Origin of the sequence: Amorphoplanes friuliensis DSM 7358 (genome assembly GCF_000494755.1) — a bacterium.
GTDB lineage: Bacteria > Actinomycetota > Actinomycetes > Mycobacteriales > Micromonosporaceae > Actinoplanes > Actinoplanes friuliensis.
Genome location: NC_022657.1, coordinates 310,142 through 367,812, shown reverse-complemented (window position 1 = coordinate 367,812; position 57,671 = coordinate 310,142). Strand labels below are relative to the sequence as shown.

51 protein-coding genes, 1 pseudogene and 1 riboswitch (1 of these 53 cut by a window edge) are annotated in these 57,671 nt (G+C 68.9%); of the genes and pseudogenes, 15 read left to right on the top strand and 37 right to left on the bottom strand.

Annotated features, from left to right (window positions below):
* Positions 1–1,157: 1,157 nt before the first annotated feature.
* The 20 genes from nuoN to AFR_RS01675 form a co-directional block, all read right to left on the bottom strand.
* Positions 1,158–2,690 (bottom strand): NADH-quinone oxidoreductase subunit NuoN, encoded by a 1,533-nt coding sequence (gene nuoN / locus AFR_RS01770; protein ID WP_023357576.1) that lies wholly within the window; start codon positions 2,688–2,690, stop codon positions 1,158–1,160.
* A gap of 2 nt (positions 2,691–2,692) precedes the next feature.
* On the bottom strand, positions 2,693–4,231 hold the full coding sequence (locus tag AFR_RS01765) for an NADH-quinone oxidoreductase subunit M (RefSeq protein ID WP_023357575.1): 1,539 nt from the start codon (positions 4,229–4,231) through the stop codon (positions 2,693–2,695).
* A complete protein-coding gene (nuoL, locus tag AFR_RS01760) occupies positions 4,228–6,153 on the bottom strand; it encodes an NADH-quinone oxidoreductase subunit L (RefSeq protein ID WP_023357574.1) in 1,926 nt (641 codons plus the stop codon). The genes AFR_RS01765 and nuoL overlap by 4 nt, the downstream gene beginning before the upstream one ends.
* Positions 6,154–6,165: 12 nt before the next feature.
* Positions 6,166–6,465 (bottom strand): NADH-quinone oxidoreductase subunit NuoK, encoded by a 300-nt coding sequence (gene nuoK / locus AFR_RS01755; protein ID WP_023357573.1) that lies wholly within the window; start codon positions 6,463–6,465, stop codon positions 6,166–6,168.
* Positions 6,462–7,229: an NADH-quinone oxidoreductase subunit J gene (locus AFR_RS01750; protein WP_023357572.1), complete on the bottom strand. Its 768-nt coding sequence runs from the start codon at positions 7,227–7,229 to the stop codon at positions 6,462–6,464. Before AFR_RS01750 ends, nuoK begins: the two co-directional genes overlap by 4 nt.
* Positions 7,226–7,882 carry an NADH-quinone oxidoreductase subunit NuoI gene (nuoI, locus tag AFR_RS01745; protein ID WP_023357571.1) on the bottom strand — a complete coding sequence of 219 codons (657 nt, stop codon included), beginning with the start codon at positions 7,880–7,882 and terminating at the stop codon, positions 7,226–7,228. Before nuoI ends, AFR_RS01750 begins: the two co-directional genes overlap by 4 nt.
* A gap of 1 nt (position 7,883) precedes the next feature.
* Positions 7,884–9,275 (bottom strand): NADH-quinone oxidoreductase subunit NuoH, encoded by a 1,392-nt coding sequence (nuoH, locus tag AFR_RS01740; protein ID WP_041840514.1) that lies wholly within the window; start codon positions 9,273–9,275, stop codon positions 7,884–7,886.
* A gap of 2 nt (positions 9,276–9,277) precedes the next feature.
* On the bottom strand, positions 9,278–11,752 hold the full coding sequence (locus AFR_RS01735; protein WP_023357569.1) for an NADH-quinone oxidoreductase subunit G: 2,475 nt from the start codon (positions 11,750–11,752) through the stop codon (positions 9,278–9,280).
* Positions 11,752–13,068: an NADH-quinone oxidoreductase subunit NuoF gene (gene nuoF / locus AFR_RS01730; RefSeq protein ID WP_023357568.1), complete on the bottom strand. Its 1,317-nt coding sequence runs from the start codon at positions 13,066–13,068 to the stop codon at positions 11,752–11,754. Before nuoF ends, AFR_RS01735 begins: the two co-directional genes overlap by 1 nt.
* Positions 13,065–14,171, bottom strand: a complete 1,107-nt coding sequence (nuoE, locus tag AFR_RS01725) for an NADH-quinone oxidoreductase subunit NuoE (protein ID WP_023357567.1) — start codon at positions 14,169–14,171, stop codon at positions 13,065–13,067. The genes nuoF and nuoE overlap by 4 nt, the downstream gene beginning before the upstream one ends.
* A complete protein-coding gene (locus AFR_RS01720) occupies positions 14,172–15,497 on the bottom strand; it encodes an NADH-quinone oxidoreductase subunit D (RefSeq protein WP_023357566.1) in 1,326 nt (441 codons plus the stop codon).
* Positions 15,494–16,111 carry an NADH-quinone oxidoreductase subunit C gene (locus AFR_RS01715; RefSeq protein WP_084298316.1) on the bottom strand — a complete coding sequence of 206 codons (618 nt, stop codon included), beginning with the start codon at positions 16,109–16,111 and terminating at the stop codon, positions 15,494–15,496. The genes AFR_RS01720 and AFR_RS01715 overlap by 4 nt, the downstream gene beginning before the upstream one ends.
* A 71-nt stretch (positions 16,112–16,182) precedes the next feature.
* Entirely contained in the window at positions 16,183–16,854 is a 672-nt protein-coding gene (locus AFR_RS01710; protein ID WP_023357564.1) for a NuoB/complex I 20 kDa subunit family protein, read from the bottom strand.
* Positions 16,855–16,859: 5 nt separating this feature from the next.
* Complete coding sequence (locus tag AFR_RS01705) at positions 16,860–17,225, bottom strand: NADH-quinone oxidoreductase subunit A (protein WP_023357563.1); 366 nt, start codon at positions 17,223–17,225, stop codon at positions 16,860–16,862.
* Positions 17,226–17,304: 79 nt separating this feature from the next.
* The gene (locus AFR_RS01700; RefSeq protein WP_023357562.1) at positions 17,305–18,603 is read right to left on the bottom strand and encodes a geranylgeranyl reductase family protein; all 1,299 of its coding nucleotides are present in this window, start codon (positions 18,601–18,603) and stop codon (positions 17,305–17,307) included.
* A gap of 98 nt (positions 18,604–18,701) precedes the next feature.
* Positions 18,702–18,995, bottom strand: coding sequence for a hypothetical protein (locus AFR_RS01695; RefSeq protein WP_023357561.1), 294 nt, complete (start codon positions 18,993–18,995; stop codon positions 18,702–18,704).
* Positions 18,996–19,046: 51 nt separating this feature from the next.
* Positions 19,047–19,697: a demethylmenaquinone methyltransferase gene (locus AFR_RS01690; protein ID WP_238547318.1), complete on the bottom strand. Its 651-nt coding sequence runs from the start codon at positions 19,695–19,697 to the stop codon at positions 19,047–19,049.
* A gap of 361 nt (positions 19,698–20,058) precedes the next feature.
* Entirely contained in the window at positions 20,059–20,826 is a 768-nt protein-coding gene (locus tag AFR_RS48325; RefSeq protein WP_023357559.1) for a DUF4253 domain-containing protein, read from the bottom strand.
* 19 nt (positions 20,827–20,845) lie between these two features.
* Entirely contained in the window at positions 20,846–22,087 is a 1,242-nt protein-coding gene (gene mqnC / locus AFR_RS01680; RefSeq protein WP_023357558.1) for a cyclic dehypoxanthinyl futalosine synthase, read from the bottom strand.
* 33 nt (positions 22,088–22,120) lie between these two features.
* Entirely contained in the window at positions 22,121–22,876 is a 756-nt protein-coding gene (locus AFR_RS01675; protein ID WP_023357557.1) for a TetR/AcrR family transcriptional regulator, read from the bottom strand.
* A gap of 62 nt (positions 22,877–22,938) precedes the next feature.
* Between AFR_RS01675 and AFR_RS01670 the strand changes: the two genes are divergently transcribed.
* Genes AFR_RS01670 through AFR_RS01660 form a run of 3 tightly spaced genes read left to right on the top strand, consistent with a single transcriptional unit; the run spans position 22,939 to position 27,290 of the window.
* Positions 22,939–23,319 (top strand): VOC family protein, encoded by a 381-nt coding sequence (locus AFR_RS01670; RefSeq protein WP_023357556.1) that lies wholly within the window; start codon positions 22,939–22,941, stop codon positions 23,317–23,319.
* A gap of 55 nt (positions 23,320–23,374) precedes the next feature.
* Positions 23,375–26,455, top strand: coding sequence for a DEAD/DEAH box helicase (locus tag AFR_RS01665; protein ID WP_041840513.1), 3,081 nt, complete (start codon positions 23,375–23,377; stop codon positions 26,453–26,455).
* A 1-nt stretch (position 26,456) separates the two neighbouring features.
* On the top strand, positions 26,457–27,290 hold the full coding sequence (locus tag AFR_RS01660) for an SWIM zinc finger family protein (protein ID WP_023357554.1): 834 nt from the start codon (positions 26,457–26,459) through the stop codon (positions 27,288–27,290).
* A gap of 49 nt (positions 27,291–27,339) precedes the next feature.
* Here AFR_RS01660 and AFR_RS01655 read toward each other — a convergent pair whose 3' ends face one another.
* Positions 27,340–28,947: a beta-1,3-glucanase family protein gene (locus AFR_RS01655; RefSeq protein WP_041840512.1), complete on the bottom strand. Its 1,608-nt coding sequence runs from the start codon at positions 28,945–28,947 to the stop codon at positions 27,340–27,342.
* Positions 28,948–29,091: 144 nt separating this feature from the next.
* Between AFR_RS01655 and AFR_RS01650 the strand changes: the two genes are divergently transcribed.
* The 4 genes from AFR_RS01650 (at position 29,092) to AFR_RS01635 (ending at position 33,942) form a co-directional block, all read left to right on the top strand.
* Positions 29,092–30,048, top strand: a complete 957-nt coding sequence (locus tag AFR_RS01650) for an aldo/keto reductase (protein WP_193786348.1) — start codon at positions 29,092–29,094, stop codon at positions 30,046–30,048.
* A gap of 13 nt (positions 30,049–30,061) precedes the next feature.
* Entirely contained in the window at positions 30,062–31,039 is a 978-nt protein-coding gene (locus tag AFR_RS01645) for an alpha-hydroxy acid oxidase (protein WP_041840511.1), read from the top strand.
* A gap of 106 nt (positions 31,040–31,145) precedes the next feature.
* Entirely contained in the window at positions 31,146–32,675 is a 1,530-nt protein-coding gene (locus AFR_RS01640) for a hypothetical protein (protein WP_148307848.1), read from the top strand.
* Positions 32,665–33,942: a glycosyltransferase family 2 protein gene (locus tag AFR_RS01635; protein ID WP_023357549.1), complete on the top strand. Its 1,278-nt coding sequence runs from the start codon at positions 32,665–32,667 to the stop codon at positions 33,940–33,942. The genes AFR_RS01640 and AFR_RS01635 overlap by 11 nt, the downstream gene beginning before the upstream one ends.
* Here AFR_RS01635 and AFR_RS01630 read toward each other — a convergent pair.
* From AFR_RS01630 to AFR_RS01615, 4 genes are all read right to left on the bottom strand, one after another.
* Positions 33,926–35,446, bottom strand: coding sequence for a COG1361 family protein (locus AFR_RS01630; RefSeq protein WP_148307847.1), 1,521 nt, complete (start codon positions 35,444–35,446; stop codon positions 33,926–33,928). The two genes, AFR_RS01635 and AFR_RS01630, sit on opposite strands and share 17 nt — an antisense overlap.
* Positions 35,447–35,532: 86 nt before the next feature.
* Positions 35,533–36,384: a menaquinone biosynthetic enzyme MqnA/MqnD family protein gene (locus AFR_RS01625; protein ID WP_023357547.1), complete on the bottom strand. Its 852-nt coding sequence runs from the start codon at positions 36,382–36,384 to the stop codon at positions 35,533–35,535.
* Positions 36,381–37,631 (bottom strand): MFS transporter, encoded by a 1,251-nt coding sequence (locus AFR_RS01620; protein ID WP_023357546.1) that lies wholly within the window; start codon positions 37,629–37,631, stop codon positions 36,381–36,383. The genes AFR_RS01625 and AFR_RS01620 overlap by 4 nt, the downstream gene beginning before the upstream one ends.
* Positions 37,632–37,663: 32 nt before the next feature.
* Complete coding sequence (locus AFR_RS01615; RefSeq protein WP_041840510.1) at positions 37,664–38,242, bottom strand: ArsR/SmtB family transcription factor; 579 nt, start codon at positions 38,240–38,242, stop codon at positions 37,664–37,666.
* A gap of 179 nt (positions 38,243–38,421) precedes the next feature.
* Between AFR_RS01615 and AFR_RS01610 the strand changes: the two genes are divergently transcribed.
* A complete protein-coding gene (locus tag AFR_RS01610; protein WP_023357544.1) occupies positions 38,422–40,488 on the top strand; it encodes a HelD family protein in 2,067 nt (688 codons plus the stop codon).
* Here AFR_RS01610 and AFR_RS01605 read toward each other — a convergent pair.
* Positions 40,475–40,897 (bottom strand): GNAT family N-acetyltransferase, encoded by a 423-nt coding sequence (locus AFR_RS01605; RefSeq protein WP_023357543.1) that lies wholly within the window; start codon positions 40,895–40,897, stop codon positions 40,475–40,477. The genes AFR_RS01610 and AFR_RS01605 overlap by 14 nt on opposite strands.
* Positions 40,898–40,971: 74 nt before the next feature.
* Here AFR_RS01605 and AFR_RS01600 point away from each other — a divergent pair, with 74 nt between their 5' ends.
* The 5 genes from AFR_RS01600 to AFR_RS01580 all read left to right on the top strand — a co-directional run bounded on the left by AFR_RS01600 (position 40,972) and on the right by AFR_RS01580 (position 44,677).
* Positions 40,972–41,607 carry a hypothetical protein gene (locus AFR_RS01600; protein WP_023357542.1) on the top strand — a complete coding sequence of 212 codons (636 nt, stop codon included), beginning with the start codon at positions 40,972–40,974 and terminating at the stop codon, positions 41,605–41,607.
* Positions 41,604–41,960, top strand: a complete 357-nt coding sequence (locus tag AFR_RS01595; RefSeq protein WP_023357541.1) for a winged helix-turn-helix domain-containing protein — start codon at positions 41,604–41,606, stop codon at positions 41,958–41,960. Before AFR_RS01600 ends, AFR_RS01595 begins: the two co-directional genes overlap by 4 nt.
* Entirely contained in the window at positions 41,957–42,823 is an 867-nt protein-coding gene (locus AFR_RS01590; RefSeq protein WP_023357540.1) for an ABC transporter ATP-binding protein, read from the top strand. Before AFR_RS01595 ends, AFR_RS01590 begins: the two co-directional genes overlap by 4 nt.
* A gap of 260 nt (positions 42,824–43,083) precedes the next feature.
* Positions 43,084–43,824, top strand: coding sequence for an ABC transporter permease (locus AFR_RS01585; RefSeq protein WP_023357539.1), 741 nt, complete (start codon positions 43,084–43,086; stop codon positions 43,822–43,824).
* Between the two features lie 82 nt (positions 43,825–43,906).
* The gene (locus tag AFR_RS01580) at positions 43,907–44,677 is read left to right on the top strand and encodes a VOC family protein (protein ID WP_023357538.1); all 771 of its coding nucleotides are present in this window, start codon (positions 43,907–43,909) and stop codon (positions 44,675–44,677) included.
* Between the two features lie 294 nt (positions 44,678–44,971).
* Here AFR_RS01580 and AFR_RS01575 read toward each other — a convergent pair whose 3' ends face one another.
* The 5 genes from AFR_RS01575 to AFR_RS01555 form a co-directional block, all read right to left on the bottom strand.
* Positions 44,972–45,733, bottom strand: coding sequence for an ABC transporter ATP-binding protein (locus tag AFR_RS01575; RefSeq protein WP_041841667.1), 762 nt, complete (start codon positions 45,731–45,733; stop codon positions 44,972–44,974).
* Positions 45,733–46,806 (bottom strand): FecCD family ABC transporter permease, encoded by a 1,074-nt coding sequence (locus AFR_RS01570; RefSeq protein WP_041841666.1) that lies wholly within the window; start codon positions 46,804–46,806, stop codon positions 45,733–45,735. Before AFR_RS01570 ends, AFR_RS01575 begins: the two co-directional genes overlap by 1 nt.
* Positions 46,807–47,054: 248 nt before the next feature.
* Complete coding sequence (locus AFR_RS01565) at positions 47,055–47,972, bottom strand: ABC transporter substrate-binding protein (RefSeq protein WP_041840508.1); 918 nt, start codon at positions 47,970–47,972, stop codon at positions 47,055–47,057.
* 83 nt (positions 47,973–48,055) lie between these two features.
* A riboswitch (cobalamin riboswitch) is annotated at positions 48,056–48,194 on the bottom strand.
* A 96-nt stretch (positions 48,195–48,290) separates the two neighbouring features.
* Positions 48,291–48,860, bottom strand: a complete 570-nt coding sequence (locus tag AFR_RS01560) for a TetR/AcrR family transcriptional regulator (protein ID WP_193786347.1) — start codon at positions 48,858–48,860, stop codon at positions 48,291–48,293.
* Between the two features lie 40 nt (positions 48,861–48,900).
* Entirely contained in the window at positions 48,901–49,503 is a 603-nt protein-coding gene (locus AFR_RS01555) for an SLATT domain-containing protein (protein WP_023357533.1), read from the bottom strand.
* 152 nt (positions 49,504–49,655) lie between these two features.
* Here AFR_RS01555 and AFR_RS01550 point away from each other — a divergent pair, with 152 nt between their 5' ends.
* Positions 49,656–51,869 (top strand): metallophosphoesterase family protein, encoded by a 2,214-nt coding sequence (locus tag AFR_RS01550; protein ID WP_023357532.1) that lies wholly within the window; start codon positions 49,656–49,658, stop codon positions 51,867–51,869.
* Here AFR_RS01550 and AFR_RS01545 read toward each other — a convergent pair.
* The 6 genes and pseudogenes from AFR_RS01545 to mqnE form a co-directional block, all read right to left on the bottom strand.
* Positions 51,866–52,405, bottom strand: coding sequence for a hypothetical protein (locus tag AFR_RS01545; protein WP_148307846.1), 540 nt, complete (start codon positions 52,403–52,405; stop codon positions 51,866–51,868). The genes AFR_RS01550 and AFR_RS01545 overlap by 4 nt on opposite strands.
* A 74-nt stretch (positions 52,406–52,479) precedes the next feature.
* Positions 52,480–52,791, bottom strand: coding sequence for a hypothetical protein (locus tag AFR_RS01540; RefSeq protein ID WP_023357530.1), 312 nt, complete (start codon positions 52,789–52,791; stop codon positions 52,480–52,482).
* A gap of 134 nt (positions 52,792–52,925) precedes the next feature.
* A pseudogene (locus AFR_RS01535) lies at positions 52,926–54,221 on the bottom strand (M14 family metallopeptidase); the annotation flags it as partial.
* 141 nt (positions 54,222–54,362) lie between these two features.
* Positions 54,363–54,758, bottom strand: coding sequence for a DUF4229 domain-containing protein (locus tag AFR_RS01530; RefSeq protein WP_023357528.1), 396 nt, complete (start codon positions 54,756–54,758; stop codon positions 54,363–54,365).
* Positions 54,759–54,771: 13 nt separating this feature from the next.
* A complete protein-coding gene (locus AFR_RS01525) occupies positions 54,772–55,200 on the bottom strand; it encodes a hypothetical protein (protein WP_041840505.1) in 429 nt (142 codons plus the stop codon).
* Between the two features lie 23 nt (positions 55,201–55,223).
* Positions 55,224–56,393, bottom strand: a complete 1,170-nt coding sequence (gene mqnE / locus AFR_RS01520) for an aminofutalosine synthase MqnE (protein ID WP_023357526.1) — start codon at positions 56,391–56,393, stop codon at positions 55,224–55,226.
* 216 nt (positions 56,394–56,609) lie between these two features.
* On the opposite strand from mqnE, the gene AFR_RS01515 reads away from it, so the two are divergent.
* Positions 56,610–57,671 carry the 5' portion of a C40 family peptidase gene (locus tag AFR_RS01515; RefSeq protein ID WP_023357525.1) on the top strand. 585 nt of this gene lie beyond the right edge of the window, so only the first 1,062 of its 1,647 coding nucleotides appear in the window; the start codon lies at positions 56,610–56,612; its stop codon lies off the right edge, out of view.

Sequence of the window (57,671 nt, the reverse complement as noted above, 5' to 3'; positions counted from 1 at the left end):
CGAGTGTCGGCGGAGGCGTCGACGCTGGGCGTTCTCGTCGGCGGGTCCGGGCCCGTCGGCATAGAGCCGAGGCGACGGCAGCCGAGCGACGGCAAGGTCAACACAACATCAATGAAGTCGGGCCCTGAAAGGCCGAAATAGGCCCGACTTCAATGAAGTCGGGCCTTCAACGAACTCAGGTAGGACCGACTTCAGCGATGTCGAGGCTCCGGGTGTAGCTCAGGCCGGCCCGGTGCCAACACTGCCCGGTACGCAGATGTGCTCGAGGCCTGCGCGGGAAGTCGAGCGCTGCGCAGGTCGAGCCGGGGCCTGCGCGGTGAAGTCGAGCGCTGCGCGGGTGGAACCGAGGCATGTGTAGGGCCGGGATCGTCAGTTCGCGCACGGATCGAGGCGGCCGCAGCCTAGCGACGGCAAAGGTCAACACAACGTCAAGGAAGTCGGGGCTCTCAATGGCCCAGACAGGACCCACTTCAAGGAGCTTGGGCCTTCGAGGGACTTTGGCCGAGCCAACTTCCATGAAGTTGGGTCCTCAAGGGGCTCGGTAGGGCCAGCTTCGATGAAACCGGGCCCTCAAGAAGCTCGGGTTGGGCCAACCTCAATGAAGTCGGGCCCTCAGGGAGCCCGCGTAGGACCAACTTTGATGAAGTCGGGCCCTCAGGGAGCCCGCGTAGGACCAACTTCGATGAAGTCGGGCCCTCAAGGAGCCCGGAAGGACCAACCTCAATGAAGTCGGGCCCACAAGGAGCCCGCGTAGCACCAACCTCAATGAAGTCGGGCCCACAAGGAGCCCGGGAAGGGCCGACTTCGATGAAGTTGGGTCAGGGTGCGGCTCTTGGGGAGCACGGAGCTGGCAGGGTGCGGGTGCCCGGTTATGAGCCGCTGGGCGATTGGGTGGCCGGGCCCGGTCTCGGCGTGAGCGACGGTCAGTGCCATGCAACCAGGCACGAACATGCCCTGCCTTTGACGGGCACGCCCTTGACGGGCACCGCGAGCCTCTCAACAGCCACGACACGCCTCGCCTCCGACGGGCAACGACGTGCCTCGCTTTCGACGGGACGACATGTCCTGGCCTGGAGTTTGATTTGCACCGGCCGGGAGTAAACGGCAAAAGGCCCCGACCGGAACCCGGTCGGGGCCTTCGTGCAAGTCGCCGCGAGTTATCGGACGAATTGGGCTGCGTCGTTGGTGAGGTCCAGGAGCGGGGCCGGGACGACGCCCAGGGCGAGCGTTGCGATGACGCCGATCACCAGGGCGGCCGAGGTGAGGAAGCCGGGGATGGAGACCGACGGGGTGCTTTCGCCCGGCTCGGAGAGCCACATCATGACGATCACCCGGAGGTACGGGAACGCCAGGATCATGCTCGTGATGACGCCGAAGATGACGAGCCAGGTTTGCCCGCCGTCGATGGCTGCGCCGAAGACCGCGAACTTGCTCGTGAAACCGCTGGTCAGCGGGATGCCGGCGAAGGCCAGCATGATGAAGGAGAAGACGCCGGCGAAGAGGGGGCTTTTGCGGCCCAGGCCGGCCCACCTGGAGAGGTGGGTTGCTTCGCCGTCGGCGTCGCGGACCAGGGAGACGATGCCGAAGGCGGCCAGGACGGAGAAGCCGTAGGCGACCAGGTAGAACATCGTGCTGGACAGGCCCTCCTTGTTCAGCGCCAGGACGCCTACCAGGAGGTAACCGGCGTTGGCGATGGAGGAGTAGGCCAGGAGGCGCTTCATGTCGGTCTGGGTGACCGCCAGGATGGCGCCGGTCAGCATGGTCAGGACGGCGATGACGCCGAGGACCGGCTGGTAGTCCCAGCGGACGCCGTCGAAGGCCACGTAGAGGATGCGGAGGAGGGCGCCGAAGGCGGCGACCTTGGTGCAGGCCGCCATGAGGGCCGTGATCGGGGTGGGGGCGCCCTGGTAGACGTCCGGGGTCCAGACGTGGAAGGGGGCCGCCGCGCTCTTGAAGAGCAGGCCGATCGAGACGAGGGCCAGGCCGCCGAAGAGGAGGACTTCGCTGCGGTTGGGGTCGGCTACGGCCGTGTGGATGGCGGCGAGGTCGACCGCGCCGGCGAAGCCGTAGATGAGGGCCACGCCGAACAGGAAGAACGCTGAGGCGTACGAGCCGAGGAGGAAGTACTTGAGGGCGGCTTCCTGGCTCAGGAGGCGACGGCGGCGGGCCAGTGCGCACAGGAGGTACAGCGGCAGGGAGAAGACCTCGAGGGCCACGAACATGGTCAGGAGGTCGTTCGCTGCAACAAACAGGAGCATGCCGCCGAGGGCGAAGACGGTCAGCGGGTAGACCTCGGTGGCGCCGGGCTGGCCGCCCGCCTGCTTGAGGTCCTTCTGCGAGCCGACGGTGATGGCCGCCTGGGAGACGAAGGCGCCGCCCTGCTCGACCGAGCGTTCGCCGATCAGCAGGAGCGAGACCATGCCGAGGAGCAGGATCGAGCCCCACAGGAAGACGGTCGGGCCGTCGACGGCGACGGCGCCGCCGATGGTGACGACCCGGTTGTTGCGGCCCAGGATGACCGCGACCAGGGCGGCGACCAGGGCGAGGAGGGCCAGGCCGAGCTGGATGCCGTGGCGGCGCTGCTTCGGGATGATGGCCTCGAAGAGGATGCCGAGGCACGCCGCTCCGAAGAGGATCAGCATCGGCGCCAGGGCGCCATAGCTGATGTCGGGCAGTTTGAGGTCTCCCATGGCTACGGCGCCACCCTTCCGTTCGCGACCGCCGTCGGTGCGGGATCGGTCGTGCCGATGTCCTGCATGGTTGCCTCGACTGCCGGGTTGATCACATCGGTGACAGGCTTCGGGTAGAAGCCGAGGATCAGGAGCAGGAGCACCAGCGGCGCGACGACGATCTTCTCGCGCAGCGTGATGTCCTTGTGCATGGCCGGCACCTCGGTCAGGGCCGGGTTGAGCGTGCCCTGCGTGGTGCGCTGCACCATCCAGAGCACGTAGGCCGCAGCCAGGATGATGCCGACCGTGGCGATGACGGCGTAGACCTTGTGCACCGTGAACGTGCCGATCAGCACCAGGAACTCGCTGACGAACGGCGCGGTGCCGGGCAGGGCCAGCGAGGCCAGACCGGCGAAGAACAGCACGCCCGCCAGGACCGGCACGAGCTTGCCGGCGCCGCCGAAGTCGCTGATCAGGGCCGAGCCGCGGCGGGCCACGAACATGCCGACGACCAGGAACAGCAGGCCGGTCGCCAGACCGTGGTTGACCATGTAGAGCACCGAGCCGGTACCCGCCTGCGTGGTGAAGGCGAAGATGCCGATGCCGATGAAGCCGAAGTGGGCGATCGACGTGTACGACACCAGACGCTTCAGGTCGTGCTGACCGACCGCCAGGAGTGCCGCATAGATGATGCCGATCACGCCCAGGATCAGTGCCGCCGGGGCGAACCAGCGCGACGCCTCCGGGAACAGCGGGAGGCAGTAGCGCAGGATGCCGAACGTGCCGACCTTGTCCAGCACACCGACCAGCAGGGCGGCGGCCGGAGCCGGAGCGGCGACACCGGCGTCGGGCAGCCAGGTGTGGAACGGGAAGAACGGCGCCTTGACCGCGAACGCGATGAAGAAGCCGAGGAACAGCCAGCGGGCGGTGTTGGTGTCGAACGCCGCCGAGACGTCGCTGAGCTTCTGCCAGTCGAAGGTGTGACCGCCGACGACCCACAGGCCGATGACCGCCGCCAGCATGAAGAGACCGCCGACGAGCGAGTACAGGAAGAACTTCACCGCGGCGTACTGGCGACGGGCGCCGCCGTACGAGCCGATGATGAAGTACATCGGCACGAGCATGACCTCGAAGAACACGTAGAACAGGAACACGTCGGCGGCCGCGAAGACGCCGATCATCGTGCACTCGAGGGCGAGCAGCAGGGCGAAATACGTCGGCACCGAGCGCTTGCTCTCGTCGACGTCGTGCCAGGAGGCCAGGATCACCGCGGGCACCAGGACCGCGATCAGCATGAGCATCACCAGGGCGATGCCGTCCGCGGCGAAGGTGAACCGGGCGTCCCAGGTCGGGATCCACTGGTACGACTCGCGGAACTGGAAGCGGTCGCCGCCGGCCTCGAAGACGATCCACATGACGACGCTCAGCGCGAGGACGAGCAGCGACCAGACCAGTGCCACCGTCTTGGCCAGCTGCGCCCTGGTCTTGGGGATGAAGGCCACCACTGCCGCGCCCACCAGGGGGAACAGCGTCAGGATGGACAGGAACGGAAAGTCGGTCACGCCAACCATCCCAACTGGATCGCGAGGAAGGCACCGACGACCAGGACTACGCCGGTGAGCATGGACAACGCGTACGAGCGGACGAAGCCCGTCTGCAGCCTGCGCAGGCGGCCCGAGCTACCGCCGACGGTGGCCGCGAGGCCGTTCACCGCGCCGTCGATGCCCTTGCTGTCGAGGTAGACCAGCGCGCGGGTCAGGTAGATGCCCGGCCGTTCGAAGACGGCCTCGTTGAAGGCGTCGGTGTAGAGGTTGCGACGGGCCGCCGTGACCAGAACGCCCGCGGGCTGCTCCTGCTCGGCGGTGCCGTTGCGGAAGAGCGCCCAGGCCAGTCCCGCACCCAGCACGGTGATGACCAGCGACAGCACCGTGATCAGGCTGTGCGGGATCACCGCCTCGTGCTCGACGTGCTCGCCGCCGAAGGTCGCCTCGAGCCAGTCCGGCACGACGCTGGCCATCAGGAAACCGGCGCCGATCGAGCCGAGAGCCAGCAGCATCAGCGGGATCGTCATGATGAACGGCGACTCGTGCGGCTCGTGGATGTCCTCGGTCCAGCGCTTGCGACCGTGGAAGGTGAGCAGGAACAGCCGCGTCATGTAGAAGGCGGTGAGGCCGGCACCCAGCAGGGCAGCCATACCGAACAGCCAGGAGGTCCAGTCGCCGCGCTCGAAGGCCGCCGCGATGATCGGCTCCTTGGAGAAGTACCCGGACAGCGGTGGAATGCCGATGATGGCGAGCCAGCCCATCATGAACGTGATCCACGTGTACGGCATGTACTTGCGCAGCCCGCCGAAACGCCGGATGTCGACCTGGTCGTGCATGCCGTGCATGACCGAGCCGGCGCCGAGGAACATGTTCGCCTTGAAGAAGCCGTGCGCGAGCAGGTGGATGATGGCCAGCGCGTACGCGCCACCGCCGAGCCCGACGCCGAGGAACATGTAACCGATCTGGCTGACCGTCGACCAGGCGAGGACGCGCTTGATGTCGTCCTTGGCCGAGCCGATGATGCAGCCGAGCAGCAGGGTGAGCGCACCGACGCTGACCACGATCGTCTGGAGCGTGGCGTTCGCCGAGAAGATCGCGTTGGAGCGGGCGATCAGGTAGACGCCGGCGGTGACCATCGTCGCGGCGTGGATGAGGGCCGAGACCGGGGTCGGGCCCTCCATCGCGTCCGGGAGCCACGCCTGCAGCGGGAACTGACCGGACTTACCGGCGGCGCCGAGCAGCAGCAGAATGCCGAGGATCAGGACGGTGCCGCCGGAGAGCGCGGTGACGCCGTTGAACACCTCGTCGTACTGGGTGGTGCCCAGCGTGGCGAACATCAGGAAGATGCCGATGGCCAGGCCGGCGTCGCCGACCCGGTTCATCAGGAACGCCTTCTTGCCGGCGGTGGCCGCCGACGGCCGGGTGTACCAGAACGAGATCAGCAGGTACGACGCCAGACCGACGCCCTCCCAGCCGAAGTAGAGCATCACGTAGTTGTTGCCGAGGACCAGCAGCAGCATCGCGGCGACGAAGAGGTTGAAGTAGGCGAAGAACTTCCGCCGGCCCTCGTCGTGCTCCATGTAGCCGACCGCGTACAGATGGATCAGCGAGCCGACACCGGTGATCAGCAGGACGAACACGCCGGAGAGCGGGTCGAAGAGCAACCCGAAGTCCACGTGCAGTCCGCCGACCGCGATGAAGTCCCACAAACTCTGTTCCGCCGAGCGGGCCTCGGGGTCGAGGCCGCGCAGGCTGAAGAACATCGACAGGCCGAGGACAAAGGTCGAGGCGACCGCCAGGACGCCCAGCCAGTGCCCCCACTTGTCGGCCTTCTTGCCGAGCAGAAGCAGGACCGTGGCGCTGGCGAGCGGAATGGCCACCAACAGCCAGATTCCGCTCAGCAGCCCCGTCGCGTGGGCATACTCCACTGTCTGTTCCACGTGAAGGCCCCTTTAGTACTTGAGGAGGTTGGCGTCGTCGACGCTTGCCGAGCGCCGAGTCCGGAAGATCGACATGATGATGGCGAGCCCCACCACGACCTCCGCCGCGGCCACGACCATCACGAAGAACGAGATGATCTGGCCGTCGAGCGTGCCGTTGATGCGGCTGAAGGTCACCAGCGCGAGGTTCGCGGCGTTCAGCATCAGCTCGATGCACATGAACAGCACGATCGCGTTGCGGCGGACCAGGACGCCGGCGGCGCCGATGGTGAACAGGATCGCCGCGAGTACGAGGTAATAGTCCGGAGTCACTTCTCTGTCCTCTTCGGTGCGGCCTCGCTGGAGGTCAGCTCGCGCACGGGCAGGATCGGCGAGATGCTGCGCTCGGAGCCGTTGCCGTCGGGCAGCCGGGCCGGCACAGCGACCGACATGGTGTTCGCGTAGACGCCCGGGCCGGCCTTCGGTCCGGGGTACGAGCCCGGGCGGAAGCGCGCCTTCATGCGCGTGACCTGGTCGGCGATGTCTTCCTTCGCCTGCTCGACGTGCGCGAGCACCATCGCACCGACCGCTGCGGTGATCAGCAGCGCGGAGGTGACCTCAAAAGCGAAGACGTACTTGGTGAACAGCAGCCGGGCGATGCCCTGGACGTTGCCGGCGGCGTTGGCCTCGGCCAGTCCGACCACCTCGGTGCCGCCCAGCGAACGGGCCAGACCCGTCGCGACGAGCACACCGAAGGCGACACCCAGCAGGATGGCCGCGATCCGCTGCCCGCGCAGGGTCTCGATCAGCGAGTCGGACGCGTCCCGGCCGACCAGCATCAGCACGAACAGGAACAGCATCATGATCGCGCCGGTGTAGACGATGATCTGCACCGCCCCGAGGAACGGGGCCTGGTTGATCACGTAGATGAAGCCCAGGCAGAGCATGGTGACGACCAGCCAGAGCGCGGAGTGCACCGCGTTGCGCGCAACGACCATGCCCAGGGCGCCGATGACGGCGAGTGAACCCAGGATCCAGAAACCCCAGGCCTCACCGGTGGAGACCTGACCGGCCGCCTCGGCCGCGATCGAGATCATCGGGCCACCTCCTTGGGCTGATCGGCTGCGTCGTCGCGGCGCAGCGTCCCCGCCGTCTCCGGCCGGTCACCCGGGGTACCCGCGGTCGAGGCGTCGTCGGTGCCCCGCTCGGACGAGGGGACCCGCTCCGCCCCGGCCGAGGTGCCCGGGTTGGTCAGCGCGCCGAGGTAGTAGTCCTTGTCGGTCTCGCCGAGCCGCATCGGGTGCGGCGGCTGCTCCATGCCGGGCAGCAGCGGCGCCAGGAGCTCCTTCTTGGTGAAGATGAGGTCCTGGCGGCTGTCCCGGGCCAGCTCGTACTCGTTGCTCATGGTCAGCGAACGGGTCGGGCAGGCCTCGATGCACAGACCGCAGAAGATGCAGCGCGCGTAGTTGATCTGGTAGATGCTGGCGTACCGCTCACCCGGCGAGAAGCGCTGCTCGTCGGTGTTGTCGCCACCCTCGACGTAGATCGCGTCGGCCGGGCAGGCCCAGGCGCACAGCTCGCAGCCGATGCACTTCTCCAGGCCGTCCGGGTGCCGGTTGAGGATGTGCCGCCCGTGGTAGCGCGGCGCCGGCGTCGGCGGTGTGAACGGATAGTCGGTCGTGATGACCTTGCGGAACATGTGCGCGAAGGTCACTCCGAAGCCCTTGAACGAGCCCGTGAACGTTCCCACGTCACACCTCCTTGTCTGACGTGTTGTCGTCCGGGCTGGGGGTCATGCCGCCGACCGTGGCCGGTTGGCGTTCGGCGACGGCACGGCGCGCCCGTGGGCTGGGAGGCACCTGCAGATCCATCGGAGGTACGGGGAAGCTGCCCGGCGGGCGGGCGGCCAGCTGTTCCTCGATGGAGTATTCGCGTGGTTTCTTGCTGGCCGGCCAGAGCAGGGCGATGCCGAGCACGACCACCGCCGCCACGATGTAGACCAGGAAGCGGGCACCGCCCTCGATCCGGTCGTTGGTGACCCGGACACCGGCCAGGAAGAGGATCCAGACCAGGTTGACCGGGATCAGCACCTTCCAGCCGAAGCGCATGAACTGGTCGTAGCGCATGCGGGGCAGGGTCGCCCGGAGCCAGATGAAGCCGAAGAGCAGCAGCAGCACCTTGCCGAGCCACCAGATCAGCGGGAACCAGCCGCTGTTGGCGCCTTCCCACCAGCTGATCGGCCACGGTGCGCGCCAGCCGCCGAGGAACAGCGTCGTCGCGAACGCCGAGACGGTGATCATGTTGATGTACTCGGCCAGGAAGAACAGCGCGAACTTGAACGACGAGTACTCGGTGTGGAAGCCACCGACCAGCTCGGACTCGGCCTCGGGCAGGTCGAACGGCGCCCGGTTGGTCTCACCGACCGCCGCGATGCAGTAGATGATGAAGCTGGGCAGCAGCAGGACGGCGTACCAGCTCGGCGGGGTCGGGCTCCACCCGAAGATGTCGAACGCCTCGGTCGGGTTGTTGCCCGCCTGAGCAGCGACGATCTGCGAGGTCGACATCGTGCCGGCGGTCATGAAGACCGCGACGATCGACAGACCCATCGCGACCTCGTACGAGATCATCTGCGCGGCCGACCGGAGACCACCGAGCAGTGGGTAGGTCGAACCGGACGCCCAGCCGGCCAGCACAACGCCGTAGACGGCCATCGAGGAGCAGGCGAGCAGCACCAGCACCGAGATCGGCACGTCGGTGAGCTGCAGTGCGGTCTTGTGCCCGAACATCGACACGACCGGCCCGAACGGGATCACCGAGAACGCCGTGAACGCCACCGTCGCCGAGATCACCGGGGCGATGAAGTACACCACCTTGTCGGCGGTCTTCGGGATGATCTCCTCCTTGAACGGCAGCTTGACGCCGTCCGTGAGGCTCTGCAACCAGCCCTTGGGGCCGACCTGGTTGGGGCCCGGCCGGACCGCCATCCGGGCCACGACCTTGCGCTCGTAGTTGATCGTGAAGAGCGTCAGCAGCAGCAGGATGACGAACACACCCAGCAGCTTGATGAGGACGATCCACCAGACGTCGTTCTCGAACGTCTGCAGGGTCGGATCCTCCGCGTTGGCGAGGATCATCGAGGTCATCACTAGTTGTTCGCCCCCTGAGCGAGGATCGGACCCGGCTTGCCGGCGCTGAGCCGGACCACCGCACCCGAGGTGACGCCGAGGCTGCGACGCAGCGTCGAGCCCGGCGAGTTCGTGGGCAGCCACACCACCTGCGGGGGCAGATCGGTGATCGCCGCCGGCAACGTGATCCCGCCGCGGTCGGTGCTGACCGTGACGGCGTCGCCGTCGGCCACGCCGAGCGACTCGGCGAGACCCTTGCCCAGGCGGACCACGCTCGGGCGGGCCGTGCCGGCCAGCGCCTCGTCGCCGTCCTGCAGCGAACCGAGGTCGAGCATCTGGTGCCAGGTGGCGAGCAGCGCCTCCTGGGCGGACGGCTTGCGCACGGCCACCGGCTCGACGGCCGGCAGCGTCGGGCGGGCCGACCGGCTCGCGGGCATCGCGCCCAGCTCGCGGCGGATCGCACCGACGTCGCCCGTGCCGAGCGTGACGTCCATCAGCGCCGCCACGGCCTCGAGGACCCGGCCGTCGGTCATCGCGGTGGTGTTGAGCACCGTCTCGAAGGTCCGCAGGCGGCCCTCCCAGTTGATGAACGTGCCGGGCTTCTCGGCCGCCGGGGCGATCGGGAAGACCACGTCGGCGCGGCGGGTGACCGCGCTCTGCCGCAGCTCCAGGCTGACGATGAACGGCACTGCGTCGAGCGCCTGCTCGGCGAGGCGCGGGTCGGTCAGGTCGGCGGGGTCGACACCGGCGACCAGCAGGCCACCGAGCTCACCCGCGGCGGCGGCCGCGATGATCGCGTCGCCGTCCCGGCCGGACGTGCCGGGCAGCACGGCGGAGTCGACGTCCCAGGCCCGGGCCAGCTCGCCCCGCGCCTGCTCGTCGGTGACCGGGCGGCCACCGGGGAGCAGGTTGGGCAGGCAGCCCGCGTCGACCGCACCACGGTCGCCGGCGCGGCGCGGGATCCAGGCGAGTCGCGCCCCGGTCCGCTCGGCCAGCTTCGCGGCGGACGACAGACCACCGGGCGTCTCCACCAGGCGCTCGCCGACGATCAGCAGAGCACCGGGCGCGGCGAGTGCCGCGGCGATGGTGCCGTCGGTGTCGAGCAGCCGGGCCTCGTCGCCGGGCAGGGCCGTCACGAGTGCGGCGTTCAGCTTCTCGAAGCCCCGGCTCAGGTACGGCGCCACGGCCGTGACCTTCAGCTTCTTCTTCAGCGCGCCCTTGCGCAGGCGCAGGAAGAGGATCGCGGCCTCCTCCTCGGGCTCGAGCCCGACGATGACCGCCGAGGTCGCGTTCTCCACGTCCTCGTACGTCACGTCGGTGACCCCGGCGACCGAAGCGGCCAGGAAGTCGGCCTCCTCGGCGCTGTGCGGGCGGGCCCTGAAGTCGATGTCGTTGGTGCCGAGCGCGACCCGGGCGAACTTCGCGTACGCGTACGCGTCCTCGACCGTGAGGCGGCCGCCGGTGAGCACACCGACGCCCTTGCCCTTGGCGGCCTGCAGACCCTCGGCGGCCGCGAGAAGCGCCTCGCTCCAGGAGGCCTCGCGGAGCTCACCGGTGCCGGCGTCGCGGATCAGGGGGTTCATGATGCGGTCGTGCGCGGTGGCGTAGCGGAAGGCCCAGCGGCCCTTGTCGCAGTTCCACTCCTCGTTGACCGCCGGGTCGTCGCCGGCCAGGCGCCGCAGCACCTTGCCCCGCCGGTGGTCGACACGGCTCGCGCAGCCGCCGGCGCAGTGCTCGCAGACCGACGGCGAGGAGACCAGGTCGAACGGGCGGGCCCGGAACCTGTACTGCTCGCCGGTCAGGGCGCCGACCGGGCAGATCTGGATCGTGTTGCCCGAGAAGTACGAGTTGAACGGGACGTCACCCTCGCCGTCGCCGGCCTGGCCGTCACCGAAGCCCTCGCCGCCGAAGAAGTCGTCGCGGTAGACGTTGATCTGCTCACCGGACGAGCGGTCCATCAGGTCGATGAACTTGTCGCCGGCGATCTCCTCGGAGAACCGCGTGCAGCGCTGGCAGAGGATGCACCGCTCACGGTCCAGCAGCACCTGGCTGGAGATGTGGATCGGCTTCTCGTACTCACGCTTGTGCTCGTGGAAGCGCGAGTCGACACGGCCGCTCGACATCGCCTGGTTCTGCAGGGGGCATTCGCCGCCCTTGTCACAGGTCGGGCAGTCCAGCGGGTGGTTGGCCAGCAGCAGCTCCATCACGCCGCCCTGCGCCTTCTCGGCGACCGGCGAGGTGAGCTGCGTCTTGACCACCATGCCCTCGGCCACCGTCTGGGTGCAGGAGGCGACCGGCTTGCGCTGGCCCTCCACCTCGACCAGACACTGGCGGCAGGCGCCGGCGGGCGCGAGCAGCGGGTGGTCACAGAACCGCGGGATCGCGGTGCCCATCCGCTCGGCGACCCGGATGACCAACTCGCCCTTGGCCGCGGTCACCTCGACGCCGTCGATGGTGAGCGTGACGGTGTCGGTCTTCTTGGCAACGTCCGTCATCAGTGCGCTCCTACCAGGGCCTTCTCGGACAGCCGCGGAGCGGTCCGGCCCTCGATGTAGTCCAGGTAGTCCTGGCGGAAGAACTTCAGCGTCGACATGACCGGCGTCGCGGCACCGTCGCCGAGACCGCAGAACGAACGGCCGAAGATGTTGTCGGCGGTGTCCTGGAGGGTGTCCAGGTCCTGGTGGGTGCCCTGACCGGAGAGGATCCGCCGGTACGTCCGCACCATCCAGTAGTTGCCCTCACGGCACGGGGTGCACTTGCCGCAGGACTCGTGGTGGTAGAACTCCAGCCAGCGCCAGGTCGCGTAGACCGGGCAGTCCTGGTCGGAGAAGATCTGCATCGCCGTGGTGCCCAGGATCGAACCCGCGGCGGCGACACCCTCGAAGTCCATCGCCGTGTCGATGTGCTCGGCGGTCAGCAGCGGCGTCGAGGAGCCACCCGGCGTCCAGAACTTCAGGGTGTGGCCGGGCTGCATGCCGCCCGCGAGCTCGATCAGCTCGCGCAGGGTGATGCCGAGACCGCACTCGTACTGGCCGGGGTTCACCACGCGGCCGGACAGCGAGTAGATCATCGGGCCGGACGACTTCTCCGTGCCCATGCTCTTCCACCAGTCCGCGCCGCCCAGCACGATGTACGGGACGCTCGCGATGGTGCCGACGTTGTTGACGACCGTCGGGCTCGCGTACAGGCCGGCGACCGCGGGAAACGGCGGGCGCAGCCGGGGCTGGCCGCGGAAGCCCTCGAGCGAGTCGAGCAGCGCCGTCTCCTCGCCACAGATGTACGCACCTGCGCCGCTGTGCACGACCAGGTCCAGGTCGAACCCGGAGCCGAGGATGTTCTCGCCGAGGTAGCCCTTGGCGTAGGCCTCCTTGACGGCGTTGCGCAGCCGGCGGGCGGCGTGCACGGCCTCGCCGCGGATGTAGATGAACGCCCGGCTGGCCCGGATCGCGTAGGCCGCGATGATCGCGCCCTCGACGAGCGAGTGCGGGTCGTACGTCATCAGGGGCAGGTCCTTGCAGGTGCCCGGCTCGCCCTCGTCGGCGTTGATGACGAGGTAGTGCGGCTTGCCGTCGCCCTGCGGGATGAAGCCCCACTTGAGACCGGTCGGGAAGCCCGCGCCGCCGCGGCCGCGCAGGCCCGAGTCCTTGATCAGCTGGATCAGGTCGTCGGGGTGCACGTCCAGCGCCTTGCGGACGGCCGCGTACCCGTCGAGCCGCTCGTACGTGTCGATCTTCCAGGCGTCCGGCGACAGCCAGCGCTTGGTGAGGACGGGGGTGAGCTTCTGGAGCACCTCGCGCCGTGGCTGAGTCACTTCTTCTCCTCGTTGCCGCGGCTGTCACCGGCAGGCTTGCCGTCGCCGGCCGCCTGGTTGTCGGCGAGACCGGCCGCCTCGGCCGGGTTCGACGGGACAGCCGTGCCCGGCTTGGTCGTGCTGGGGTCGGGCGCCGGGGTGGAGGCGTCCGGGTTGCGCTGCTCGCCGGTGCGGACCTCGGGGTCCTTGACGTCGCCGGCCTTCGTGGTGGTGCCCGCCTTGCGGTGCTCCACCTTGTCGACGACCGTCGCCGCCACGGCCTTGACGGCCTCGGCAGCCTTGCGCGCGACACCGGCCACCTTGCCGGTCTCGGCGTCGTTCGTGGTGGAAGCCGAACGCGGGCCCGGGTCCTTGACGGCCTTGGCGGACTCGTCACGGGCCGGCTTCGTGGTCGTGATCGGGGTGTCGATGTTGAAGTTCGCCACCGCGATGCCGTGCTCCTGCGCAAGGCTCACACCGCGGAGCGTGGGCGCACCGGCGGGACCGTCCCCGACCGCACCCTCGCGCTCCTCGTCGAAGCCCGCCAGCTGGAACTGCATCTCCTTGAGCGAGCAGATGCGCGCACCGCGGGTCGGCGTGACCTGCTCGCCGGCGCGGAGCTTCTCGACCAGGTCGACCGCGGCCTGCGGCGACGTGTTGTCCACCGCGAAGTCGTAGTTGACCGTCACGACCGGCGCGTAGTCGCAGGCCGCGAGGCACTCGGCGTGCTCCAGCGTGATCTTGCCGTCGGCCGTGGTCTCGTCGTGGCCGACGCCGAGGTGCTCGACGAGACCGTCGTAGACCTCCTGGCCGCCCATGACGTTGCACAGCGTGTTGGTGCAGACGCTGACGAGGTACTCACCGGTCGGGCGGCGCTTGTACATCGTGTAGAACGTCGCCACCGCGCCGACCTGGGCCTTGTTGATGCCCAGGACCTCGGCGCAGAACGCGACACCGCGGGGGCTGACGTGCCCCTCCTCGGTCTGCACGAGGTGCAGCAGCGGGAGCAGCGCCGAGCGCTCGCGCCCGATGGGGTAGCGAGCGATGATCTCGAGGGCTGGTTCCAGGAGCTTCTCGGCCAGCGGCGCTGCGCTCGGGGAGAAGTCCACCGTGGTTTCTGACATTTAGCGGTCACACCCACCCATCACGGGGTCCAGGGACGCGCCGCCGGCGATGACGTCGGCCAGCAGCGCACCTTCCGCCATCGCGGGGATGGCCTGGAGGTTCACGAAGCTCGGGTCACGCATGTGCACGCGGTAGGGATGCGTGCCACCGTCGGAGACCGCGTGCACGCCGAGCTCGCCGCGCGGGTGCTCGATACCGACGTAGACCTGGCCCGGGGGGACCCGGAAGCCTTCGGTCACGAGCTTGAAGTGGTGGATCAGCGATTCCATCGACTGACCCATGATCTTGGCGACGTGCTCGAGCGAGTTGCCCATGCCGTCGAGACCCACGGCGAGCTGGGCCGGCCACGCGATCTTCTTGTCGGCGATCATCACCGGGCCCGGCCTGAGCCGGTCCAGCGCCTGCTCGACGATCTTCAGCGACTCGCGGATCTCCGCCATACGGACCAGGTAGCGGCCCCAGACGTCGGCGGTCTGCGCGGTCGGAACGTCGAACTCGTAGTTCTCGTAACCGCCGTACGGCATCGTCTTGCGGAGGTCCCAGGCCAGGCCCGCCGAGCGCAGCACCGGGCCGGTGACACCCAGCTGCAGGCAGCCGGTCACGTCGAGCACGGCGACACCCTGGGTGCGCTCCTGCCAGATGACCTGGCCGGAGAGCATGGCCTCGTATTCCTTGAGCTTCTTTGGCAGGTACACGAGGAGATCGCGGATCTTCTTGATCGCCGAGTCGGGAACGTCCTGCGCGACACCGCCCGGGCGGAAGTACGCGTGGTTCATCCGCAGACCGCTGGTCTCCTCGAAGATGTCGAGGATGTACTCACGCTCGCGGAAGCCGTACAGCATCATCGAGATCGCGCCGAGCTCCATGCCCGTGGTGGCGATCCAGACCAGGTGCGACGAGATGCGGTTGAGCTCCATGAAGAGCACCCGGATCGTCTGCGCCCGCTCGGTGATGTCGTCGGTGATGCCGAGCAGCTTCTCGACCGCGAAGCAGTACCCGGCCTCGTTGAACAGCGGCGCCAGGTAGTCCGCGCGGGTCACGAACGTCGTGCCCTGCGTCCAGTTCCGGTATTCGAGGCTCTTCTCGATGCCGGTGTGGAGATAGCCGATGACCGGGCGGACCTCGGTGACGGTCTCGCCCTCGAGCTCGAGGACCAGCCGCAGCACGCCGTGCGTCGACGGGTGCTGCGGGCCCATGTTGACAACGATCTTCTCGTTGCTGAGCGGGTCGACGGCACCGGTGACCGTGTCCCAGTCACCGCCGCTGATGTTGAAGACGCGCCCTTCGGTGGTCTCCCGCTCGGTCGCGTATCCGGGTGTCGTCACTGGTAGACCCTCCGCTGGTCCGGCGGCGGAATTTCGGCGCCCTTGTACTCGACGGGAACGCCGCCGAGCGGATAGTCCTTGCGCTGCGGGAAGCCTTCCCAGTCATCCGGCATGAGGATCCGGGTGAGGTTGGGGTGACCGGTGAAGACGACCCCGAACATGTCGTAGGTCTCCCGTTCCTGCCAGTCGGCGGTCGGGTAGACGCTGGTCACGCTGGGCAGGCTGCCACCGGCCGGGATGGCCGCCTCGAGGCGGACCCGGCGGCGGTAGGTCATCGACATCAGCTCGTAGACGATGTGCAGCCGGCGCGTGTCGGAGGCGAGGTAGTCCACGCCCGACACCGACGAGCACAGCTCGAAGCGCAGCGACTCGTCGTCACGCATGATCTGTGCGACCTCGGCGATCCGCTCCGGCGCGATGTACAGGGTCAGCTCACCCCGGTCGACGACGACCTTCTCGATCGCGTCGGCGAAGGCCGGGTAGGCCTCCTCGAGCGCGTCGTGGACCTCGTCGAAGTAGCTGCCGAACGGGCGCGGGCTGTCGGCGCTGGTCGGCCGCCGGCGGACGAGGCCACCGAAGCCGGACACGTCACCGCTGCCGGTGATGCCGAACATGCCCTTCTGGGGGTTGTCCGGGATCTCCGCGGGCGCGCCCAGCTGGGCACCTTCGGGATTCTGTTCGACGCTCACTTGCCACCCTCCCGCAGGTGCGGCTGCAGCTTCATCCAGTTCTCGATGCGGAGCTGCTCCTCGCGACCTTCCTTGACGGCCTGCGTCCACTCGGCCCGGCGGGCCTTGTCCACGCGGTACGAGGAGGGCATGGCGCCGGGAGCGACGAGCGGCAGCTTGCCCTCGGCCCGGCGGGCCTCGAGCATCTTGCGGCCGTTCGGGCCGAGCGGCGCGGCCATGACCTTCTCGCGCATCTTGAGGATCGCGTCGATCAGCATCTCGGGCCGCGGCGGGCAACCGGGCAGGTAGATGTCGACCGGCACGATGTGGTCGACGCCCTGCACGATCGCGTAGTTGTTGAACATGCCGCCCGAAGAGGCGCAGACGCCCATCGAGATGACCGAGCGCGGCTCGGGCATCTGGTCGTAGATCTGCCGCACGACCGGCGCCATCTTCTGGCTCACCCGGCCCGCGACGATCATCAGGTCGGCCTGCCGGGGCGAGGCCCGGAAGACCTCCATGCCCCAGCGACCGAGGTCGTAGTGCGGGCCGCCGGCGGCCATCATCTCGATGGCGCAGCAGGCGAGGCCGAAAGTGGCGCCCCAGAACGACGACTTGCGGGCCCAGTTGGAGAGCTTCTCCACGGAGGTCAGCAGAATGCCGCTCGGCAGCTTCTCTTCGATTCCCATGTCAATCAGTCCCAGTTGAGTCCGCCGCGTCGCCACACGTACGTGTAGGCGATGAAGACGGTGACGATGAAGAGGACCATTTCGACGAAGCCGAACAGGCCGAGTGCCTCGAAGGACACCGCCCACGGGTAGAGGAAGATGGTCTCGATGTCGAAGATGATGAAGAGCATCGCGGTCAGATAGAACTTGACCGGGAAGCGGCCGCCGCCGATGGGCTGGGGCGCCGGCTCGATGCCGCACTCGTAGGCCTCGAGTTTGGCCCGGTTGTAGCGCTTGGGACCCACGATCGGCGCGATCGACACCGAGAACAACGCAAAGAGCGCGCCGAGGATCAGCAGCCCGACGATCGGTACATAAGGATTGAGCGTCATGCTGTCTCCTGCTCGACTGTTAGCCGCTTCACACTATTAATCCGGATTCGCGTGGCGTCGACCGGGGTGGCCTGGATGTTCATACCGCCGGTGCAACCTTCGTCAGACCATTGATGATTCGGTCCATGGCGTCCCCGTCCCGCGGATCCGTCAGGTTGGCCAGGAGCTTGAGCACGAACCGCATCAGCGTCGGGTGCGGCATGCCGTGCTTGGTGGCGATCCGCATGATCTGCGGGTTGCCGATGAGCTTCACGAACACCCCACCGAGTCGGTAGTACCCACCAAAACGGATCTTCAACTCCGCGGGGTACGCCTGCAGCGCGCGTTCGCGGTCGGGGCCGGCGGGCCGGGCGAGCGCCTGGACGGCGACCTCCGCCGCCAGCTCGCCGGACTCCATCGCGTACGCGATGCCCTCGCCGTTCATGGGGTTGACCATGCCGCCCGAGTCGCCGACCAGCATGACGCCGCGCGTGTAGTGCGGGACGCGGTTGAAGCCCATCGGCAGGGCGGCACCGAGGATCGGGCCGTCCGCGTTGGCCTCGTCGCGCATGCCCCAGTCCTCGGGCGTCGTGCCGAGCCAGTCGGTGAGCATCGCGCGGTAGTTGGTCTTGCCGAAGGCGCTCGACGAGTTGAGGATGCCCAGGCCCACGTTGACCCGGCCGTCACCCAGACCGAAGATCCAGCCGTACCCGGGGAGCAGCCGCTCGCGGTCCTGGGCGCTGCGCAGCTCCAGCCAGGACTCCAGGTAGTCGTCGTCGGCGCGGGCGGGCGACTGGTAGTAGCGCCGGACGGCCACACCGATCGGCCGGTCGTCGCGCTTGGCGAGGCCCATCGCGAGAGGGAACTTGCCGGACACACCGTCCGCCGCGACGATCAGCGGCGCGCGATACTGGACGGGTTCCTTACCGGGACCGACCCTGGCCTCGACCCCGATCGCGCGGCCGTCCGCGTCGAGCACGGGTCCGGTCACGTTGACCCCGGTACGCAGCAGCGCGCCGGCTTCGACCGCGCGCTTGGCCAGCATGTCGTCGAAGTCGAGGCGGGTACGGACCAGGCCGTAGTTGGGGAAGCTGGCGAGCTCGGGCCAGTCGAGCTCGAGGCGTACGCCGCCGCCGATCACCCGCAGTCCGCGATTGTGGAGCCAGCCGGCCTTCTCGGAGGTGTCCACACCCATCCGGATCAGCTGGCGGGTCGCGCGTGGAGTGAGGCCGTCACCGCAGACCTTCTCGCGCGGGAACTCGGTTTTTTCGAGCAGCAGCACGCGCAGGCCGTGCCGGGCCATGTGGTACGCCGCGGCTGAGCCACCCGGCCCTGCCCCGACAACGATCACGTCGGCCTCGTCGGCGACGGTTCCTCCTGCTGTAGCGAGGTCGTTCACGGCTCACCTCCGTCAAGCGCGGGCTCGTGAAACAGTTCACAAGCCAGCCCAGTCCGGAGTCTAAGACGGCCATCGAAGCGAATGGGGGTTAGGGAACCCTAACTGTTTCCGTATGGTGAAATGCCCGCTCCGTGACCGTTCCTGCTCTTCTCGAGTGCCCGCTCTGCGACCTCGCGGGCGACTCCGTCCAGGTGCTCCGAAAACGTACCGCCCATCGCGGCGTCCAGCGCGACGATCAGCTCATCCACCAGCTGCTGTGCATGTTCCGGGTCCGTGACGGCCACCTGCCGGATACGATGCGCCAGCTCCAGGGCCCGGCGCTCGCCCTCGTCGCGGTCGTCGATCGGCACGTCGATATCGGAGTCGTCGACCAGATAGTCGATTGTCGTCATGGAACCCAGCTAAACACCCCGCACCGTCTGGAAACGGGCAAACGCTGTTTTTCAGCTCTTCGTGGCGCGATGCAGGGCGGCGATGCCCCCGGTGAGGTTCCGCCAGCCGACCCGCGACCACGGCCCGGCCGCCGCGATGCGGCCCGCCAGACCCTCCTGGTCCGGCCAGGCGCGGATCGACTCGGCCAGATAGACGTACGCGTCAGGGTTGCTCGACACCCCGCGGGCCACGACCGGCAAGCTCCGCATCAGGTACGACAGATAAACCGTCCGGAACGCGGTGTTGGTGGGGTGGCTGAACTCGCACACCACCAGGCGCCCGCCCGGCCGGGTCACCCGGGCCAGCTCCCGCAGCGCCGCACCGGTGTCGACGACGTTGCGCAGGGCGAAGGAGATCGTCACCGCGTCGAACGCCTCGTCGGGGAACGGCAGCTTGAGGGCATCGCCGGCGACCAGGGGAACCGTCCGGCCGCTGCTCCGGCCCGCACGCAGCATGCCCGTCGACAGATCGGCGCCGACCGCGAACGCCCCGGAGCGTCCCAGCTCCTCGGTGGAGATGCCGGTGCCCGCACCGACGTCGAGGACCCGCTCGCCCGGCCGCAACCCCAGAGCCGCCCGCGTCGCCCGGCGCCAGCCACGGTCCTGCCCGAAGGAGAGCACCGTGTTGGTCAGGTCGTACCGCTGGGCCACGCCGTCGAACATCTCGGCGACCTCGTGCGGCTGCTTGTCCAGATCTGCGCGCGTCACAATTCGAGATTGTCCCACCCGGGCATACAGAACGGGCGGGATGGTGACCCATCCCGCCCGTGCCTCGTGCGTTATATATACGACCGCCATCGGTCGGGTCCGACCCCGCCGCCGACGGTCATGAGTCGTGGCGACGCTTCAGTGTTGCGGTGTTACGCAGGCAACGTAACCAGCGGGAACAGGGCTTACCAGGGAGACGCGCAGCTCGTTACCGAGGAGCAATCCGCCCCTGCACACTTCACTGACCCGTACCTGACCGAATGGGCCACCCGGACGGTCGTACGGCCCATCGAGCCCCCTCATTTTCATCGGTCCGTCAGTCCCACCAGAACGACCAGTGATCCGCCGGGGCCTGCCGGCGGGCGACATCGACGGGATCACCGAGTTTCTGCGCGAGGTCACCGCAGTAGACCCACTGCTCGATCGCACACTTTGCCGTTTCCAGCGGCGTGACCGGTGGCCGGGTGACAGCCAGCTCGAGCTGGCTGCCGCCCGCGAAGTAGAGGTCCGCGCCGTACTTGTGGTGCCAGAGCCGGTAGACCGCGACGTGGTCCTCGATGGTCAGGTCGGGATGCCATTCCGCGCCGAACCAGTTCGCGGGCCGGATCAGCCCGGGGACGAGCGCCGGGATCTCGTACCCGGCGGTGGCCTGGACGAGCAGGACTTCGTACTCCCCCTCGGCCGAGGTGTAGATGCGGCGACCGGGCGGACGGGTCGTGACCGGGACCAGCTCGGCGGCGAGCAGCTCCGGGTCGTGCTCGCGGAACTCCTCGATCTCGCTGCCCGGGTATTCCTCCAGGCCCCAGCCGATCACCGACCGGGTGAGCAGCTCCATCCGTTCCGCGGGGTCGACCTCCAGGGCGCGGGCCAGCGCTTCCGGGCCCTGGATGTCGTTCGAATATTCGAAGGAGTCCTCCGCCACGACGGCCGCGCCCCAGGTCAGCAGCGGGTACCACCCGGTGTGGCGGTGCTCGGCCCGCAGCTGACGCCAGACCTGGTGGTGGTCGGCCGGGATGACGGCGCTCATCAGCGGCACCCCGCCGGCGGTCGTCCACTCCTGGACCTCGGTCAGGCCCGGCAGCATCTGCCCACTCCCCGCTGGGTCAGGAGACGTCGACGAGCGGGAGCTCGGTGCGGCCCGCGCCGCCACCAGGCATCGCGGTCGACGAGAAGTGCGAGACCACACGGTCGTCGGTCGGGTCGTCGGCCGGCGTCGTGTGCACCGCGAGGTGACGGTAGAGGGTGTCCCGCTGCGCCGGGATCCGTCCCGCTGTGCGGATCATCCAGATCAACTCGTGCAGGTTGGACCGGTGCCGGGCGCCCGCCGAGGAGATGACGTTCTCCTCGAGCATGATCGAGCCGAGGTCGTCGACACCGAGGTGCAGGGCGAGCTGACCGACGTCCTTGCCGGTGGTCAGCCACGACGCCTGCAGGTGCGAGACGTTGTCGAAGAAGAGCCGCGAGACGGCGATGAAGCGGAGGTATTCCAGCGTGGTGGCCTGCGTGCGGCCCTTGAGGTGGTTGTTCTCCGCCTGGTAGGTCCACGGGATGAACGCCCGGAAGCCGCCCACGCTGCCCTCGGCCTCGACGGCGGAGTCGGTGTAGCCGTTGGCCACGGCCAGGTCCTGCACGTCGCGGATCATCCGGATGTGCTCGATGCGCTCGGCGTTGGTCTCGCCGGTGCCCATCATCATCGTGGCGGTGGAGCTCAGGCCGTTGCGGTGAGCGACGGCCATGACCTCGAGCCAGCGCGCACCCGACTCCTTGAGCGGAGCGATCGCCTTGCGCGGCCGGTCGGGCAGCATCTCGGCGCCGGCACCGGCGATGGAGTCGAGACCCGCCGCCTTGATCCGCAGGACCGCCTCCTCGATGGAGACACCCGAGACCTTCGCCATGTGCAGGATCTCGCTCGGGCCGATCGAGTGGATGGCCAGCTGCGGGTAGGCCTGCTTGACCGACGAGAACAGCGTCTCGTAGTAGTCGACTCCGTAGTCGGGGTGGTGACCGCCCTGCAGCATCACCTGCGTCGCGCCGAGATCGACCGCCTCGCCGCAGCGGTGCAGGATCTCCTCCATGGGGTGCGACCAGCCCTCGGAGTGCTTCGGCGCCCGGTAGAAGGCACAGAACTTGCACGCCGTGACGCAGACGTTCGTGTAGTTGATGTTGCGGTCGATCAGGTAGGTGACGATCCCGTCCGGATGCCGCCGCCGCCGGACCGCGTCCGCCGCCTCGCCGAGGGCGTGGAAGGGCGCGTCGGTGTAGAGCAGCAACGCCTCCTCAGGCGTGATCCGCCCGCCGTCGGCACCGCGCTGCAGGATGCTGTCGATCTCCTGGTTCGCCGTCACGCCTCGAAGACTACGTCCCGCCCGTGGCACCCGTCAGCGGCGCGGGTCACTGGCCCGCCGCTCGATCAGCACGCCGAGACCGTCCAGGACACGTTCGAGACCGAACACGTACGCGTGGGTGGGGTTGAAGGCGCCGCCCAGCTCGGCGCCCGCCGCGGCCCCGATGCGCACGGCGGTCGGGTAGGCATGGGTGTCGAAGACCTTGGCCAGCAGCGGGCCGCTCTCCTCCCACCACTGCTGATCACTCTGCGCGCTGCGCTCCGCGTCCAGCCGGGCGTCCTCGGCGGCCCGCGCCGCGGCCTGCACGAACCCCAGCAGATAGGTCAGCGCCGAGTCGGTCTCCACGTCGTCGAGCCCGGTGCCGGCAAAGGCGCGCAGCTCGTGCTCGTATTTCGCCATCAGGCCGGGACCCAGCGGCGGCCGGCTGCGGGACAGCCCGGCGGCCCAGGGATGGCTCGCGTAGAGCAGGCGATTTTCCTCCGCCACCGCCAGCAGCCGCTCGCGCCAGGGCGCCTCGGGCCGGTCCTCCCGTGACATCCGCAGGTAGATCGTGTCGAGCATGAGGTCGAGCAGCGCGGCCTTGTCGGGGACGTAGGTGTAGAGCGTCATGGGCACCACGCCCAGCTCCTGGGCGACGCGGCGCATGCTCACGGCCTCGAGACCCTCGGCATCCGCCAGCGTGATGGCCGCGTCGATCACCTGGGCCACGGTCAGGCCCTTCTTGCGGCCACGCCGGCTCTCCGGCTCCTCGAACCAGAGCAGGTCGATGGTGCGTCGCGCCTCGGCCACGGGGTGGCGCTCCTTTCCTGTACGGCGTATCTTATACAGCGTCCAACTAATCGGGGGTTCACGTGCGCATCTCTTCGTCCGCCGTCTCACTCACCGTCGACGACGTCACCGCATCGAGCAAGTTTCTCGTCAACCACTTCGGCTTCAGCGAGCGGATGTCCGCCGACGGCTTCGTCTCCCTGGGCCGCGACGACGCCGGGGTCGACCTCGTGTTCCTCCGCCGGGGCATCGAGGTGCTGCCCGAGCCCCTCCGCGAGCAGCGGGCAGCCGGAGTGATCGTTGCCTTCGTGGTCGATGATCTGGAGGCCGAGCAGGAAAGGCTCCGCGGCGAGGGCGTCGAGATCACCCTCCCCTTGCGTGAGGAGCCGTGGGGCGAGCGCTTGTTCATGGTCGCCGATCCGAACGGCATCTCGTACGAGTTGGTCGAGTGGGCCGCCTCATGAGCCACCGGGGTGCTCAGTCGTTAACCTCGACAGGTCGATCGGAATCGGAGTGCCAGTGCTCGTCGTGCATGGCGTGTGGATCGCCGGTGAGTCAGCGCCCGGGAGGCTCGCCCTCTGGGCCGAGGATCCCGCGCTCCCGCTGACCTCTTCATCGCGGGCTCGTCGCCGCCCCCATCCCTTCGCCGTGCCGTCCGAGGCGCTCGCCGCGGCGCTGACCGGCTCGTCGGACGACCTCCGCGACATCCTGGCCAAGGCCGGCGCCGCCGAGGTCACTCTGCAGTTGCCGGGCACCGCCAAGGGCCCGCTGCCCTCGCCCGAGACCGGCAGCGAGGCACCTGGCAAAGGTCTGCGGCTCGGCGCCTGGGAGACGCCGGCGCTGGTCCTGCCCGCGGAGAGCGCGCTGGAGGCGCTCAGCGCGCTCGCGGAGCCCGACCCGGACGGACCGTGGAGCGCGGCGGTGTCGCTGCGCTACCTCTGCGTGCTGGCCGGACAGGCGTGCGACCTGGCCCGCCGCGGGCGGATGCTGCCCCAGCTGGTGACGGAGTCCGGGGTGCCGGCAGCGCGCTGGCAACCGGTGCTCACCGGCGCCGATGCCGCTTCCTACCGCGACTTCGCCGCCGCCCTGCCCCCGATCTGCCGCGCCGTCACCACCAGCGGTGGCACGACGGACGACGCCCCCTCCGATGCCGGCGGCAGCGGCGTCGGGCGGACGTTGCGGGATGCGCTCGAGGTGCTTGTCGACTCGGCGGCACGGCAGCTGATGCCTGAGCGGCTGATGGTCGGCATCCGGCCGGGGCCGAAGGCTCCACTCCCCGACCGCTTCATCGCCGCGCTAACCGCACCCGATCCGGCCTTGCCGGGGGCGCGGCCCGCCGAGGTCGCCGAGCTGGCCAAGCCCCTGATCGGGTGGTTGCGGGCGGCGCACGAGGCCAACGGGCCGATCCGGGTCAGCTTCCGGCTGGCCGAGCCACCGCCGGGTGAGGACGACTGGGCGCTGGACTTCGCCCTGCAGTCCGCGGACGACCCGAGTCTCTATCTGCCGGCGGCCGACCTGTGGACCGGAGCCCGGATGCCCGGGCTGCCCTCACAGCCCGACGAGACGCTGCTGGCCGGGCTGGGCCGCGCGGTGCGGTTGTTCCCGGCGCTGCACGAGGCGCTGCTCCGGGCGCAGCCCGACGCGATGACCCTGAGCACCAGCGAGGCCCACGAGTTCCTGCGGCAGTCCGCTCCCCTGCTGCAGGCGGCCGGGTTCGGCGTGCAGCTGCCGGCCTGGGCAGGGCGGAAGGCGGTCGGGCTCAAGCTCACCACCCGGACCCGCAGCAAGACGCCGTCCGGAAAGGCCGCGGCCGAGTCGGGATTCGGGCTCGATCAGCTGGTCGACTTCCGCATCGACCTGGTGATCGGCGAGGGCACGGTCAGCGCCGAGGAGCTGGCCGAGCTGGCACGGCTGAAGGTGCCGCTGGTGCGGATCCGTGGCCAGTGGGTCGAGCTGGACGATCGCCAGCTCAAGGCCGCGCTCAAAGCCGTCGGCCGCCGGCGTGAAGGTCAGCTGACCGCCGCCGAGGTGCTCCAACAGGTGGTCGACGGGGGTGAGGAGGATCTGCCCCTGGTCGAGGTGGACGCCGACGGCTCTCTCGGTGACCTGATCTCGGGCCAGGCCGCGGAACGACTGACACCCGTGCCGACACCGCCGGGTTTCCAGGGGACGCTGCGCCCCTACCAGGAGCGCGGGTTGTCGTGGCTGCACTTCCTGGCGCGGCTCGGGCTGGGCGGCATCCTGGCCGACGACATGGGTCTGGGCAAGACGGCGCAGACGTTGTCCCTGCTGCTCGCCGAGCGGCTCGACGCGGAGACACCGGTCGCACCGACCCTCCTGGTCTGCCCGATGTCGCTGGTCAGCAACTGGCAGAAGGAAGCCGCCCGGTTTGCGCCCAGCCTGCGGGTGCACGTGCACCACGGCGGCGGCCGCAAGCGCGACGAGGACTTCCGCGACACGGTGGCGGCGTCGGACCTGGTCGTCACCACGTACGGCACGGCTTTGCGTGACCTCGGGCTGCTGCGAGAGGTCCACTGGGGACGGATTGCCTGTGACGAGGCGCAGGCCATCAAGAACAGCGGCACCCGTCAGGCGCAGGCGGTGCGGGACATTCCGGCGCGTACGCGGCTGGCGCTGACCGGTACGCCGGTGGAGAACCATCTGGCCGAGCTGTGGTCCATCATGGAGTTCTGCAACCCGGGACTGCTCGGGCCGGCCAAGCGGTTCCGGCGGCGGTTCCAGGAGCCGATCGAGGTGCGCGGCGACGCCGACGCGACCGCAGCGCTCAAGCGTGCCACCGGTCCGTTTGTGTTGCGGCGCCTCAAGACCGACAAGTCGATCATCTCCGACCTGCCGGAGAAGAACGAGATGAAGGTCTGGTGCACGCTCACCGCGGAGCAGGCGACGCTCTACCAGGCCGTGGTCGAGGACATGATGGCCGTCATCGACGGCAGCGAGGGCATTCAGCGGCGGGGCAACGTGATCGCGGCGATGACCAAGCTCAAGCAGGTCTGCAACCACCCCGCGCACCTGCTCAAGGACGGATCGCGGCTGCCCGGGCGTTCCGGCAAGCTCGCCCGGCTGGAGGAGCTGACCGAGGAGATCATCGAGGACGGCGACAAGGCGCTGATCTTCACGCAATATGCGGAGTTCGGCACGATGCTCCAGCCCTATCTGGCCGCTCACCTCGACCGGCCGGTGCTGTGGCTCCACGGTGGACTGTCGAAGGCCAAACGCGACGAGCTGGTCGACCGCTTCCAGAACGACACCGAGCCGATGCTGTTCCTGCTGTCGCTCAAGGCAGCCGGCACGGGTCTCAACCTCACGGCGGCCAACCACGTCATCCACGTCGACCGCTGGTGGAACCCGGCAGTGGAAAACCAGGCCACCGACCGCGCGTTCCGCATCGGACAGTCACGCAACGTGCAGGTCCGCAAGTTCATCTGCACCGGGACGCTCGAGGAGAAGATCGACGCGATGATCGAGCGCAAGAAAGAGCTGGCGTCCGCGGTGGTGGGCACGGGCGAGGACTGGGTGACCAACCTCGACACCGATCAGTTGCGCGAGCTGCTGTCCCTCGACCCCGTGGCGGTGAGCTGACATGCCCGTCGACCCCGAGGGACGCTGGTTCGACAGCACCGGCCCGATCCACGTGGACGGCGGCCTGGCCGTGCGCGCCAAACGCGGCAAGATCGGCGAGCAGTGGTGGTCCCGCCGCTTTGTCGACATCCTCGAGCAGACCTGCGACGCGGGCCGGCTGGCGCGCGGCCGGTCCTACGCCCGCAAGGGTCAGGTCATGGACTTCGAGCTGACGCCCGGTCAGGTCACCGGCCGGGTGCAGGGTTCCCGGCCGGAGCCCTACCAGGTGACGATCAGCATCCCGGCGTTCGACAAGCCACAGTGGACACGGATTCTCGACGCGCTCGGATCGCAGGCCCTGTACCGCGCGGCACTGCTCGCGGGCGACATGCCCCACGAGCTGGTCGACGTTTTTGACGAGCTGGAGCTGCCGCTCTTTCCGTCCCGACTGGACATGGACTGCTCCTGCCCCGACTGGGGCAAGCCCTGCAAACACGTCTCCGCTGTGCTCTACGTGCTGGCGGAAGCGTTCGACGACGACCCGTTCCTGGTGCTGGCGTGGCGAGGTCGCGGCCGCGAAGAGCTGCTGGCCGCACTGCGCGGATTGCCCGAGCCCGTCGAGACCATCGACCCCCTGGCGGTCGACGAGGTTGCACTCGAGACCCGTCTCCACGACTTCTACACACCGGGCATCTCGTTGAGCCGTCTGCGCGAACGCCCCGGCCGTGTCACCGTCCCACCGGAGCTGCTGCTGCGCGTCCTGGACTCACCACAGGTCCGCGTGCGACACATCCCCATTGTGGACATTCTGCGACCCGCCTATCGCGACCTGGCCGAACCACAGGGGTCCACATAGGGCGAAGGTGGCGGATCCATCGGTATCCGCCACCTCCTACAGGCGAGGCTCAGCCCTTGTGCCACTTCTGGTTGGCCGTGCCGGCGCAGTCCCAGAGCTGGAGGCGGGCACCGTCGGCGCCGTTCCAGTCCTTGATGTCCACGCACTTGTTGGACTGCGGGTTGACCAGGTCACCCGCACCCGAGAGCACAAACTGCTGCGCGCCCGTGCCGTTGCAGGTGTAGAGCTGGATCGCCGAGCCGGCCGCGGTGGAGCCGCCCGCCACGTCCATGCACTTGTTGTTCTGCGCCTGCAGCGCACCGTTGACCGCGGTCCACTTCTGGGCGTTGCTGCCGTTGCAGGTCCACGTCTGCAGCGGCGCACTGTCGACGAAGTTCCCACTGGGGACGTCGACACACTTGCCGTTCCAGTCGCTGATGACCGACTGGCCGCTGCCGGACGGCGGCGGGGTCGTCGGGCCACCGGCGCCGAACGGCGTCAGGATCAGGCCCGCAGCACGCGGGTCGCCGTCGTGCACCAGCGACTCGAAGGCGCCGACGTCGTCGAAGGCGAACGCGTACGCCTTACCGTCCGCCATGTTCTGGTGGATGATCTTCGCGTACTGGTTCGTCGGGCTGTTCTGGTAGAACTGCGCCGCGTTGGTGCTCGGCTGCGTGTCGATCGTGCCGAGTGTGCCCCGGTTCAGGGCCGCGCAGAGCGTGCGCGAGATCGGGCCGACGATGAGGTCGTTCGGTGCCGGCAGGTCCCCGTCGCAGCCCCAGACGCTGGCCGACGACGGCTTGTTGAACGACGCCACCCGCGCACCGGCGCTGTTGGTGAAGTTCATGACGTTGCCCGTGGTACGCCCGAAGTACTTCGTGTTCGGCTGATCCCCGAACGGCACGACCGTCAGCGTCTTGTTCACGTACGCGTTCCACGCCGACGTGATGTACGAGTCGAGGTAGTTCGTGGGGAGCAGACCGGCGCCCGCGGCCTTACCCGGGGCGAGTGCGCGCAGCACCGTACCGTCGGAGCGGGTGTAGACCGTGTTGGCCCAGCCCGGAGCGGCCTTGATCGCGTTGATCACGTTGTTGCGGCCGTTGTTGACCGGCTCTCCGGTCTTCTTGGTGACGCCGGAGGCGCCCGTGACCGTGACCGCGTGCGGCACCGAGAACATGTCGACCTGCGAGCTGTTGAGCCACAGACCGGAGTCGTTGTAGGTGAACTCGCTCCAGTCGAAGAGGATGTTGTAGTTCGCGTCGCCGCTGGCCCACGGCGCCGGCTGGACCAGGCCGTCCGGCGTCAGGAAGAACTTGAGCTTCTCGCCGAGGGAGAAGTAGACACGGCCGGAGAAGCCACGCGGGAAGTTGACGGTCGTCGCGCCGCCGTTGCCGGGCCCGCCGATCGCCACGTCGGGGGCGGGCGACGGGGGGTTCGCACCGGCCGGCCACGGGGTGAAGGTTCCGCCCTGATTGACGTACCCGAGGCGGTTGGTGTTGAGGTTGATCCCGATCACGTAGACGTAGACGGCTTCGCCACGGCCGGTGTTGTTGGTGACGGTGACCGGGAGGATCGCCGGTCCGATGGCCTGGGCGGGCGACGCGACCGAGACGGCCGCGACGGGGAGGGCCACAGCTATCGCGGCCAGCGCATGCAGGAGTTTGGATCTGGTACGCACGATGACTCCTCGGAGACGGACGGCGCGGTGGGTACGCCAGAGAGCGCTCTCACAGCTTGAAATGGTTAACACTGTGTGTCAATAGACAACGGCTGATGTATTACCGGGTTATTTCGCGCAACCGGGGCGGCATAGGGTCGGATCATGAGTGAGATGAGCTACCGCCGCCTCGGCACCTCGGGCCTGGTCGTCTCCGTCGTCGGCATCGGCTGCAACAACTTCGGCCGCAAGCTGGACGTCGACGGCACCCGGGCGGTCGTCGACGCGGCGTTCGACGCGGGGATCACCCTCTTCGACACCGCGGACATCTACGGAAGCCCGCATGGCGCGTCCGAGGAGTTCCTGGGTGCGGCCCTGCAGGGGCGGCGTGACGAGATCGTGCTGGCCACGAAGTTCGGCATGGACATGGAGGGCCTGAACGGCGCCGACTTCGGCGCGCGAGGCTCCCGGCGGTACATCGTCCGGGCGGTCGAGGCCTCGCTCCGCCGCCTCGGCACCGATTACCTCGACCTCTACCAGATGCATCAGCCGGACGAGTCGACGCCGATCGAGGAGACCCTGTCGGCGCTCGACGACCTGGTCCGCAGCGGCAAGGTCCGCTACCTGGGCAACTCCAACTTCGCCGGCTGGCAGATCGCCGACGCGGACTGGACCGCACGGACCGCCGGCCACTCGCCCTTCATCAGCGCGCAGAACCAGTACAGCCTGTTGCACCGCGAGGTCGAGGACGAGGTTGTGCCGGCCTGTGAGCAGTTCGGGCTGGGCCTGCTGCCGTTCTTCCCGCTGGACAGTGGCCTGCTCAGCGGCAAGTACCACCGCGGGCAGACGGCGCCGGAGGGCAGCCGCCTGTCGCAGGACCGCTACCAGCGCTGGCTCGACGGCGCCGACTGGGACGCCATCGAGGCGCTGACGAAGTTCGGTGAGGAGCGGGGGCACAGCCTGCTCGAGGTGGCGATCGCCGGTCTGCTCGCCCAGCCCGCCGTGGCCAGCGTGATCGCCGGTGCGACCTCCGCCGAGCAGGTGCGGGCGAACGCCGAGGCGGGCACCTGGAGGTTCACCGCCGAGGACGTCGCCGCCCTGGACCAGATCCTGGCCGGCTGAGCGGAGCGGGAAGATGCACGAGGATGCAGCGCGGATGGCCCTTCCCGCGGCCGTCTACGCGTACTACCGGGACGGCGCCGGCGAGCAGATCTCCCGGGACGAGGCGACCGCTGCGTGGCGCGACTGGCGTTTTGTCCCGCGGCTGTTCCGGGACGTCTCGCGGATCAGTACGGAGCTCGAGCTGTTCGGCGCACGCCTGGCCGCGCCGGTGCTCGTCGGGCCGACCGCACTGCACACCCTCGCGCATCCCGAGGGGGAGGCCGCCACGGCCCGTGGCGTCGAGGCGGCCGGCTCCCTGTTTGTCCTGAGCTCCCGGTCCGGCCGGCCGCTCGAGGAGATCCCGCTGACGCGGCCCTGGTGGTTCCAGGCCTACGTGCTCCGGGACCGCAGCATCACCGAGCAGAACGTACGCCGGGCCGTGGCGGCGGGCGCGCGGGCGATCGTGCTCACCGCCGACGCCCCCTATGTCCTCAAGCGTGCGGTGCCGGAGGCCGGCGAGCTGGGACCGGCGAACCGGCCGCCGGGCCTGGAGCAGGATCCGGCTCTGGGCCCCGACGCGATCTCCTGGCTCGCCGAGATCTCCGGCCGCCCGGTGGTGGTCAAGGGTGTGCTGCGCCCGGAGGACGCCGTTCGGTGCGTCGAAGCGGGCGCGGCCGGAGTGATCGTCTCCAACCACGGCGGACGTCAGCTCGATCGGGCCCTCTCGACGGCGCGAGCGCTCGGCCCGGTGGCCGAGGCGGTCGGCGGGCGGGTGCCGGTGCTCGTCGACGGCGGCATCCACAACGGCGCCGACGTGCTGACGGCGTTGGCGCTCGGTGCGACAGCCGTGTTGATCGGGCGGCCGGTGTTGTGGGCACTCGCGACCGGCGGCGCTGAGGGCGTACGCGAGTGCCTGGACTTTTATGGTCGTGAACTTTCGCAGGTCATGGCCCAGGCGGGTCTGGCGACATTGGACGAAGTCGATTCCTCGGCTGTGACGCCCGTCACCTGAAGCCCACAAACCGGCATTAATCGTCATCTCTTCGGATGACGGCCGCTTCACAACCCGCCTGCCAGACTGGGACCGCCCTACTAGCCCCGGCCGTCCTGGATGTCCTTTGACGATCACCGCCGGCGCCCCGAGCGCCGACACGGAAGATCGGAAGTCGTCGGCCGGACGAGTGGCTTATGTGGCTTTTGCCGCTGTCCGACGGCACTCGTTCCTGCTCCTCGTGCTGGCGGCCGCCGTTGTCATGCGCCTGCTCATGCTCCGGGCGTACCCGTATGCGTTCTTCTTCCCGGACAGCAGGCCCTATGTGGCCGGTGCGTACGACAACATCCCGTACGACATCCGGCCGTTCGGGTATTCGGTGCTGCTGAAGCCTTTTGTGCCCGGACCGCTGCAGCACGTGGCGGTCGCGCAGCACATTCTCGGCCTCTGCCTGATCGTTGCCGGATATGCGTTCCTGGTGCACCGCCGCGTCTGGCCGTGGCTGGCGGCGCTGGCCATGGTGCCGATCGCGCTGGACGCCCGGCAGCTGACCCTCGAGCACTACGTGCTGGCCGAGACCACCTATGTCGCGCTGACCGTCTTCGCGCTGATCGTGCTGGGCTGGCGGGAAAAGATCGGAGTGTTCGCGGCCGGGATCGCCGGCCTGCTGCTCGGATTTGCCGCGATCACCCGGACCGTCGGGTTGCCCGTCGTGGCGCTGGTTGTGCTCTACCTGCTGGTGCGGCGCGTCGGCTGGGCGCGGCTCGTCGTGTTCCTGCTGCCGGTCGGCCTGATCCTCGGTGGCTACCTCGTCTGGTACCACCAGACCTACAAGGTCTACGCGTTCGGGCAGTTCCAGGGCCGCTTCCTGTACGGCCGGGTCATGCCGATCGCCGACTGCGACAAGCTCGAACTCACACCGCTGCAGCGCAGCCTCTGCATGCCGAACGCGCCGCTGCGCTGGAAACAGCGGCCGGACCAGTACATCTGGAATCCGAGCAGCCCCGTCAACCGGCTCTACCCCAGCACGATCAACGACGAGTTCATCGGCGAGTTCGCCAAGGAAGTCATCAAGCAGCAGCCGGGTGACTACTTCGGGATGGTGCTGACCGAGATCGGCTGGCATCTGCTGCCGTCGGCGCCGCTGTGGCCGTACAACCGGTGTCCACAGGAGAAGTGGCTGCCGCCGGCGATGCCCGGTGAGTCGTGCAACGCCGCGTACTACCTCGACACGTTCTCGCCGCTCAGTGTGCCCGAGCCCACGATCAAGGTGCCGAATCCACGGGGTGAGCAGCTCCGCGCGTACGGGGAAAAAATGACCACCCCCGGCACGGTCTATGCCGTCGGGATTGTGCTCGCGCTGCTGGCCGCGGTTTTCCGGCCGCGCCGCTTCAGCTGGCGCGGTGCCGCCGACGCGCTGCTCTTCGTGGGCACCGGCTTCGGCCTGATCGTCGTCTCGGTGGCGACCAGCATGTTCGATTACCGGTACGCAAACCCGGCCGTGCTGCTGATCCCGATGGGAATCGCCCTGGCTGTCAACCGAATCGTGGCTGCCGCGCGTCTCAAGAGAGAACCGCCACCTCCGGCCGATGCGCCGGTCCGCACCATCAGTATTCCGACCCAAGTGAAGAAAGCAGTCGCCGAACATGTCAAGTGACGTCGAGGTCACCGTCCTGCTGCCCTGCCTGAACGAGGCGGAGACCCTCGAGACCTGTGTTCGCAAGGCGTTGCGGTCGCTCGCCGAGCTGGGCGTTCAGGGTGAGGTCCTGGTGAGCGACAACGGTTCCACCGACGGCTCGCAGGAGATAGCCGTCCGCTCGGGTGCCCGGGTGGTGCACGCGCCGCGCAAGGGTTACGGCGCCGCGCTGATCACCGGCATCGCCGAGGCCCGCGGTCGCTACGTCATCATGGCGGACGCCGACGACTCCTACGACCTGTCCCACCTCGGGCCCTTCATCGACAAGCTCCGCGAAGGCCACGACGTGGTCATGGGCAACCGTTTCCGGGGCGGCATCAGCCCGGGCGCCATGCCGTTCCTCCACCGGTACCTCGGCAACCCGGTGCTGTCCTGGCTGGGCCGGGCGCTCTTCGGCCTCAAGGGCATCGGCGACTTCCACTGCGGCATCCGGGGCTTCGACCGGGACCGCATCCGCGACCTGGACCTGCGCATGCCGGGCATGGAGTTCGCGTCGGAGCTGGTCGTGCGGGCCTCGCTGAACGGTTACGACATGACCGAGGTGCCGACGACGTTGCAGCCGGACGGCCGCAGCCGTGCCCCGCACCTGCGGACGTGGCGCGACGGCTGGCGCCACCTGCGGTTCCTGCTGGTCTTCTCACCGCGGCGGACGCTGGTCTGGCCCGGCCTGATCGTGTTCCTGCTGGGCCTGATCGGCACCGCGCGGCTCGCGACCGGCTCCCGGCACGTCGCCGGTGTCGAGTTCGACGTGAACGCCCTGGTCTACGCGTGCCTGGCGGTCCTGGTCGGCGCCCAGCTGATGCTCTTCGGCGGTTTTGCGGAGCTCTACGGCCGCTTCGAAGGGCTGGTCCGCGACGACCGGCCGAGCCGCTGGGCACGCTGGCTGACCTTCGAACGCTGCATCATGATCGGGCTCTCGCTGATGGCGCTCGGCCTGACCGGCACCATCATCGCCGTGACCAACTGGGGCCAGGCCGGCTTCGGTGAGCTCGACCCGCGCGGCACGATCCGCCTGGTGCTGCCGTCCGCGACGGCCATCGCCCTCGGCGTGATCGGTGTCTTCTCGGGCCTCTTCGCCAGCCTGCTGACCCTGCGCGGGATGCGCACGGCACCGCTGCCGAAGAAGATCGTGCGGACGGTCCCGCGGCAGCCCGTGGGCGGTACTCGCTCCGGTACGGGAACCCACACGGTTCCCGTACCGGAGTCGGAGCCTATTCCGCGATCGTGACGATCCGGCGGCGCCGGGCCAGCACGAAGGCAACGGCGCCGCCGACCAGCAGCAGCGCACCGCCACCGGCCAGCAGACCGGCCGGCGCACCCGTGACGGGCAGGCCGCCACCGCCACCGGCGGAGGACACCTTCACCTCGATCTTCGCGACGTTGTTGCTGGTCTTCGGGTCCTGCACACCGCCGTTGACGGTCACCGTGCCCTCGTCCTCGTTCTCACCGTCGTTGATCTTCGCGGTGAAGGAGTAGAGCACCTTCTCGCCCTTGGCATAACTGCCGAGCGCGACGCAGAGGTAGTCGTGACCGGAGACCTGACCCTCCTGGCCCCACGACGGCTCGCCGTCACCGGCGGGGACACAACTGTCGTCCACCTCGGTCAGCGTCAGGCCGGACGGGATCCGCACCTTCGTCGACAGGTACGAGTTCTGCTGCGGCCAGATCGTGGCCGCCGGGCCGTCGTTCCGGAAACCGACCTTGATCGTGCGGGTGTCACCGATGGCGCCGGTGAAGTTGTCACCGATCGCGACCAGGTCAGCCGGGTTCTTGGAGACCTTGACCACGAACGACGCGATGTTGTCCCAGTCGTTCAGCTCGCTCTCGTCGATGTCCTCGGCGAGGCTCTGGCGCAGCGGCACGAGCGCCAGCTTGGTGCCGGACTTCTGCAGCGCGGCCTTCTTGGCCGTGGCCGCGGCCAGGTCGAGGTCGTCGTCGGCCCCGAACGCGAACATGCCGGCGTAGTAGTCGGCCGGGCCGGGGGCGTCCGCTGCGGCCTTGACGGTCAACGGCGTCGACGGGTCGATGGTGAGGATCTCGTCGGGGCCGATCGTCTGCTCGAAGAAGCAGACCACCCCGAGCAGGTCCTCGACCGTCTGGCAGTTGCTGTACTTCGCCGGGAAGCTGACGTACGGCTCGCCGACAAAACCGAGGGCGACGGTTTCCACGGGCTTGTTGCCGTTGTTGCGCACCTCGACCGGGACCGGCGCCGACTTGCCCGGCGCCAGCTTGATGTCCGCGATCGGCGCGACCTCGAGGTCGGCACCCGCGGTGGCACGCACGACGGTGACCGAGGCGACCATCTTTCCGTCGGGACCGCCGACGGCCACGCCGACGTCGAAGCTGGCGCCGAGATCGGGCAGGGCGGCCGTGGGCTTGACCGTGAAGGTCAGCACCTTGCGGGCCCCGGGAGCCAGATCATTGATCTTGCAGGACGTCGGCCCACAGCCCGGAGGGGGCGTAAAGCCGATGCTCGGGTCGATCGGGGAGTCCGCGCCGTATTCCACGACGATGCCCTTGGCGGTCGCACCACCGAGGTTGAAGATCTCGACCGGGACGGCCTTGCTGCGGCCGTCAACCGTGACCACCCGCTCCGGAACGAGGATGTCGATCAGCGGCCAGTTGTCGTCGGGCTCAGCCGCATGCGCGGGAGCCGCGGCACCAACGATGGTCGTCAGTCCGAGGAGGGCGACCGGCAGGGCGAGCCGGCCGAGAAAGGAGTGCAGACGCATGGTCACCACTTCGATGTGCAGTGAGAAGGTCCGCGAAGACTAGGAGAAGCCTTGTCCCGGCGCTACCCCGCCGGGAGGAAAGCGGGCTATACCTGGGCGAAGATCGGTCCGTCCTCGGGCAACGCGGGTGCCTCGCCCCGCGCGGCGGCCCGGCGGGCGAACTCCCGCACACCCTCGATCTGCCGCTCACCCAGCGAAAAGTCCAGCGCCCGGAAGTACGTCGCCAGCGTCGCGGCGTCGAACGGCTCCCAGCGCGCGGCGGACTCGGCGACGTCGTCCAGCTCGCCGAGACACAGATCACGGGAGCGCTGGAACGCCTCGTGCACGTCCTTCACGACACCCGGGTTGGCGGCGGCGAAGTCCTTGCGTACCGCCCAGACGGCGAAGACCATCGGCAGACCGGTCCACTCCTTCCAGGCCTCGGCCAGGTCGGTGACGTGGAGGCCGAGCGCCGGGGCCTCGTACAGGGCGCGGAGGGCCGGGTCACCGATCAGGACCGCGGCATCGGCCTCGAGCAGCATCTGCGTGAGCTCGGGCGGGCAGCGGAAGTATTCGGGCTCGGCACCGTACTTGTCGGCGAGCAGCATCTGGGCCAGCAGCACGCCGGTCCGGGACGTCGAACCGAGCGCGACCGGACGGCCGTCGAGCTCGTCGAGCGGCCGCGTCGAGACCAGGTTGACCGAGAGCACCGGCCCGTCGCTGCCGACCGCCAGGTTGGGCAGGAGCAGCAGATCGTCGGCGTTGCGCAGGTATTCGACCAGGGAGATCGGGCCGATGTCGAGGTCACCGGCGACCAGGGCGGCGTTGAGCCGGTCCGGGGTGTCCTTGTGCAGGTCGACGTCGAGCAGAGCGCCGGAGCGCATCAGGCCCCAGTAGATCGGCAGACAGTTCAGGAACTGGATGTGCCCGACCCGGGGACGTTGTACAGCGTCGCTCATGTCTTGACGCTATCTCCGGCGAGTTGCACCTGCCGGTCCCCCACCTGTGGCAAGGGAGCAATCTCACGTCCGGCCCGCCGCACGACCGGGAGACAGACGGCCACCGCGACCAGACCGGCCACACCCGCCGCGGCCACCAGCAGCCGCGGCTCAAAACGGTCGATGAGCGGGCCGGCGACGGCATAACCCAGCATCCCGGCGCCCTGCACTGCGGCGCCGAGGGTGGCGAACGCCTGCCCACGCGCCTGCTCCGGCACACGTTCCGCCATCACGACGTTGGTCAGCACGTTGATCCCGCCGTTGCCGGCGCCGCCGATCAGCCAGAGCGGCACCAGCAGCAGGGCATGCCAGGCTCCGGCGGCGAGCAACACGACCGCGCAGGTGACCCCGGCGCACAGCAGCGTCACCTGAACCATCCGGGCGGGCCCCGGCATGCGGTCACCGACCCGGCCGAAGAACCAGGCGCCGGCGAGCATCCCCGCGGTCCAGGTGGCGCTGAGCAGGCCGAACACCGTGGTCGACGCCCCGAGGGTCTCGCGGATGAAAAAGACCTCGATCACGGTGATCGCCCCGACTCCGGCCACCACCGCCGCTATCGCGCCGACCAGAACAGCGACCAGCCGGTCGTCCCGCAAGCGCCAGGCCACCGTCTCGCTGCGTGCAAGCCCGGCTGCGGGGACCCTCCGCGTACGGATGAGCAGGCCGGCCGCCACCAGAGAGAGATAGGTGGCGGCATCGATCAGCAGAGGCACGCGGATGCCGAACTGACCGACGAGCAGGCCGGCCGCCGCCGGGGCGATCAGCATGCCGACCATTCCCGCGGTCTGGTTGATGCCGCTCGCACGGGCCAGATGCTCCCGGCGGACCATCGCGGGCAGCAGCGCGGCCAGGGTCGGCTGGGTCACCGCGAGGCCGCAGGCCAGCACCGCCACCAGGGCGATGATCACGACTGTGCCCTCGGCGAAGGCCAGAGCCACGCAGACCAGGGCCTGGGCGATGCCCGCGATGATCAGCAGTTTGCGGCTGTCCACCCGGTCGGCGATCCGCCCGGTGATCGGGGCCAGCACCGCCAGTGGCAGGGCGGCCGCCAGCAGCAGACCCGAGACGGCCAGTCCACCGGCGCCGGCCGACTGCAACGCCAGAGCCAGTGCTGTGGCGGCGAGGAAGTCACCGCAGACGGAAACGCCGCGTGCTCCCGCCGCGAGATAGACGTCGGTCCAGCGCGACTCCGTAGTTGTGAAGGACATACTTCGAAAGTATTCCTTCACAACTTGCCTGTCTAGTCTGCGTCCACGGGGAAGGCTGCGTATTGGACGGCGACCGTTCGCGCGCCCTCCGGCGGATCGGCCAGCCGGGTCCGCCGCTGATAGGGCGCGAGCACCTCGCGGATCTTGTCCGACACCTCGCTCAGCTCATCCGCGGTGACCAGCAGCATCTGGTTCATCAGCGCGCTCGCATCACGCCACTGCTTCGGCTCCTCGTGCATGCCGGCCCACCACTGCCGCAGGCGCGCAAAGTCGCGGGTCAGATAGGCGTCGACCAGGGCGCTCTCGGCCGCCCAGGCCTCCGGCTCCTCGACGTCGCCGTCGAGGCTGAAACTGGGGTCGGTGCTGCGCCACACCCGTTCACGGCCGTCGCCACGGCTCGGCGCGTGCTCGACCAGGCCGTACTTGGCCAGCTCCCGCAGGTGGTAGCTGGTGGCGCTGGGCGAGAGCCCGACCAGCCGGGCGCACTCGGTCGCGGTGATCACCGCACCGGTACTCGCGAGATGCTCCATGATCTCGATCCGGGCCGGGTGGGCCAGCGCCCGCATCACCTGAGGGTCAGTGATTCTCCTGTTGCCGCGCTCGTCCGCCATGCACCCATGATCCCGGTCTTATTACGTCGCGTCGTCAGGGGCAGCCGCGTAGCATCGAACGCTCGCCCGCGGGGACCGCGCGCATCCCATCGGGCACAGCCGACACCTCTTCCGCAGAGGGGACGCCGGGCGGCCCAGGTCAGCCGAACAAAAACCACCGACGCCGAAAGGTTCTTCGGATGACGCTGCCTGCCCAACCCGACCTCGACGACGAGCTGCACGACGAACGCACCCACCTGATCGAGTCCCGCGCCGCCCTCGGCCGCATGCGGGGCCGCGCTGAGTCCCTCTTCGCCGTCGGCGCCGATGTGGCCGGCGACCCGTACGGCGCCGAAGCCCTGGGCCGCACCCTGTCGCGCCGCGTCGCCGAACTGGCCGACGACCCGACCACACCACTCTTCTTCGGCAAGCTCGACATCGACGAGGCGAAATACCACATCGGGCGGCGGCACGTCACCGACGACGCCGGCGAGCCGATGGTGCTGGACTGGCGCGCACCGCTCTCCCAGTCCTTCTACCGCGCCAGCGTCCGCGACCCGCAGGGCGTCGCCACCCGGCGCCGGTTCGGTTTTGTCAAAGGCGAGCTGACCAGCTTCGAGGACGAGCACCTGGACCGCGGCGAAGAGCTCGGCACCAAGAGCAGAATCCTGACGGCCGAGATCGAACGCCCTCGCGTCGGCCCGATGCGCGACATCGTCGCGACCATCCAGCCCGAGCAGGACGAGCTGGTCCGCGCCGAGCTGGAGGACTCCATCTGCGTCCAGGGGGCGCCCGGCACCGGTAAGACGGCGGTCGGGCTGCACCGCGCCGCGTACCTGCTCTACCTGCACCGCGAGCGTCTGCGCCGGTCCGGGGTGCTGATCGTCGGGCCGAACACCGCGTTTCTCTCGTACATCTCGGCGGTGCTGCCGGCCCTCGGCGAGGTCGAGGTGCAACAGGCGACGGTTGACGACCTGATCGCCCGGGCGCCCGTACGCGGCCGCGACACCGAGGCGGCGACGCTGCTCAAGCACGACCCGCGCATGGCCGAGGTGCTCCGCCGGGCCCTGTGGGGACGCCTCGGCAAGCCGGTCGAGCCAATCATGGTGTCGGACGGCTCGTACCGGTGGCGGATCGACCCGGAACCGCTGCGCCGCATCGTCGACGAGGCCCGCCGCGAGGACCTGCCCTACACCGTGGGCCGCGAGCGGGTCCGCGCCCGCGTGGTCGGCCTGCTGCAGCGGCAGTCCGAATACCGCACGGGCAACTCCCCCGGCGAGGGCTGGCTGCGCCGCATGAGCAAGATCCCTCAGGTACGCGACTTCCTCGAGACCTCGTGGCCCGCCGTGACCCCGGAGGCCCTGGTCGTCGGCCTGCTCTCCGAACCCGACGTCCTGTCAGCGGCCGCCGACGGCATCCTCACCGCCGACGAACAGGCCGTCCTGCTCTGGCCCAAGGCGCCCCGCACGGTGAAGGCCGCGAAGTTCAGCCCCGCCGACCTGGTGCTCCTCGACGAGGCCGCCGGCCTGCTCGAACGCGAGACCAGCTTCGGCCACGTGGTCGTCGACGAGGCCCAGGACCTGTCCCCGATGCAGGCCCGGGCGATCGCCCGGCGCAGCGAACACGGTTCCATCACCCTGCTCGGCGACCTCGCCCAGGGCACCGCCCCCTGGGCCGCCGCCGACTGGCGCGACACCCTCCGCCACCTGGGCAAACCTGACGCGGCCATCGTCCCGCTGACCATCGGCTTCCGCGTGCCCGCCGTGGTGGTCGAGCTGGCGAACAAGCTGCTGCCCGCTCTCGGTGTCGACGTACCCGAGGCGGTCTCCCTGCGCCGCGACGGTGACCTCGCGATCGTCGCCGTGCCGACGCCGTCCGAAGTGGATGCGGCCATGCTGGTCGAGGTGACCACGGCGCTGGAGCACGAGGGGTCGGTCGCTGTCATCGCGGCGGACACCGCGGTGGACCGGGTGCGTGCCCACCTCGCGACGGCGGGCCTGGAGGCCGCGACCCCCGACGACGTCGACTCCGAGGCGCGCGTCACGGTCGTGCCGGCCACGATCGTCAAGGGCCTCGAGTACGACCATGTTGTTGTCGTCGAGCCGGCCGAGATCGTCGCCGCCGAGCCCCGCGGCCTGCACCGGCTCTACGTGGTCCTGACCCGTGCAGTGTCCGGGCTTTCGGTGGTGCACTCCGCGCCGCTGCCCGGACCACTCGGCCCTGTCCCGGTCTCGCCCCCAGGGACGGCTGCACTCAGAGGGGCTTGACCCAGCGGGACCAGTCCTCCTGGCGGTGGTACCCGTTCGCCGCCCAGATGGCGTGGGCCTGGTCGTTGTCGTCGAGGACCATCGCGTCCATGCGGGTGCCGCCGAGGGCACGGGCGCGTTCCTCGGCGGCGGCGATCAGCGCGCCCCCGATGCCCGCACGGCGACGTTCCGGGTGCACGGCCAAGCGGTAGAGGTGGCACCGCCAGCCGTCCCAGCCCGCGATGATCGTGCCGATGATCCGGTCCTCCTCGACGGCCAGGATCAGGGCGTCCGCGTCCCGCAGATGCAGCGCAGCAACGGCCGCCAGGCTGTCCGGCGGCCGGCTCGCGTTCTCCGCGGCGGTCGCCCAGAACGTCAGCACAGCCGCCAGCTCGCGGGAATCGGCAGCTCGCAGCACCAGATCATTCACGGCCCTGAGCCTAGACAGCGTCCTTCAACTTTATGGCACAAAGTTCTTTAGCTTTGCGTGGTAAAGTTCTTTGCATGGACCACGAGGATGACGAACTCCCACCGACCGACCCCGCTGAGTCACTGCGGCTCATCGAGTCTCAGCGCGCCCTGACCGAGCGCCGGCTCACCCCCGACCCGCGACTGCTGCTGTGGCCGTGGGGTGTCGCCTGGCTGATCGGTTTCGGCGTCTTCTTCCTGCGCTTCGGTCCCGACGGCCGGATCTTCGTGGACATGCCCTCCTTCGTCCCGCTGACGGTCCTGCTCGGCCTGATCACCCTGGCCGGCATCGTCACCGGCGTGGTCGGCGCCCGGGCCGGCCGCCAGGTCAGCGGCCCTTCCTCCCGCCAGGGCGCCATGTACGGCATCACCTGGTCCGTCGCCTTCATCGGCATGGCCGTGCTGTTCAGCAAGGTCAGCAACCTGCTGCCCGAGCCCGAGGCCAACCTGCTCTGGGCGGGTGCGATGGTCGCCCTCACCGGCGCCCTGCACATGGCCGGCGGCGCCGTCTGGAACGACCGCAGCCTGTTCATCCTCGGTGCCTCCATCAGCTTCGTGAACGTCGTCGGCGTGATCATCGGGCCCGGCTGGCACGCGTTGATCGTCTCGGTCCTCGGTGGTGGCGGGATGCTCCTCGCCGGCCTCCTCTCCTGGCTGCGACTGCAGCGATGACCGACGGCACCCGCCCGCCGATCGAGGACGGCGGCGGCATCCCCGAGCTCGACCCGGTGATCCACGCCCAGGCCCGGCTGCGTGTCGTGTCGGCCCTCTCCACCCTGCGCGAGGCCGACCGGATCGCCTTCCCCCGGCTGCAGGACATCCTGCAGATGACCGCGGGCAACCTCTCCGTGCACCTGCGCAAGCTCGAGGACGCCGGTTACGTCGAGGTCACCAAGACCCATCAGGGACGGACGCCGGCCACCCTCGTCCGGCTCACCCGGCGCGGCCGGCTGGCATTCGAGGACTACACCGCCGCGCTGCGCGCCCTGCTCGCCGGCGGCACCAACCTCCAGGAGGAGTCGTGATTCTCGCCCGCGCCATCGACGCCACCCGCCGCTACGGCGACGTGACGGCCGTCGACCAGCTCAACCTCGACGTCGACACCGGCGAGCTCGTCGGCCTCCTCGGCCCGAACGGCGCCGGCAAGAGCACCCTGGTCAACCTTCTCACCGGCGTACGCCGTCCCAGCTCCGGCAAGGTCGAGCTGTGCGGCGGTGACCCGCGTGATCCCTCCACGCGCCGCTTCCTCGGCGTGACACCGCAGGAGACCGGCCTGCCCGGCGCGCTGCGTGTCGGCGAGGTCGTCGACTTCGTCCGCGCGCACTATCCCGACCCGCTCAGCAAGGACGAGCTGCTCGCGAAGTTCGGACTGTCCGACCTGGCCAAGCGCCAGACCGGTGGCCTGTCCGGCGGCCAGAAGCGGCGGGTCGCGGTCGCGCTGGCCTTTGTCGGCCGCCCGCGCATCGTCTTCCTGGACGAGCCCACCACGGGTCTCGACGTGGAAGCCCGGCACGCCCTGTGGCAGGGCATCCGCGAATTCCACGCCGACGGCGGCACCGTGGTGCTGACCAGCCACTACCTCGAAGAAATCGAAGCCCTCGCCCGGCGGGTCGTAGTCATCGGGGGCGGCCGGGTGCTCGCGGACGACACCGTCTCCGCGGTGCGCGGCCTCGTCGCCATCCGCCGGGTGAGCCTCACCTCGGGCGTACCCCTCCCCGACCTTCCGGGTGTGGTCAGCACCGAGCAGGACGGCGACCGCCTGCACCTCCTGACCGCGGATGCCGACCGGCTGGTCCGCGACCTGGTCACCCACAACGTGGCGTTCCGGGACCTCGAGGTCCGGCCGACGTCGCTGGAAGAAGCCTTCCTCACCCTGACCGCAGCCTGACTTTCCCATCATGGCTTGCTCACCCTGACCGCAGCCTGACTTTCCCATCATGGCTTGCTCACCCTGACCGCAGCCTGACTTTCCCATCATGGCTTGCTCACCCTGCCCTTTCGCGGCTCAGCCTTCCACCGGCCGCCGGTCCTGAGCGGTTGTCCACAGTCCGATTTGTCGAGCCCGAGTTATCCACAGGCCGATCAGCCGCGGACCGTTTTCCTGCCACAGTCCTGCCTGACCCACGCACTCCGAAACCGGAGGTCCTCATGGCATCCCTCGCCCTGACCCATGCCCGTTTCCAGCTGCTCGAGACCGTGCGCATCCCGATGGCACTCATCGGCAGCGCGTTCTTCCCAGCGTTCTCGATGATCTTCTTCGTGGTGCCGTTCGTCGGCAGTGATCCCGTTTACGCCACCTATGCGACCGCCTCGATGATCACTTTCGTGGTGATGACCAGCAACCTCTTCCAGTACGGCATCGGAGTCGCCGAGGACCGTGCCCAGCCCTGGGACCCGTATGCGCGGACCCTCGCCGTGGGCGCCGGGCCGCGCTTCCTGGGCCGCATCATGGCCGGCCTGATCCTGATGACCGCGTCGCTGCTCCCGGTCGTGGTGATCGCGGCCGTCGCGACCGAGGCGACGATCACCCTCGGCGGGTTCCTGGCCGCGGTCGGTGCGGTCATCGTGATCTCGGTGCCGTTCACCCTGATGGGCCTGGCCATCGGCTACTCGCTGCCCGCCAAGGCAGCCATCGTGGTGGCGCAGGTGCTGTTCTTCCCGCTGGCCTTCGGTGGCGGGCTGATGACCGCACCGGGCAGTGCCCCGGGCTTCGTCGAGACCATCGCGCCGTACCTGCCGACGGGCGGCGCGGCCAGGCTGATGTGGGCGGCAGTGGGCGACTTTCCCTTCGACCTCGCATCGACAGCCGCCTTGGTCGCATGGACTGTCGCATTCGCTGGGGTGGCTGCATGGGCCTATCGACGCGACGAGGGTCGGCGGTTCAGTTGAACTTCCGACTGAGCGGCCCCGTACCTCGCATCGCGGTGTAACGATTCACGCGTTGTCTGCCGCAGGCCCCGAGGAGCAGGTCATGACCCCACCAACACCCGGTGTACCGAACTGGGTGGATCTGGGAACCGCCGACCTGGGGGACGCGATCCGCTTCTACACGGAACTGTTCGGCTGGGAGGCCGAGGTGTCCGGCGAGGAATACGGCGGTTACACCACGTTCCGCCTCGACGGGCGGGCCGCGGCGGGCGCCGGCCCTCTCTACGGCGAGGGCCAGCCGACGGCCTGGAGCACCTACATCGCAACCGACGACGCGGACGTGATCGCCGCCCGCGTCGAAGCCGCCGGCGGCAAAGTCCTGGTGGCACCGTTCGACGTCATGTACCAGGGCCGCATGGCCGCCTTCCTCGACCAGGCCGGCGCACCCTTCAGCGTCTGGCAGTCCGGCACGATGCACGGCGCCGACGTCTTCGACGCCCCGGGCGCCCTGACCTGGAACGAACTGACCACCCGCGACGTGGAAGGCTCCGCCGCCTTCTACGGCGAGGTCTTCGGCTGGGTCGCCCGCGAACGCTCCATGGGCGAAGGCATGTCGTACATCGTGTGGGAACAGAACGGCCAGCAGATCGCCGGCATGCAGTCGATGGACAGCGAGCAGTGGCCCGACGACCTGCCGCCACATTGGATGATCTACTTCGCGGTGGCGGATTGCGACGAGTCTGCGGTTTATGCGCAGTCGCTCGGGGGGCGGGTGCTGCGCTCACCGACAAGCTTGCCGATCGGCCGCTACGCAGTCCTGGACGACCCCCAGGGCGGCACCTTCTCCATCCTCCAAACCACCCGAAACACCTAAAGCCCAGCCCCGAGCAACGCAGACTCGCCGGCGTTGCCGACCAGCCGGCCCAAGCCACTTACGCGCGCTAGCGCTGGCAGTTTGCACGATCCGAGCCACCCACCCCGCTAGCGCCGGCGGCTTGCACGACCCGAGCCACCCACCCCGCTAGCTCTGGCGGCTTGCACGACCCGAGGCACTCACGCTCACCAGGCCGGCGGCCTGCACGACCCGGGCCACAGCACCGCGGCCTGCAGACGCAGGGTGTCGGCCACCGCCCGGCGCCGCCGTCGAGGCCTCCTGGCGCAAATGCTGTCAGCGCCTCACCGGTACGACGAGGGGGCCTTGCTCGCCGTCGATGACTTTGACGCGTACGCGGTAGTGCTTGGCCAGGAGTTCTTCGGTCAGCACTTCGCGGGCGGTGCCGGCCGCCACGACCCGGCCACCGGCGAGCAGGACCATGCGGTCGGCGTATTCGCCCGCGATCGACAGGTCGTGCATCGTGGCCAGGACGGTCAGCCCTCGCTCGCCGCGCAGCCGGTCGACCAGTTCGAGCACCTCCTGCTGATGGCCGATGTCCAGTGCGCTGGTCGGCTCGTCGAGGAGCAAGGTCCGCGCGCCCTGGGCCAGCGCCCGGGCGAGGAAGACCCGCTGCCGTTCGCCACCGGACAGCGTGTCGAGACGCCGCGACTGCATGCCTGTCAGGTCCAGCGCGGCCAGCACCTCGTCGACCGCGGCCAGGTCGGAGGCGGACTCCCGGCCCAGCGCCGGGATGTAGGGCGTACGCCCGAGCAGCACATAGTCGAGCACCAGCATCCCGACCGGCACCACCGGCGTCTGGGCTACGGTCGCAACCGTGCGGGCACGTTCGCGGCGGGAAAGCTGGTTGATCGTGGTGCCGCCCAGGCTGATCTCGCCGCTGAAGCGCAGCAGCCCACCGATGGCCCGCAGCGCGGTGGATTTGCCCGCACCGTTCGGCCCGATGATCGTGACCCACTCACCCTCGGCGACGTCGAGGTCAACACCGTCGACGATCACCGAGCCACCGAGTTCGACCCGCAGACCACGGACGCGGATCACGAGACCCGGCTCTTCCGCAGCACGATCGCAAAGAACGGCGCTCCGAAAAACGCCGTCACCACACCGATCGGAATCTCCGCCGGACTCGCCACCGTCCGCGCGAACAGATCCGTCAACGCCAGGAACGCCCCGCCGAACAGCACCGACAGCGGCAGGATCGACCGGTAGCTCGGCCCCGCCAGCAGCCGCAACGTGTGCGGCACGATGATGCCGACAAACCCGATCAGCCCCGAGACCGACACGGCCGCCGCAGTCCCCAGCGAAGCCGCGACGATCAGCAGGTAACGGCTGCGCTGAGGGTGCAGCCCGAGACTCGTCGCCTCCTCGTCCCCCACGGTCAGCACGTCAAGCTCGCGGCGCTGCGAGAGCACGATCGCACCGGTCACCGCCGCGTAGGGCAGCAGGAGCAGCACGTCATGCCAGCCCGCGGTGGCGAGCCGGCCGAGCAGCCAGGAATACACCTCACGCAGCGATTCCACATTTTGCTGCATGAGGTAGGTCTGCGCGGCGGCCAGAAAGGCGGACACCGCCACCCCGGCCAGGATGAGCGTCGCGGGACTCCGCGCCCGGCCGCCGGCCCCACCGAGCAGCCAGGTCAGCGCAACAGCAACGATCGCACCCACAAAAGCGGCCAGCGGAACACTCACCGGCAGGTTCGCGGTCGCGTCACCCGCCGCGTTCCGAAAGGCGATCACCGCCGTGACCCCGAGCCCAGCCCCCGCCGCCACCCCGAGCAGATGCGGATCGGCGAGGGGATTGCGGAAAACGCCCTGGTACGCCGCCCCGGCCAGCGCCAGCATGGCCCCGACCAGCAGCCCGAGAACCACCCGCGGCAGACGCAGCTCGGTGATGATCGCGATTTCCCGCTCGTTGAGCCCGCTGTGAATCCGCACCCCCGGCACAAGATTCAGCAGCTCAGCCGCAACCCCGGCAGGCGGCAACGTGACCGGCCCGAAGGCAATCCCGGCGACCAGCGTCACCACCAAAGCCACAACCCCACCGACCAACCACCCGACCCGGAGCCCCGCCGGCCGCGCTCCCCGCACAGAGGACCGACCACCACCATCCAGAAGCCGGTCGACCTCAGAAAAGGAATCAGCCTGCGCAGCCAGGTGACCTCCGGCCAAGCCACTGAACCCAGGTGAAGAATCACCAGCCCCGGCCGAGCGACCGATCCCGTGTGACGAGTCATCCTGCCCAGACCCGCCGACCCCAGTTGAGCCATCGACCCCTGGCAAGGCAGTGCTTTCCGCGGGCTGATCGGTCGGGGGTGACCGGTCAGCCTGCGGTGCGGAATCGGCCGGCCGGGGCCGGTCGGTCACGCCGGGACCTTGGACACCGCATCGGCGACCGACTGCACCAGGTCCACCACGCGCGGGCCCCAGCGCGAAGCAATGTCGTCGTCCAGCGACACGATCTGGTCTTTCTGCACGGCGGTGACCGCCGACCAGCCCTTGCGGGCCTTGACGGTGGCGGGTGACTGCTGGCAGCACTTGGTGTCGGCCAGGAAGATCAGGTCGGGGTTGGCCTTGATCAGGGCTTCCGGCGACAGCTGCGGGTAACCGCCCTTGGAGCCGTCGGCGTCGGACGGGTCAGCGACGTTCTCCAGGCTGAACAGCCCCAGAACCGAGCCGATGAAGGTCTTCGACGTCGCGGTGTAGAGCGCCGGGTCCAGCTCGTAGTAATACGTGAGCTTGGACGGGCGGGCCGGTACGCCCTTGACGATCTTGTCGATCTGGGTGCGCATGCGGTCGGTCAGGGCTGTTGCTTCGGTCTGGTGACCGGTCAGGCGGCCGAGCTCGTCGATCTCGCGGTAGGTGTCGTCGAGGACCTTGGCCGCCGGGACGAGCAGGACCGGGATCTTGAGTTTGCCCAGCTGGTCGACGATTTTGTTGAGGTCGTCGGTGGCCACGACCAGGTCGGGGTTCTTGGCCGCGATAGCTTCGGCATTGGGCTTGAATCCGGACAGGTCGGTCTTCGGCGCGTCGGCCGGGTAGGTCGACTGGTCGTCGACCGCCACCACCTGCGGGCCGGCGCCGATGGCGAACAGCATTTCGGTCGCGCTCGGGCCGAGCGACACGATGCGCTCGGGTCGCTGGGCCAGCGTCACGCCGCCGGCCGTCACCGGATAGGCCGCGCTGCCACTCGACGGCGCAGCGCTGGGAGGCTCTTCCGAGCCGCAACCGCTGAGCAGCAAGGCAGCCGTCGCAACGACTGCCGTCAACATCCTTTTCATGCTGGTCCTCCTGTCGGCCGAGGCTGTGGTGCTTCGCCGACCGGAGATGTCACCGGCCCGCGAGGCGCCCCTCCCCGGGAGCGCTGAATCGCGACCGACGCGCAGGCGACCTGGCTTCACCCCGGGCACGGCGGGGCTCACAGTTGCGGGACAGCGCCGGAATCCCACCGGCTTCGCTGCGACGCGGTCCCATCGAAACTAGCCCACCGGTCCGACAGAAAAACCGAAGACCCTCAAGGTCCAATTCCGGTCGTAGCCGGGTGCGGGGTACGGACCGTCGCTCCCGCCGAGAAAGGGCTGCGTGAGTGGCCCGGCGCGTCAGGCCGTGACGTCGGTGCGCGGCAGGCTGGCGAGGACCATGGCCACGACCTGGTCGAACGTGGTATCGACGTCCTCACCCATGCCGAATCCGCCGTTGGCCTCGATGTCGGCGAAGCCGTGGGCTGTGACCCGCAGGCGCCGGGTGGCGTGGGTCGTCTCCGACTCGTCGAGACCGTACCCGCGCAGCACCGCGAAGAAGACGCCCAGCAGCGCGCCGCTCGCCTCCGCCAGGGCTTCATGGCGCAGCGGGTCGAACGGGATCAGGGCATAACGCCCGGGGTGCGTCACCACATAGGACCGGTATGCCTGCATCAGCGCTGCCACCGCGTCGTCGCGGCTGCGACCCATCACCACGGTCGAGAGGGTGGCGGTGACGTCGCGCAACACGCGCAGCGCCATGAGGTCGCGGAGGTCGGCCAGGCTGCCGACGTGCTTGTAGAGCGACGGCGCGGCAACACCGGCCCGGTCGGCGACGGCTGCAAGACTCAGGCCTTCGAGGCCCTTCTCGTCGACCAGGGTCAGCGCGACCGCGACCACCGCGTCGGCACTGAGACCAGCCCTAGGCACGTTGGCTACCATTCATAACCAGTAGGCTAACTCACATAGTTCAAGAACGCTGCTCCCCGCCCGCGGGCAGCTGCGGATCGCGCGTCACGAAGTTGGTGATGTTCGTCCGGAATTCGGAGAGCCATTCGGCCGTCTCGGCGTCGATCAGGTCCGCGACATCGGTGGTGAATTGCTCGATCAGGTCGAGGCCGATCTTGATGGTGGTGGCATCAGCGCCGAATGCGGCTTCCGCATTCGCAGCCGTCCAGGCAAAACGGAACGCCGCGAGCCGCCTTTCCAGTGCGCGGGCTGTGGTGATGTCGCGCATCCAGCCCGAGGACAGGCCGAAGAAGTGGTCGAAAGCCACACAGCCGGCCGCGAGCGCCAGCATGATGTAGCCCCAATTGGCGCTGCGATCAGCGGTGGCTGCCAGCAACGGCGCTATTCCGCCGACAACCGCGAAGAGGATGGCGAGGACCCGCAACGACCGCGATCCGACCCGCTTCACCGCCTTGTCGCGCAGATACCAGTCCCTCGCCTCGGACGCGGATTCCTCGGCCCAGACGCGCAGACGGTCCAATGTCGCCGCCGGATCCCGCCAATCCTCGACGGTCGGCACAGGCATCGCGGCCGGTTGCAGATCACGCTTGCGGCGGTTCCCCATGGCACACCACCTTTTCCGTCAGGGATTGACACGCGTCAACCTTACTCATGACTAGGCAGACACCTTGGCCACCTTCCGTGTACTGGCGCCTACTCTGCGCAAACCTTACGATCAATAGCACGGAAAGCGAATAGGCCAACTCGGAGGGTGACATGAGCCTCATCCTTCATCTCTCCGACCTTCACCTCTCCCCACCCGACGATCGCGAAACGGTCGGCGATCACAAGATCAATGTCATTCCCCTGCAAGACCGCGTACGCCGGACCGAGCTGATCCGGACGACTCTCCGTGAGCTCGGCCGTGCCCTCGCCAGTGGACGTCGCCCCCTCGACGCGGTCGTGATCAGCGGAGACGTGACCTACCAGGGGCGCGCCGACGGCTTCGACCTGCTGCCCCGCACCCTCGAGGAACTCGGCCCGGTCCTCCCCGACCCCGACAAGATCCTCGTGGTGCCGGGCAACCACGACGTCCGGTGGTATTCGGCGCCCTCCAGCGCGGAGCGCTACGAGCAGTTCCTCAGGCTCCGGACTCTCGGTTACCGCACACCGCTCCTCGAGGGGATCGACTTCAACCGGTACGGGGAGATGCCGAGTGCGCCCCCGCACCCGCCGACGGTGGTCGCCGAAGACGGCAGTTTTGTCCTCGTAGGGCTCAACACGGCCAATCACTGCGGCGTCGAGATGGAGACCACACCCGAGGTGCGGGCCGCCTACGCCGCGCTGGACAGCCGGGCCGGCACGGATCCCGACCTCAGGACTTTGCTGGACGACTGGAAGCTGCGCGGGCGTTTCGACATCGCCCGCCTGGGCCCTCACCAGCAGCGACACGCCTCGGACGCCCTCCGCGAGCTCGCACCCGAGGGCGCGGTCCGCATCGCCGTGATGCATCACCAGCTGCTGCCGATCAGCCCGGACGAGGAGGTCAAGCCGTTCGAGGCGCTGACCAACCTCGGCGAGGTGCGCGACTTCCTGGCCGGCAACAACATCGACCTGCTGCTGCACGGCCACAAGCACGTCGAGCACATCTACGCCGACCGCTACCGCCCCAGCTTGCGCGGCCTGAACAACGGCATCCGCAAACTACTCGTCTGCTCCGCCGGCACCGTCGGCCTGGGCCAGGCCTACGGCGGTGAGGTCGCGAAGCTGCTCACGATCGACGGCAAGCACCTCGCTGCCCGCCGCGTGACCGTCGAGAGTGTGCCCGCGACCCGCAACGGCATCCCGCTGATGGTGAGCGCGTTCCGCACTGAGTCGTACCGGATCGCCAACGACGAACCCGCCGAGACCGGCGAGATCACCGGGACCACCGCCCAGGACGTGCACGAGCAGCTCATCGACCTGTACGCGAAGGATCGCATCCAGCCGCGCTCGCCGCTCATCTGCCGATTCACCGACGGGCAGTCCGCGCTGAACCGGCCGGCGTCGTACCCGCCGCTGCCGCTCGGCCGGGCGAACGACGACGACTGGTTCGAGCGGATGACCGGTCTCTGGCAGCGGCACACGCCGATCCGGGGCATGCCGTTCAACCACGGCTCCCGCATCTACAACTACGGCGGCAACCGTGACCAGCTCGACGCCGCCGCCCAGACACTGTCGCGTGACCCGGCCAGCGGCAAGGCGCTCGTGGTCCTGCTCGAGCCGATGCGTGATCACCCCGACGGTACCGATCTGCGCTATCCCGCCTTCTGCCTGGCCCAGTTTGTCGTCGACGGCGACCGGCTCGACGTGGTCGCGTACTTCCGCAAGCAGGAGATGCGCTACTGGTGGGCGATCAACGTCGCCGAGCTGGCGATCCTTCAGGAACGCATGCTCGAGGAGCTGCGCGCCCTGGACGCCCAGTACGAGCCGGGCGAGATCACGACCGTCACGGCGATCCCGGTCGTGGCGGAGAAGGTCCCCCGCGTCGCCGTGCCGCGCATCGACCAGGTCGCTGACGAACAGCCCGGTGAGCTGGTGCGGCTCGCCCTGTCGGTGTGCGCCCGCGACTTCCCCGACCGCGACACGTTCGTCGACCAGTGGTCAGCGGTGGTCAACGACTGGCGGCCGGGCCTCACCGCCACCGTCGACGGCGATCCGGTCGCGACGTTCGGCCTCCAGGCCCTGGCCGAGGTGATCGAGAACGTCTCGCATGCCATCGGCACCGAGGACCGCGTCACGGAGATCATCAGCTGCTTGAAACAGATGCATCAGCAGAACGTCAGCTTCGCCACCAAGATGCAGAGCAGAAACAACTACAAACGTACGCACGAAGAATGGCGCCGGGAGGTGCAGCCGCTCGTCACCCGGCTGCTGGCGACCGTGAACCGCATCCTGAAGAGTCCCGATCACCCGCACCTCGTACAGGGGCCGCAGGACCGGACCGCCTAGCCGAACACCTCTTCGGACAGGCGTTCATTGGCGACCGTCGAGAGTTTGATCCCGAAGATGAAGATGTCGGGGACGCCGTCGTGGACAAATTCCTCGCGCTGTGTGCCCTCGGACGCGTCGAGCAGCTTTTCGACGAGCTTGGTGAGATGCAGCGTGAAGTGCCGAAGCTGAGAATATTTCGGCAGTCCCGCCACGTCGGCGTGATAGGTCGCGTCGTGGCGGAGCTGGGCCCGCTGCAGGTCGAGCAGGGTTTTGCTCGCCCGGACCGCACCACCGCCGTCGAAGCCGACACCGTGCAGCGGGTGACGGGACTCCAACGTGTCCAGTCGTTCCGCATAACGCTGCTGCAGATTGACGCCGAACGCGCCCGACAGCCGCCGGGCCATCTCCCGCAGGTCGGCGGCGGCGCTCAGCAGGGTGACGCGGTCGACCTGTTCGTTGTGCTCGGCGCGATCACAATGCCTGGCCAGCCCGCCCGCGATGCGGATCAGAACCGGCAACTCTGCCTGGAGCGCCAAATCGCCATTGACTGACACGTCTGCCATTATTCGCCTAAGAAAGTCGGTGCGAGTCGTCTTTTCGTTTTCCGGGCCCGGCGGAACGGCGGAATTCAGCCCCGCCGATCGAGGGCCTCGGCCCAGGCGACCGCGACCGCGGCAACCTGGATCAGCTCGCGGCGCAGCGCCTCCGGGTCGTCCTCGGCGGTTGCCTCCGCGACCTCCTCGAGCAGGATGTGCCGCCAGCTCAGGCTTCCGGTGGCGGCCGCCTCGTCACATTCCTTGCGCGCCAGCGCCGCCTCGGCGGCGTACGCCGGCCCGGTGCCGTCGGGGTGATTCTGCAGACCCCACTTCTTGTCCTGTGCTCGGCGCTCGGCGGCGACCTCGGCCAGCACGGCAGCCGGTTCGGACCGGACATCGCCCATGGGGACTCCCTCTCACCACGCTCCCCACCACCCGGGGAGAACGCATAGTAAACCCGACTCGGGCCACAACAGACACGACCGACGCCCCACCAGCAGAACCGGTGAGGCGTCGGGCGTACGGGTGGTGAGGATCAGCAGTACGTCGACTGCTTACCGATGACCTTGTAGGGGCAGTCCGCCGCCTCGGCGAGCATCAGGGCGGCCTCCTTGTTACGGGTGGTCTCCCGGGTGATCACGCTGGCGGGCGGGTAGAAGCCGCCGCCCGACGAACTGGTCGGGTACATCTCGAAGGTGTACGCGAAGATCCGGTGCGTTCCCCACAGCCAGTCCAGCAGATCGCCGTCCGTGATGTAGAGGTCGCTCGACTGCTGCGGTGTGTAGCGGTTGGTCGCCGCCATCTGCCGACCCAGCGTCGCGAACGTGTTGTTCTGGTCGGCGCTCATGCCGGTCGTGGTGTTCGCGGTGGTGTGACCGAACGGCCAGAGCACCAGCTCCGAGTACGTATGGAAGTCCATCGCGGCCTTGATCTGCTGAACGCCGCCGACGATCCGGCTGTTGACGAAGTCGCGGATCACCCGGGTCTCCGGTGCCGAGAACGCCGCGGTGCCGCGGTACGTCTCCGAGGAGAAGCTGCCGGACGAGCCGCCGCAGCAGCCCCACTTGTAGCCGTAGTTGCGGTTCAGGTCCGTGCCGACGTACGAGGAACCGGCGTTGGGCTGGCGGTTCTTGCGCCACGAGCGGTAGCTGCCGGTCGCGACGTCGTACTCGGAGCCGTCCGGGTTGACCGACGGGATGATCCAGATCTCGCGGCTGTTGACGACGTTGCGGACCCGGGAGTCGGAGGCGTAGTTGTCGGCGTACATGTGAAGCAGGTAGACCGCCATCTCGACCGTGAGGTGCTCACGGGCGTGGTGGTTGGCGTCGTAGAGAACCTCGGGCTCGCTCTCGTCCGTACCCACGTTGTCGGAGATCTTCACGGCGACGATGTCGCGGCCCTGGTACGTCTGGCCGAGCACCCGCTTGCTGGCGATCGCCGGGTACTGCGCGACGATCGCGTTCACCTCGCTGATCATCTCGCCGTAGTTGTGGTAGGCCGCGTCACGGGAGGGGAAGTCCAGCGTGGACACGTCCTCGGTGGGCAGCGCGATCGCCGCCGGCTTGACCGTGAAACCGAGCGCGCGCAGTGCCTTGAGCTCGGCGCCGGTGGCGGTGATCTCGACGACGGCATGCTCGACGCCGTCGATCGCGGCGCCGGTGCCGACGATCGCGTTGCGCTGAGCGAGCGTGCGCACGTCGTAGACCTCGTACTGGGCCGAGGTGTCGGCGCGCGGCACCGCGGTTGCGGGTGGCGCGGCAGTGGTGGAAGCGGCGATCAGGGCCAGACCGGCAGTGGCGGCAGCGACCAGACCGGTGACACGTCGTCGTCTCATGAACGACCTCCGGGGGGTGTCAGAGGGGGTTCGGGCCCCGTCACTGCACCATCCGGCATCGATGTTTGGCAATGGAGACGGCCCCGGACCGTCCATGCCAATGTGCCCCCTACGTCGGCGTGATGACCGCCGACCCGCAGGTCAGGAAGCTTTACCGTCAGCCTTGTCGTTGCTCGCGGCCGGCGAGGCAAGGTCACCGGCCGACGCAGCGTGGTCATCGGCTGCCGCAGGCGACGCGGCCCGGTCACCGGCTGCCGCGGGCGACGCCGCCCGGTCTCCGGCGGCCGCGGCTGCCTCGTCGCCGGCGAGGGCGGCACGCAGGCGCTCCTTCTCGGCCTGGCGGCGCTGCGCGACCGTGCCGAGCTGCTCGGCCATCTCGTTGCGCCACTTGGCCAGCAGGAAGTAGGAGAACGCGGCCGAGGCGAGCAGCGCGATCATCGCCTTGACCAGGAAGTTCAGCGGGACCGGCAACAGCAGCGCAAAAACGGCCACGAACAGGCCGAGGCGGCCGAGCGTGTACTTGACGGCGGGACTCATGACAAAACTCCTGTCAGCCCGCGCGGTGGCTCAGCCACCGGAGGCCGTAGAACCAGATCAGGCAGTAGACGACCGTCAGGCCGAGCGCGCCGACCGCACCGCTGACCAGCGGCGGGAAGCCGGCCGAGGCGAGACCGGCCAGGGTCATGCCGACCGCGACGCCCAAGCCGGCACCGAGCGCGGCCACCACGATCCGGTAGGCGCCGTAACCGGCCGCGCGGAACTCCTCGGTGAACAGCCACACCGGCAGGATCAGCGCTAGCCAGCCGCTGGACGAGCCGAAGTCGAACGCCCGGGCCAGCGACATGATCCCCTCGAAGATGAGCAGGACCACCATGCCGGTGACCAGACCGGCAAAAGCCACGCCGAGCAGATCGCCGATCGTCGTCAAACGGCCGTCGGCGTCTCGGCGCGGGCGTCGTTCACTCTTTGTCTCCGTCATGACACCGACGAGGGTACGCGTCCCTACGCCCAGACCTGCTGGGGCTCGCTGCGCCGCTCCGCGAGGGAGGTCGGCTTGGCGTACTCCCGGACGATCTCGTAGCGGGTGTTGCGCTCGACCGGCTGGAAGCCCGCGTCCCAGATGATGTTGAGCAGGTCGTCACGGTGCATCGTGGTCGGTGTGCCGTACGAGTCGGCGTCGTGGGTGATCTTGTATTCGACCACCGAGCCGTCGAGGTCGTCGGCGCCGAAGTTCAGCGAGAGCTGAGCCACCGACAGACCGTGCATGACCCAGAAGTTCTTCAGGTGCGGCACGTTGTCGAACATCAGGCGGGACACCGCGAAGGTGCGCAGCGACTCGGCCGGGGCCGCCATCGTGGTGCGCTCCTGGATGCGGTTACGGATCTTGCCGTCCGCCGAGTCGACGAAGTCGTGCTGGTAACGCAGGGGGATGAAGACGGCGAAGCCACCGGTCTCGTCCTGCAGCTCGCGCAGGCGCATGACGTGGTCGACCCGGTGCCGCGGCTCCTCGATGTGGCCGTACAGCATGGTGGCCGGGGTCTTCATGCCCTTCTCGTGGGCGAGGCGGTGGATCCGGGACCAGTCTTCCCAGTGGCAGTTGTGGTCGACGATGTGCTGGCGGACCTCCCAGTCGAAGATCTCCGCACCACCGCCGGTCAGCGACTCGAGGCCGGCGTCCATGAGCTCGTCGAGGATCTCGCTCGCCGGCAGGCCGCTGATCTTCTCGAACCACTGGACCTCGGTCGCCGTGAAGCACTTGAGCTTGACGTTCGGCAGCGCCGCCTTCAGCTCGCGCAGCACCTTGGGGTAATAACGCCACGGCAGCGTCGGGTGGAGGCCGTTGACGATGTGCAGCTCGGTCAGCTGCTCGTTCTCCATCTCCTTGGCCTTACGCACGGCCTCGTCGATCCGCATGGTGTATGCGTCCTTTTCGCCCGGCTTGCGCTGGAAGGAGCAATACGCACAACTCGCGGAGCAGACGTTGGTGAGGTTGAGGTGCCGGTTGACGTTGAACATCACCCGGTCGCCGTTCATCTCGGTGCGCTTGTGGTGCGCCAGGCGCCCGAGCCAGGCCAGGTCATCGGACTCGTAGAGGGCGACGCCGTCCTCACGGGTCAGCCGCTCACCCGCGTAGACCTTGGCCTCCAGCTCGCGCTTCAGTCCGACGTCCATGTGCGCCCCTTTCCCCATCACTCGTCGTCGAGCGTACGTCGTACCCCCGACAGGCATGCGGTCGCGGAGGCTTCGGGGCGGCGCGGATCACGTCCGGCGACTTACGATTCTCAGCGTCCTTTCATCCGCAATCGATCGACAGCGGTGCCTTGGTTGGGGTAAGACCATTACAGGGACGGCAAGCGTCGGAGGGCGACCGACGCGGACGGGGAGCGCATGGCGACGAAAAGGCAGTACGGACGGGATCGCTCACTGCGGGTACGCCCCTGGTGGCGCCCGCTGGCGTACTCCGCCGCGACTGCCGCTGCCATCGCCCTGCTGTTCAACCCTCTGCCTGCTTCCGCCGCACCCATCGCTCCCGCAGCGCCGCCCGCGGTGCCCGACGCCGGCTCCCGGCCGCAGCCGATCGGCACGATCGCGATGCCCGGGCAGGCCGGAGTCCCCACCGCCGCCCCGGCGACCACCACGCCGATCCTGGCGACCGGCGTCGCGATGTCGCCCGTGCTCGCCAAGATCGAAAAAGGCCGGCTCGAACTCACCACGCTCGGTGAGGCGCTGACCAAGGTCAAGGAAGACGTCGACCTCACCAACCAGCAGCTGGTGATCGCCAACCAGAAGGTCACCACGACCGCGGCCGCGGTCGCCCAGGCCCAGACCGAGGTCTCGGACGCCGCCGCCTCGGCAGTCCGGGACGCCGCCGCGTTGCCGCCCGGCGGCATCGGCTCCGGCCTCTCGGACCTCGACTCCCTCGCCCGGATCAACCGCGGTGACGCCGCGACCGAGCAGGCGGCGAGCCGCCAGCTGACGATCGCGCAGACCGCCTACACGGGCGCTCTCGCCGAGCAGCAGTCGCTGACTACGCACCTCACCCAGGTCACCGCCGACCGCGACAAGCGGCAGAAGGACCTCGACAAGAAGACAGCCGCCCAGCAGAAGCTCGAGCGGGACAACGCCCCCGCGATCAGCGCCGACGACGCCGCCAACGCGGCGCAGGACGCAGCCGTTGGCCAGGGCATCCTCGCCGGCGAGAACGCCGGTCGCGGCGCCGACGCACGGGCCCTCGCCGCCGTGCGCTTCGCTCTGGCACAGCGCGGCGACCCGTATGTCTGGTCCGAGGAAGGCCCGGACGAATACGACTGTTCCGGCCTGATGTACGCCGCCTACCGGTCGGACCCCGCGGGCAACTTCCCGCTGACCCGGGTGTCGCGCGACCAGTACTACCAGACCCGCGGCAAGGCCGTGGACCGCTACTCGCTGCTCCCCGGCGACCTGCTCTTC

Coding starts and splice junctions, on each gene's coding strand:
- nuoN (WP_023357576.1), bottom strand. CDS start 2,690: ATGGGAGACCTCAAACTGCCCGACATCAGCTATGGCGCCCTGGCGCCG.
- AFR_RS01750 (WP_023357572.1), bottom strand. CDS start 7,229: ATGATCTCGATCGCGGCCGAGGCGGCCGGTCAGGTCTCCACCGGTGAG.
- nuoH (WP_041840514.1), bottom strand. CDS start 9,275: ATGACCTCGATGATCCTCGCCAACGCGGAGGATCCGACCCTGCAGACG.
- AFR_RS01735 (WP_023357569.1), bottom strand. CDS start 11,752: ATGACGGACGTTGCCAAGAAGACCGACACCGTCACGCTCACCATCGAC.
- nuoE (WP_023357567.1), bottom strand. CDS start 14,171: ATGTCAGAAACCACGGTGGACTTCTCCCCGAGCGCAGCGCCGCTGGCC.
- AFR_RS01715 (WP_084298316.1), bottom strand. CDS start 16,111: ATGTTCGGCATCACCGGCAGCGGTGACGTGTCCGGCTTCGGTGGCCTC.
- AFR_RS01710 (WP_023357564.1), bottom strand. CDS start 16,854: ATGGGAATCGAAGAGAAGCTGCCGAGCGGCATTCTGCTGACCTCCGTG.
- AFR_RS01705 (WP_023357563.1), bottom strand. CDS start 17,225: ATGACGCTCAATCCTTATGTACCGATCGTCGGGCTGCTGATCCTCGGC.
- AFR_RS01695 (WP_023357561.1), bottom strand. CDS start 18,995: ATGACGACAATCGACTATCTGGTCGACGACTCCGATATCGACGTGCCG.
- AFR_RS01690 (WP_238547318.1), bottom strand. CDS start 19,697: ATGTTCGACGGCGTGGCCCAGCGGTACGACCTGACCAACACGGTGCTC.
- AFR_RS48325 (WP_023357559.1), bottom strand. CDS start 20,826: ATGCTGCCGGGCCTGACCGAGGTCCAGGAGTGGACGACCGCCGGCGGG.
- AFR_RS01660 (WP_023357554.1), top strand. CDS start 26,457: ATGCCCGTCGACCCCGAGGGACGCTGGTTCGACAGCACCGGCCCGATC.
- AFR_RS01650 (WP_193786348.1), top strand. CDS start 29,092: ATGAGTGAGATGAGCTACCGCCGCCTCGGCACCTCGGGCCTGGTCGTC.
- AFR_RS01645 (WP_041840511.1), top strand. CDS start 30,062: ATGCACGAGGATGCAGCGCGGATGGCCCTTCCCGCGGCCGTCTACGCG.
- AFR_RS01635 (WP_023357549.1), top strand. CDS start 32,665: ATGTCAAGTGACGTCGAGGTCACCGTCCTGCTGCCCTGCCTGAACGAG.
- AFR_RS01630 (WP_148307847.1), bottom strand. CDS start 35,446: ATGCGTCTGCACTCCTTTCTCGGCCGGCTCGCCCTGCCGGTCGCCCTC.
- AFR_RS01625 (WP_023357547.1), bottom strand. CDS start 36,384: ATGAGCGACGCTGTACAACGTCCCCGGGTCGGGCACATCCAGTTCCTG.
- AFR_RS01620 (WP_023357546.1), bottom strand. CDS start 37,631: ATGTCCTTCACAACTACGGAGTCGCGCTGGACCGACGTCTATCTCGCG.
- AFR_RS01615 (WP_041840510.1), bottom strand. CDS start 38,242: ATGGCGGACGAGCGCGGCAACAGGAGAATCACTGACCCTCAGGTGATG.
- AFR_RS01610 (WP_023357544.1), top strand. CDS start 38,422: ATGACGCTGCCTGCCCAACCCGACCTCGACGACGAGCTGCACGACGAA.
- AFR_RS01600 (WP_023357542.1), top strand. CDS start 40,972: ATGGACCACGAGGATGACGAACTCCCACCGACCGACCCCGCTGAGTCA.
- AFR_RS01595 (WP_023357541.1), top strand. CDS start 41,604: ATGACCGACGGCACCCGCCCGCCGATCGAGGACGGCGGCGGCATCCCC.
- AFR_RS01585 (WP_023357539.1), top strand. CDS start 43,084: ATGGCATCCCTCGCCCTGACCCATGCCCGTTTCCAGCTGCTCGAGACC.
- AFR_RS01580 (WP_023357538.1), top strand. CDS start 43,907: ATGACCCCACCAACACCCGGTGTACCGAACTGGGTGGATCTGGGAACC.
- AFR_RS01565 (WP_041840508.1), bottom strand. CDS start 47,972: ATGAAAAGGATGTTGACGGCAGTCGTTGCGACGGCTGCCTTGCTGCTC.
- AFR_RS01555 (WP_023357533.1), bottom strand. CDS start 49,503: ATGGGGAACCGCCGCAAGCGTGATCTGCAACCGGCCGCGATGCCTGTG.
- AFR_RS01550 (WP_023357532.1), top strand. CDS start 49,656: ATGAGCCTCATCCTTCATCTCTCCGACCTTCACCTCTCCCCACCCGAC.
- AFR_RS01540 (WP_023357530.1), bottom strand. CDS start 52,791: ATGGGCGATGTCCGGTCCGAACCGGCTGCCGTGCTGGCCGAGGTCGCC.
- AFR_RS01530 (WP_023357528.1), bottom strand. CDS start 54,758: ATGAGTCCCGCCGTCAAGTACACGCTCGGCCGCCTCGGCCTGTTCGTG.
- AFR_RS01525 (WP_041840505.1), bottom strand. CDS start 55,200: ATGACGGAGACAAAGAGTGAACGACGCCCGCGCCGAGACGCCGACGGC.
- mqnE (WP_023357526.1), bottom strand. CDS start 56,393: ATGGACGTCGGACTGAAGCGCGAGCTGGAGGCCAAGGTCTACGCGGGT.